Source organism: Ferrovibrio sp., assembly GCF_025869515.1.
Classification (GTDB): domain Bacteria; phylum Pseudomonadota; class Alphaproteobacteria; order Ferrovibrionales; family Ferrovibrionaceae; genus Ferrovibrio.
This window is the reverse complement of record NZ_JAOZVR010000090.1, coordinates 1-50,348: the sequence shown is the minus strand read 5'-3', so window position 1 is coordinate 50,348 and position 50,348 is coordinate 1. Positions and strand designations below refer to the sequence as shown.

Sequence of the window (50,348 nt, the reverse complement as noted above, 5' to 3'; positions counted from 1 at the left end):
GCGATGCCAAGAAGGGCCTCGCCACGTTGTGCATCGGCGGCGGCATGGGCATCGCCATGTGCGTGGCCCGCGACTGATCACACCCCGCAGGGGCCGGGAGGGGGTATCCCGGCCTTTGTTTCATATCAATGCCGGGCGGCGCACATCTGACATCATAAACGCTGGCCGCACCGGCGAACCAGAAAAGTCCAACAGGAGGAGAATCCATGTCCCGCGTAGCGATTGTCACTGGCGGAACCCGAGGGATCGGTGCCGCGATTTCCAGGCTGCTGCATCAGAGCGGTTACAAGGTTGCGGCCAACTACGCCGGCAATACCGAACGCGCCAAGGCCTTCGAGGCCGAGAGCGGCATCAAGACCTATAAATGGGATGTCGCCAATTACGAGGAATGCCTCGCCGGCGTGAAGCAGGTGGAGCGCGACCTCGGACCGGTCGACGTGATCGTCAACAATGCCGGCATCACCCGCGACGGCACCATGCACAAGATGAGTCACGATCAGTGGCAGGCCGTGCTGGATACCAATCTCGGCGGCTGCTTCAACATGTGTCGTGCCACCATCGACGGCATGCGCGAGCGCGGTTTCGGCCGCATCGTCAATATCGGTTCGATCAACGGTCAGGCCGGCCAGTATGGGCAGGTCAACTACGCCGCCGCCAAGTCGGGCATCCACGGTTTCACCAAAGCGCTGGCGCAGGAAGGTGCGGCGCGCGGCATCACCGTCAATGCGATTGCCCCGGGTTACATCGATACCGACATGGTCTCCGCGGTGCCGGCGAATGTGCTGGAAAAGATTGTGGCCAAGATTCCGGTCGGTCGCCTGGGACGTGCCGAGGAAATCGCCCGCGGCGTATTGTTCCTGGTCGCCGATGAAGGCGGCTTCATCACCGGCTCGACGCTCAGCATCAACGGCGGCCAGCATATGTACTGAACCGGCACCGGCCGTATCTGCACAAAGGCCCGCGGCGCAAGCTGCGGGCCTTTTCGTTTTCAGGGTGCCGTGTCGAGCGGCGAGAGTGCTGTCAGCAGGAAGCCGACCGAACCGTTCTCGCGCAGGAAGGGCAGGGTCAGGCGTTCCACCTGCATGAATTCGCGCGACGGGATCATGAAGGACGAGCGGCTGATATGCGGCTGCCCTGTTGCGATGGCCTGATTGAGGCGGCTGATATTCAGGCGTATTTCCGGCGTGTCACCGATTTCGTCAAGAAACCGCCCGGTGGGATCGAAGCCGAACATCTCGACGATGGCCGTGCCAACGAGGCGGTAGTGAAAGCGCCAGGGATCGCCGGGCCTCTCTTCCGAACCGGGTGGCGGGCCGGGATGCAGTTCCATCAGGATCAGTCCCGGCAGCACGGCCGGCGGCAGTGCCAGCGGATCGAGGGCGGAGCGTCGCGGCGGGCTGCCGTCAGCCCCGCGATTCGCAGTCCAGAATTCGAGCAGTCGAACCAGATTGGCGCTGATCAATTCGATCTGCAGCATGTTTCCGGCATCCCATGCCTGCGGCATGCCGCAGCGTTGCATTGCGGCGCAGTCAAGTAAAGGAAATCCCGAATTTCAGGGAAAGCTGAGGCGCAGCCGCGATTTGTCACGACCATAGGCAACATAAATTCGCCATGATCGCTGCGCAGTCTGGCTTCGTAGCAGTCCAAAGGAGGCTGTGCCATGAAACCCCTGTTTGCTGCCGCTGCCCTGTTTGCCGTCGCGGGCGGAATCGCGCTGGCGTCGCCGGCCAAAGCCGACAGTTTCTCCTTCAGTTACTCCAGCGGCGGCTGGTATGGCCAACCGCGGTATCACAACCGGCATGGTTATCGTCATCATCACAGTTACTACAGCAGCCGGCATTACTGGGGGCCGCCAGCCTATTATGCCCCGCCGCCCCGGGTGGTGGTGGTCCAGCCGCCGCCGGCCTATTACCCGCCGCCGCCAGTGATCTACGCCCCGGCACCTTATGGGCAGGTCTCGGCGGTGCCGGCATCGCCGGTCTACCAGGCGCCCAACGGCCAGTATTGTCGTGAATACCAGGCCGGCGTCACGGTCAACGGGCGGGTGCAGCCAAGCTACGGCACGGCCTGCCTGATGCCCGATGGCGCCTGGCGCGTGGTCAACTGAGCTGTCATCCGACTGTCACGACCCCTGACCACACCATAGTCACGCCCAAACCGTCGCATCGTCACTAACTCTGCTCGCACAGCAGAGACGGAGGCGGTGTGACCATATCCCGGCAAACCTATCTGAAACGCGGTTATCGCCGCATCGGCGGCTGGCTGTTTCCCTACAGCGCGCGCTTCATCGATTCGCTGCTCGATCTGCAGCTTGAATCCGGTGTGCAGGGCGCTGTTGGCGAGATTGGCGTACATCACGGCAAGCTGTTCCTTCTGCTCGCGCTCGGCCGCCGGCCGGGCGAATCCGCTTTCGCCATCGATGTCTTCGATGACCAGCATCTCAATCTGGACCGGTCCGGTGCCGGTGATCGCGACATCTTTCTGGCCAATGCACGGCGCTGGCTGGAGCCGGCGAACCGGCTGGACATCCTGCAGCGCTCCTCGCTCGATGTGCGCCCCGACGATCTTCTGCGGCTTTGCGGGCCGGTGCGTCTGGCCTCTATCGATGGCGGGCATACCGAGGACTGCGTGCTGAACGATCTGGCGCTGATCGGGGCCGTGCTGGCCCCGAGAGGAGTGGTTGTCCTCGATGACAATTTCAACGAATTCTGGCCCGACGTTTCCTCCGGTGTGGCGCGCTATCTGTTCGATCCGGCAGCCCGGCTGCGTCCATTCGCGATCACGCCGAACAAAACCTATTTCGCGGCTGCCGAGGATGCCGGTTTTTACCGCCGCGCTCTGCGCAACCGGAATGGCTACTATTTCGAAAAGACGGCGCGGCTGTTCGGTAACGATGTCGATATCTTCGGTACCCAGGCCTACAGTTTTTCGCTTAAGAAGCGCGTGATTGAATGGGTGCGTCACACGCCTGTCGCGCCCTATGCCCGCGCGCTGCGCGCAACGGTCCGGCGTCTGGCGCGCTGACCCGGCCTGCGGCCAGTTGCCGCAGCATGCCGCCTTTTCTGTAAGCGGGCTGCAAGCCCGCTGCCGTTTTCTGCGGGGACTCTGAGAAAGGCCCCCCGCATGACGATAACCATACCGGCCCTTACGCTGGCCGCACCGGCCGATGACACGCTCGGGCAGGTGCAGCGTCGGCGCAAACGCGTCATTCTTGCCATTGCTGTCCTGGCATTTACGGTTCTGCTGTTTACCCGGTCGATGTGGCCGGCGTCTTTGCACGAAGCCTGCGAATATGCCGGCTATGGCCTGATCTTCATCTGTATTGCCGGCCGGACCTGGTGCGCGCTCTATATCGGCGGTCGCAAGAAAACGCTGCTGGTCGATGAGGGGCCGTATTCGATCAGCCGCAATCCGCTGTATCTGTTTTCCATACTCGGCGGTGTCGGCGTGGGCCTGCAGGCGGGTAATCTCGCCACCGGACTTGCCCTTGGTCTGTTCGTTTTTGCGGTTTTCAGCGTGGTGATCGCGCAGGAGGAGGCGTTTCTCAAATCCCGTTTCCCGTCGGAGTTCGCCGCTTATGCCGCGCGGGTGCCCCGCTGGGGGCCCCGGCTGTCGGGATGGCGGTCCGCCGCGGAGGTGCTGGTGCAGCCGCGATTCGTATTCACCACCTTCCGCGACGCGCTGTGGTTCGTGGCGGCCATCCCGGTGATGGAGAGTATCGAACTGGCGCAGAAAACCGGTTGGCTGCCGGAACTGCTGCGGCTGCCCTGACGGCTGGTGCGTTGTGCATCGCAGCAATCGATTGCCGGCGCGAAATAGCGATTGACGATCGTTGGTAAGGCAAACAATACTTCCTCATAACAAAAATATGGAGGAAACCCGCCATGCGCATCGTCATCTGTGCCGCCCTGCTCGCTTTGGCCGGCAGCGCCGCTTTGAATCCTGCTCTGGCCGCCGATCCGAAACCGGTCAAGGTCGCTGTGCTCAACGACATGTCCAGCGTCTATGCCGATTTCCAGGGGCCCGGCTCGGTGCTGGCCGCCCAGATGGCGGCGGAAGACTACATGAAGACCAGCAAGCGCAAGGTCGAGGTGATCTTCGCCGATCACCAGAACAAGCCCGATGTGGGCGCCAACGTGGCACGCCAGTGGTATGATATCGACAAAGTCGATGTCATCGTGGATATTCCGCACTCCGCAGTGGCACTGGCGGTCAACGAGATCGCGCGCGACAAGAACAAGGCCGTGATCGGCTCGGGTGCTGGCAGCGTGGTGCTGACCGGCGAGCGCTGCTCGCCGAATTTCGTGCACTGGACTTATGACACCTGGTCTTACGGCCATTCGGCGGCACGCGCCGCTTTCGCCCAGGGCGGCAAGAAGTGGTTTTTCCTCACCGCCGACTATGCCTTCGGCCATGACCTGGAAAAGCAGGCCTCCGATGAGATCAAGTCGCTTGGCGGCACTATCCTTGGCGCCGTGCGTCATCCGGTGGGTGTCGCCGATTTCAGTTCCTTCCTGTTGCAGGCCCAGTCATCGGGCGCCGATGTCGTGGCCTTTGCCAATGCCGGCGGCGACCTGACCAATTCGCTGAAGCAGGCGGCGGAGTTCGGCATGGCCGACAAGCAGCGTATCGTCGGCCTGATCTTCGGCGTCACCAATGTGCCGGCGCTTGGTCTGAAGGCGACACAGGGCCTGCAGTCGGTGGCGCCCTTCTACTGGGATTTGAACGACGGCACTCGTGAATGGTCGAAGCGCTTCCAGGCCCGCCATGCCAAGAAGATGATGCCGAATGACATGCATGCCGGCGTCTATGCCGGCGTGCTGCATTACCTGAAGGCGGTTGACAAGGTAGGCGAGGCGACCGATGGCCGTGCCGTGGTGGCGGCGATGAAGGCGATCCCGACCGACGACCCGCTGTTCGGCAAGGGCAGCATCCGCATCGATGGCCGCAAGCTGCATCCGATGTATGTGCTGGAAGCCAAGAAGCCGGCCGAATCGAAGGGCGACTGGGATTTCCTGAAGGTTGCCGCCACCGTGCCGGCCGACAAGGCCTTCCGTCCGCTCGCCGAGGGCAACTGCCCGCTGGCCAAGTAAACCGGGCGGCAGCGTAAGTCGCCTGTAAGCTTGGTGCTGGATACTCGGCGGCAATCGTCCGTATTGCCGTCGAGGATCCATGCTCCGCAAAACCGTTTCCACCGCCCGGGCCGCCGTTGTTCTGGCGGTTGCTGCCCTTTCGCTCTCCGCGCTTCCGGCCGTCGCCGCGCCCCCGCCCGGCGGCAGCCTCGATTTCACTGTGCTGCGCAACGGCAGCCAGGTCGGCCGGCATGAAATGCTGTTCCGCAACGAAGCGGATGGCCTGAAGATCGATATCCGCACCAATGTCGCGGTCAAGGTCGCTTTCATCACGGCTTACCGTTTCGAGCATGAAGGCCATGAGATCTGGCAAAATGGCCGGCTGATCCGCCTGTGGTCGAAAACCAACGACGACGGCACGCCGCATGTGCTGGACGTCAGTGCCGGCGGCAACGAGCTTTCGGTCATGGCTGATGGCAGGGAGGCCGAGCGGGCCACCGTCAGCATCCCGGCCAGCCTGTGGAACGAACGGATCGTGCAGCAGAGAAGCATTCTCAATACGCTGGACGGCAGCCGCATGACGATCGCGGTGGCCGATCTGGGGCCTGAAACCGTACCGGTGAAAGGCCGGCCGGTCCCGGCCCGCCATTATTCCATCACCGGCGATTTGCAGCGCGAACTCTGGTATGATGCGCAAAACGTACTGGTCAAGGTGCGTTTTAAGGCCAAGGATGGCTCGGATATTGAATATCTGCGTCAATAGCGTCGTGTGATGCAGTAAGGGACGGGGCGCCGATGCGCCTGCTGCTGGTGGAAGATGAGGTGCAGCTGCGCGATCTGGTGCAGCGCAGCCTGGCGCGGTCTGGCTTCACCGTTGATGCTGTGGGCGAGGTCGGCGATGCGCAGGCGGCGCTGGCGGCCTCGCGCTATGACGTCATTGTCCTCGATCTCGGTCTGCCCGATGGCGACGGCCTGACCCTGCTGCGCGAGCTGCGCAGCCGGCGCGATGCCACGCCGGTGCTGGTGCTGACGGCGCGTGACGGCGTTGATGATCGGGTGGAGGGGCTGAACAGCGGCGCCGATGACTACCTGCTCAAGCCCTTTGCCATGCCCGAGTTGATCGCCCGTCTTAAGGCATTGCTGCGCCGGCCCAGCGGTGCGCTCGGACTGGTGCTTGAAGCCGGCAATATCAGCTTCGATACCGTTGGGCGCGCCCTCACCATCGGCGGCAAGCCGGTCAGCCTGACGCCGCGCGAGATGGCCCTGCTGGAAAACCTGCTGCGCCGCGCCGGCCGCGTGGTGCCCAAGACCTATCTGGAAGAACGTATCTACGGCTTCGACGACGAGGTGACGCCGAATTCGCTGGAGGTGTTGCTGCACCGTCTGCGCAAGAAGCTCGAAGGCAGTCAGTTCTCCGGCGAGATCCATACCGTCCGCGGGGTCGGTTATCTGCTGGCGGAGACAGGGCGCTGACCGATTTGCAGAAACGGCGCTGGTCGTTGCAGGCGCGCCTGGCGTGGCGTCTCGGCCTGGTGCTGCTCGGCTCGATCCTGCTGGTGACCGCCGTAATCGTGCATTACACATGGCAGGCGATCGACAATCTCGACGATGCCAGCCTGCAGGTTCAGGCCGAACAGGTCGCCAGTTATGTACGGCTGGAGCGCGACAAACCGGTCCTGCGGCTGCCGCCGGCGCTCGCGCGTGCCTACCAGGATGCCGGCGACGGCTATCTCTATGCCATCATCGACAGGCAAGGCGAAATCCTGATCGCATCGAGCCAGAAGGCCGGCGACACCTTCAGCGCGTTGCCGCGCGAACGGCTGAAAGCCGGCGAGCCGATTTTCCGCCTGTATGATCCCGATGGCCGCGGCACGCCGCATTATGCGCTGATCGCCGCCGTGCCGGTGGCCAGCGACCTGCTGGTCGTGGTGGCACAGGGCTATATCCATGAGGACGTCTATGTCGATTCGCTGGTGAAGGAATTCATCGAGCATATCGGCTGGACCCTGCCGGTGATTTTGCTTGTGGCGCTGCTGATCTCGATCTGGACCATTCGCAGCAGCCTGCGGCCGATCAAGGACCTGTCGGATCGTGCGCTGCTGATCGGGCCGGCCACGCGCGACCTGCGTCTGCCGACCGGCGAGGTGGCGGTGGAAATCCTGCCGCTGATCGCGGCGATCAACAGCGCGCTCGACCGGCTGGAACACGGTTTCGACATGCAGCGGCGCTTCACTGCCAATGCCGCCCATGAGTTGCGCACGCCGCTGGCGGTGCTGACCGCGCGATTGGCCGAGCTTGACGACAATGTCGTCGCGCGCCAGCTCGGCGAGGATATAGCGCGGATGAATCGTCTGGTGGCGCAGCTGCTGCAGGTTTCACGCCTGGAAGCCGCGCCGCTGAAGATCGAGGACGCGGTCGACCTCAACCATCTGGCCGAGACGGTGGTGAGCTATCTTGCGCCGCTGGCGATCCAGCAGCATCGCACCATCGCCCTGCAGCCGGCCGCCGCCCCGGTGGTGGTGCAGACCGCGCGGGTTGCGCTGGAGGGTGCCCTGCGCAACCTGGTCGAAAACGCCCTGAATCACACCCCGGCCGGCAGCGAGGTGATGGTCGCCGTCGGCACGGATGGCAGCCTGAGCGTGCGTGATCACGGTCCCGGCGTGCCGCCCGAGTTGCGTGGCCAGATTTTCGAACGCTTCTGGCGCGGCCGCGCGCAGAATGGCCATGGCGCCGGTCTCGGCCTGGCCATCGTGGCGGAAACCATGCGGGCACTCGGCGGCAGCGTCAGTGTGACGGATGCCCCGGGCGGTGGCGCCATTTTCGTGCTGCACTGTGCCGGCGAAACCGCCGGTTTCGGCTCGCTGAAAAAGAGATAAGGCGCCGTAAGGCGTCTGTAAGCCCAGGCGTTTACGCAGGACGCATCACAGCCCCAGCCGAGGTGCGTATGCGTTTTGAAATTGTCCTGCCCGACAGTGCCCTGCGGCCTGCCGTCGAGGCCATGGTGCGTACCGTCTTCTACACGGAATATGGCGCGCGCATCGCAAGCTTCCCAGATCGTATGATCGTGGTGCTCGACGATGCCGGTGCGCCGCGCTGCGCCGCCGGTCTGCGCGACGCGAAAACCGGCTTCTTCTCCGAACAGTATCTCACCCAGCCGCTGGAGCAGGCGATTGCCGGTGCCGCCGGCCGTGCTGTGCCGCGCGAAGCCGTGCTGGAACTCGGCTCGGTCGCCGCCAGCCGGCCGGGCGCATTGCTCATGCTGCTGCGCGGCTTCGCCCATATCGGCCTTGATTCCGGCTATCGCTGGGGCGTCTTCACCGCCACCAACCGGCTGCGCCGGCTGGCCCGGCGTTTCGCCATCGACATCGCCGATCTCGGCCCGGCCAGTGCCAGTCATGTCCCCAACCCGCAGGACTGGGGTCGCTACTACGAAAACGACCCGCGCGTCTGCGCCGTGGAAGGCCTGCCGGCCGAAGAGCGGCTGGAAGTCTCGCGCATGCCGTGCGGCGCCGAAACGGTGCTGGCGAGGGCAGGCACATGAGCGACGTGCTGGCGGCACTCGGCAACCTTGCCGCGACCGAGCGCGAGGCCTTCAGCGACCAGAGCGGCAGCATCACCTATGCGGCACTGGCGCGTCGCGTTGCCGGCACTGCCGCCGCGCTGCAGAACCTGCCGCCGGTGCTCGGCCTGCTGGGGCCCAGCAGCATCGACTGGCTGGTGACCGATCTCGCCGCCTGGATGGCGGGCAAGACGCTGGTGCCGCTGCCGCATTTCTTCGCCGATGCGCAGCTGAAGCATATCCTGTCCGATGCCGGCATCACGACGGTATTGGCCGCTGATGACCAGATGGCAAGGGCGCAGGCCTTCAACATCGCCGTCATGCCGCTGCCGCGCGATGAGGCGGCGTGGCAGCCGGCCGTGATGCGTGGCACTCGCATCGTCTACACCTCGGGTTCGACCGGCGCGCCCAAGGGTGTGCTGCTTGGCGCCAATCAGATGCGGCAGAGTTGCGCCGCGCTGCTGCAGGCCAGTGGCGCCGGCGCTGCCGACCGGCACCTGTCTGTGCTGCCCTATGCCCTGCTGCTGGAAGCCATCTGCGGCATCTATCTGCCGATCCTCGTGGGTGGCAGCTGCGCCATCGATGCCACCGTGGTTGCCGCCCAGGGTCCGGAGATCGCGGTGCGCCTCGGCGAGGCGGCGGCGCGCGAGAGGCCCAGCACCACGGTTCTGGTGCCCCAGTTGCTGCAAGCCTGGGTAATGATGGCCTCGATCGGCCGGGTCGCCGTGCCCGACAGCCTGCGCTTCGTCGCGGTCGGCGGCGCCGCGGTGCCCGACAGCATCGCGGCCCGTGCCTGGGAACTCGGCATTCCGGTGCATGAAGGCTATGGTCTGACCGAATGCTGTTCCGTTGTGGCGGTGAACCGCCCAGGCGACCGGCGCGGCGGTACGGTGGGGCGCCCGCTGCCCGGCTGCGCCGTCAGTATCGCGCCCGATGGCGAGATCGTGGTGCGCGGCCCGGCCGTGGCGCAGGGCTATCTCGGCCGCAGCGACGGACCCGCCGATGACCTGTGGCATACCGGCGATCTTGGCAGCCTGGATGCCGACGGCTACCTGCGCGTCACCGGTCGCAAAGACAACCTGATCGTCACCGCCAACGGCCGCAACATCGCGCCGGAATGGGTGGAAACCATGCTGCTGGCGGATCCGCGCATCGGGCGTTGCGTGGTGCTGGTGGCACCCGACGGCCAGCTCGCCGTGCTGCTCGAAGCTTCGCCGCTCGGTGCTGCCTGGCTCGGCAAGGCCGATCCGGCGCGGCTTGCAGGCCTGGTCGCAACCCTCGCCGCCGCGGCACCCGACTATGCCATCCCGCACCGTATCGCTGTGATCGCCCCTGACGGCCTGGCGGCGGCCGGACTGCTCACTGCCAACGGCCGGCCGCGGCGGCGCGAGATCGCCGCGCGGTATCCCGATTTCTTTCCCGCCCATGACGGGCAAACCATGGAGATGCAGCATGCAGTTTTTTGAGCGCCTGTTCGCCGAGACGCGGACGGAACGCGATGCCTTCATTGCCACGCCGGTGATCCAGCGCGCCCTGCGCCAGGGCGTGCCGGCCGGCATGTATATCGCTTTTCTTGGTCAGGCCTATCACCATGTGCGCCATACCTGCCGCCTGCTCGGCACCGCAGTGGCGCGCTGCACCGATCGCGACCAGCGCTACATCAACGCGCTGCTGGAATATATCGAGGAAGAGCGCGGTCACGAGGAATGGATTCTCGACGATATCCGCGCGCTGGGCGGCGATGCCGAAGCCGTGCGGGCCGGGCAGGGCGATCTGCCCTGCCGGCTGATGGTGGCCTATGTCTACTATGCCATCGAGCATGTCAGTCCCTATGCCATGCTCGGCATGGTGCATGTGCTGGAGGGCATGTCGGCGGCACTGGCGACGGCTGCGGCCGGCACGCTGAAAACCGCACTCGGCATCCAGGATGGCCGCGGCTTCAGCTATCTCGGCTCGCATGGATCGCTCGATCAGGAGCATGTCGCCTTCTTTCGCGACCTTGTGAACGGCATCGACGATTCCATCGCGCAGGAGGCCATCATCGAAACCGCGCGCGTCGTCTATAAACTCTATGCCGATATGTTCAGCACCATCGAGGCGCGGCATGCCGCGGTCAGTCATGCTGCTTGAGGGCCGCAGTATCGTCATCACCGGTGCCGGCAGCGGCATCGGCCGGGCCCTGGCGGTCGCCCTGGCCACGCGTGGCGCCCGCGTCATCCTGGTCGGCCGCCGCGCTGCCGCACTGGCTGAAACGGCGATGCAACTGCCGGTCGGCGTGCGCAGCCTGACCGTGGTTGCCGATATCACCACGGCGGCCGGCCGAGCCATGATCGTCGAGTCCTGCCGCAATGATGGCCTTGATATCCTGATCAACAATGCCGGCATCGTCGCCAGCGGCCTGCTGAGCGATCTGGGCGATGCCGAACTGCAGCGTCTGGTTGCCACCAATGTAGCTGCGCCGATTGCGCTGATCCGCGACCTGCTGCCGCTGCTGCGCCTGTCCGACCGGCCGCGCGTGGTCAATATCGGTTCGGTCTTCGGCGATATCGGCCATCCGTATTTCGCCGCCTACTGCGCCAGCAAATTCGCCCTGCGCGGCCTGTCGGACGCGTTGCGCCGCGAGCTGGCGACCGATGGCATCGGCGTGACTTATGCGGCACCGCGTGCCACCCGCACGGCGGCGGCCGACGGGTTCAGCGACCTGGTCGCGCCCTTTGCCATGGTGCTGGACGAGCCGGCCGCCGTGGCGGCGCGGATCGTGACCGGGATCGAAAACGAGGCCGATACCATTTATCCGCGCGGGCCGGAACGGCTGTTCGTCTGGCTGCAGCGCCTGCTGCCCGGCGTGGTCGACCGCGCCCTGGCGGCGAAAGGCCGCAAGGTGCGGCGCCTGCTGGAGGCGCGCCCGACGGCTTGACCGCGCCAGTGGCGCAACCAAACTGCGGTTTGCACGTTTGGCTGCGCAATGGAGGCGGACATGAAAGTCGTGGCGATCACCGGCGGGGCCCAGGGCATCGGGCGTGGCATCGCGCTACGCTTCGCCAAAGCCGGCTATGCGGTCTCGATCGCGGATCGGGCCGCGGATGCCGGCGCCGAACTGCTCGACCTGCTGGCCGGGCAGGGCGCCAGGGCCAGTTTCGCCGTCACCGATGTGGCCGACCCGAAATCGGTTGAGGCCTGGCTGGCCCAGACCATCCGCGACCTCGAGTGTCCTACCGTGCTGGTCAACAATGCCGGCTTCATGATCCGCAAGCCATTCCTCGAGCTGCCGCTGGAGGATTTCGACGCCGTGATCGCCACTAACCTGCGCGGCACCTTCCTCTGTTCGCAGCTGGTCGCCCGCGAGATGGCGAAACGCGACATCCATGGCGCCATCGTCAATATCGCCTCGACGCGCGCTTTCATGTCGGAGCCGGATACCGAGGGATACACCGCCTCCAAGGGCGGCATCGTCGCGCTTACCCATGGCATGGCGATGAGCCTGGCACTGCAGCGCATCCGGGTGAACAGCATCAGTCCGGGCTGGATCGAAACGCGCGACTGGCAGTATGCCGCGCGCTCCGGGACGCCGCAGCATTCGCGGGCAGACCGCGAGCAGCATGCGGTCGGCCGCGTCGGCACGCCCGAGGATATCGCCGAAGCCTGCCTCTATCTGGCCGAAGCGGGCTTCGTCACCGGCCAGAACCTGATCGTCGATGGCGGCATGAGCGTGAAGATGGTCTACGCTGAATAGGTCTCAGCCGATATCCAGCACGATGCGGCCATCCACCTTGCCGGCCTTGAGGTCGGCGAAGATCGCATTGATGTCTTCCAGCCTGCGGTGATGGATATGCGCCTTCACCTTGCCTTCGGCGGCGAATTCCAGCGCCTCGGCCAGGTCGTTGCGACCGCCGACGATGGAGCCGCGCAACGTGATCCGCTTCAACACCACATCGAAGATCGGGGTGGCAAAGGTGCCGGGCGGCAGACCCACCAGGCTGATCGTGCCGCGCCGGCGCACCAGGCTGAGCGATTGCGCGAAAGCCACCGGTGATACCGCCGTGACCAGCACCCCATGGGCGCCGCCGCCCGTCGCCTTGATCACCTGCGCCGCCGCATCGGGGGCGCGGGCATCGATGGCGATATCGGCGCCGAGCGTACGTGCCAGGGCCAGCTTTTCCTCGGCCACGTCGAGTGCGACGACATGCAGGCCCATCGCCTTGGCATATTGCACGGCGATATGGCCGAGGCCGCCGAGGCCGGAAATGGCGATCCACTCGCCGGGCTTTGCTTCGGTTTCCTTGATGCCTTTATAGGTGGTGACGCCGGCGCACAGGATCGGTGCCAGCGCGGCGAAGTCCGGGTTTGCGGGCAGGCGGCCGACATAGGCGGCGGCGCCGATGGCATAGTCGGCGAAGGTGCCATCCACGCCATAGCCGCTGTTATGCTGCTGCTCGCAGAGCGTTTCCCAACCGCCGGCGCAGTGTTCGCAACCGCCGCAGGCATCGTGCAGCCACGCGATGCCGACCGGATCGCCTTCTTTCAGTCCTGTCACGCCGGGGCCGAGGGCCGCCACGATGCCGGCGCCTTCATGGCCGGGAATGAAGGGCAGTTTCGGTTTCACCGGCCAGTCGCCGTCGGCGGCGTGCAGGTCGGTATGGCAGACGCCGCTGGCCCTGATCCGCACCAGCACCTCGCCGGGGCCGGGCGTCGGCACCGGAACCCGCTCGATAATCAGCGGCCTGCCGAATTCCCGCACCACTGCGGCCTTCATCATCTGCGTCATGACCTGTATCTCCTGACCGGATGGGCGCAGAATAGGCAGCTATGCCGTAACGGCCTTGAGGCAGATCAACCCGGCTGGCATCGCAAAAAATGGCATGGATTGGCCATACATGGCGCCGGGGCCGGGTGTGCGCACGGTTACAGACAGGTTCACGCGGCCTTTATTGCAGCGCCGGTTCCGTATAAGCTTGGCGGAAATCCGCAAAGGGCCGCCCCAAGATGCGCCTATGACCGACCAGGCTTCAGGTATCCGTCGCAAACTGATCACGATCTTCTGCGCCGATGTGCAGGGCTACAGCGCGCTGGTCGAGCGCGATGAGGTCGGCACGGTCACGCGGCTGAAGCAGTATCGCGAGATCATGGTGGATCTGATCGGGCGCCATCATGGCCGCCTGATCAACACCTGGGGCGACGGGCTGGTGGCCGAATTCGGTTCGCCGGTGGAGGCCGTCTTCTGTGCCGTGGAAACCCAGCGCCGCCTCGCCACGCGCAATGCCGAAGATCCCGCTATGCCGCCCATGTGGTTCCGCATCGGCATCAATCTCGGTGACGTGATGATCGAGGGTAGCGATATCTATGGCGAGGGCGTGAATATCGCCGCACGCTTGGAGTCGCTGGCGGAGCCGGGTGGCATCTGCATCTCCGGCACGGTCTTCGAGCAGGTGCGCAAGAAACTGGATATCGGCTTCGATTTCCTCGGTGACCGCGAAATCAAGAATATCGCCGAGCCGGTTGCGGCCTATCGCGTGCAGATTTCGCCTGGCATAGCGCGACCCGCGCCTGTGCAGATGCCGGGTAGTGGCCTAGAATCCGATGCTGATGCAGCGATTGCAAAATGGCGCGGGCAAGCCTGGAAGCTTGGTGTGTTGGCCGCATTCCTGCTGATCGTTAACCTGCTGACCAGTCCCGGCCGGATGTGGTTTTACTGGCCGCTGCTCGGGTTCGCATTTTTCCTGCTGATGCGCTGGCCGAGCGGTGTTGATCCACGCCGGCTGTGGCAGTCAAGGCAATAATAACATGTTACTGATCTTGCTGGTTCGGACTCAGCCGGTATGACCATTGCCACATCATCGACGCAGCAACGTTCCGCGTGGGAGGGCAAGCCGGTACTGCGAGCTGTTTACACAGCCTATCACCATCGCATCCGCCAGGCCTGCAGGCCAGGACGAACGCTCGAGATTGGGGCTGGGTCGGGGCACCTGCGTGCCGGCCTATCTGATTGCATCGGCATGGACATCGTGACGACGCCCTGGATCGATGTGGTCGGCGACGCCCATTCCCTACCTTTTCGTGACGGCGCCATTGCCAATCTGGTAATGATCGATGTTTTCCATCACTTGGCGTATCCGACCGCATTTCTGCGCGAGGTCTTCAGGGTGCTGCAGCCGGGTGGAAGGTTGATCATGATTGAACCGGCGGTGACGCCGGTAAGCGTGCCGATCCTCAAGCTGTTTCACCACGAGGATATGATCATGCGCGTCGATCCCTTTGCCGACGGACCGCAGACCGGTCCGGATCCGGCTGACGCGAATATGGCTTTGCCCCATCTGGTGTTCGTCACCCATCAACGCCGCCTGGCTGAAATGTTCCCCGGAATGGTGATGGCCAAGCGAAGCTGGTTCGATTTATGGGCCTATCCGTTGTCTGGTGGTTTTCAGCGTTGGAGTCTGTTGCCGGCAGCCTTTGCCCGGCCTCTTCTCGCACTTGAGGCGAAGCTGGAACCGCTTCTGGGGCGGCTCTTGGGGTTTCGCATGATGGTAGTGATGGAAAAACAGCCCTGAGCCGATGAACGCCGTCCCTGCCGCCGATGTGTTGCCGCTGCTCGGACCAGAGGCGATGCTTTGGAATATAAGTGAAGATGATAAGTTGGCTGGGGCGGGAGGGATCGAACCTCCGAATGGCGGTACCAAAAACCGCTGCCTTACCGCTTGGCTACGCCCCAGCAGACGCCCTTTGATGCGCAGGGCGCGGCGCGGGCGGGACAATAGGCGGCGCGGCCGAAAATATCCAGCCTTTGGTGCCGCCGTTCCGGCGCGGATTTCGGGGCTTCCGGCCAGGGATTTTCAGTGGCCGTCAGGCGGTTGCGGCTTATCCCGCCGCGGTCGCCGCCACCCACCATTTCGGGTAGGCGCGGGCCAGGTTGCGGGCGGCGAAATCGGCATCGCGTTTTTCCGCGAACAGTCCGAAGCAGGTCGCCCCCGAGCCTGACAGCCGCGCCAGCAGGCAGCCGGCCTGGGCCTTCACGGCGGCCAGCACCGGATCGATCTCCGGAGCCAGGAAACGCGCCGGCGCCTCCAGGTCGTTGCGGCGCGCGCGCAACAGGATGGCGAGGTCGGCGGCGCTGTCGGGCCGGCGCTCCAATGGCATCGGCATGCCGAACCGGCCGGTCCCTAGTCCGGCATTCAGGGCGGAAAAGACGTCTTTCGTCGCCAGCGCGACGCCGGGATTGGCCAGCACCAGCCAGAAGGGCGGCAGCGGCGGCAGTGCACAGAGCTCCTCGCCGATGCCGGTCATCAGCGCGGCGCGGCCGAGCAGGCAGGCCGGGATATCGGCGCCGAGCGGCAATGCCGCGCGGGCCAGAGCCTCGTCATCGACCTCGATCTGCCACAGTGCGCGCAGGGCATGCAGGGTGGCGGCGGCATCGGCCGAGCCGCCACCGATGCCGGAGGCGACCGGCAGGGTCTTGGTCAGGGTAATGGCGGCGCCCGCTTCACGCATTGCCCGGCCATTCATCGTCTGCAGCTGGCGGGCGGCGCGCAGCACCAGATTGCTGTCGCTGTCGGGTGGGAGGGCTGCGGCCTGCGGACCGGCCAGTACCAGTGTCAGGTCATCGGCCGGCGCCACCGCGATGCGGTCGCAGGCAGCCGGGTCCTGCGCGAAGACCACCAGGCTTTCCAGTTCATGATAACCGGCCTGTGCCGCATGCGCCGGCCGCCGGCCAGTGACATGCAGGAACAGGTTGATCTTGGCCGGGGCCAGCCGGCTCAGGCCTGCTGCGGTCATCGTGCGCCGTTCATGGTTTTTACTTGGCGGCCACCGGATCGAGGCCCTGGTCGAGCTTGCGCTGCACCTGCAGGGCGAGCTCCTGCTCGGGCTTGAGGCCGAGTGCGCGGCGCCACTGGAATTTTGCCTCTTCCTGCCGGCCGACACGCCAGTAGGCATCGCCCAGATGATCGGTGATCACCGGGTCGCCGCCCTTCAGCTCAACGGCGCGTTCCAGCTGCACCACGGCTTCGTCATAGCGGGCCAGGCGATACAGCGCCCAGCCGAGCGAGTCGACGATGGCACCGTCATTGGGCCGCAGCTGCACGGCGCGTTCGATCATGCGCGTCGCCCGCTCGATATTGCGATGCATGTCGATCCAGGAATAGCCGAGATAGTTCAGCACCAGCGGCTGGTCGGGCTGCAGCTCCAGCGCCTTCAGCATGTCGGCTTCGCCCTTGTCGAACTGCTTGGAGCGTTCATAGGCCACGCCACGGCCGAACAGGATGGTCCAGTGGCGCTGTTCCAGCCGCGGAATGCGCGCCAGGGCAGCCGTGTATTCGCGCGCCGAGTCCGGCCATTTTTCCATCTGGCGATACATGTCGGCGAGCGTCAGCAGGGCGCGCGGGCTGTTGCTGTCCGCACTCGCCATGCGGCGCAGGATGCGCACGGCCTCGTCGGTGCGGCCGAGTTCGCTGATGCACCAGGCCTGGCGCAGCTGCGCGCTTTCGGCATAGGCCGAATTCAGCGACACGCGGGCATACATCGCCAGCGCCTGGTCGTAGCGCTCGCGGCTTTCGTAGATATCGCCCAGCAGCATGCGGGCATCGTCCAGGTCCGGCCGCATGAACAGCGCCAGCTGCAGATGCAGTTCGGCCAGGTCGCCGCCGTCGCTGCGGCCCAGCGCCGTGGCCGACGCGAACATGGCTTCGGCCATGCCTTCGACGGCATTGCCGACCAGCGGGGCGCTCGGCTGTTTGGAGTCGAGGCGGCGCAGGGCAGTCAGCAGCACCGGATTGTCCGGGTTGAACACCATCTGCTCTTCCAGCAGCCGGCGTGCATCGGCTGCGCGGCCCTGGCGTTCCAGGAAACGGGCGAAGCCGTCGATCTGGCGCGTGCCGGCGCGCTCGCGGCCTTCGATGGCCTCGCGATAGGCGGCCTCGGTCGGCTCCGGCTGATTCAGGATATCGAGCAGGATCGGCTTGAGATGCATGTAGACGCCGCTGAACAGCGGATGGCGCTCCAGCTTCTGCAGGCTGGCGATCGCCTGGTCTGCCTCGCCCTTGCCGGCATAGGCAAAGGTCTGCAGCAACGGATTGAAGGCGGCGTGAATCCCGCCGCTGGGGCCCTCGGCCACCAGGCGCAGCACGGCATCGTAATCGCGCGCCAGCATCAGGGCCGAGGCCTGCGTCATGCGCGGCAGGTATTCGGACGGATTCATCTGGCGCAGCGAGGGCGTCAGCACGACGGCCTCATTGACCCGGCCATCGGCGATCAGCGCGATGAAGGCGCCCTGGGTCAGCAATGCGCTTTCAGGGTCCTCGCGCAGGGCGCGCATGTAGTAATTGGCCGCCGCCGTATTGTCGTTCATCTGGCGGGCATGGCGGGCGGCCAGGAAATTGCCGTACGGGCTGTCGAGCCGGTAGCCGCTGCGCGACGGCGCCCCGGACATCATGCTGCTGTTGCTGCTGCAGGCTGCCAGCGGCAGCAGGCTTGCTGCCAGCAGCAAGGCAGCGCGGACGGGACGGAAGATGAAACGCTTGCGGGAGGCTCTGTCTGTCATCTGTCTCACATGTTGGGATAATTCGGACCGCCGCCCCCCTCCGGGACGGTCCAGTTGATATTCTGCGCCGGATCCTTGATGTCACAGGTTTTGCAATGGACGCAGTTCTGGGCATTGATCTGGAAACGCGGATTGTTGCCCTGGTCGTCGCGCAGCACTTCATAGACACCGGCCGGGCAGTAGCGCTGCGCCGGTTCGTCGTAGATCGGCAGGTTGCGCGCGATCGGGATCGATGGGTCCTTCAGCTGCAGATGGATCGGCTGATCCTCCTCGTGGTTGGTGTTCGACAGGAACACCGAGGACAGCTTGTCGAAGCTGATCTTGCCATCGGGTTTGGGATAGGCAATCGGTTTACAGTCCTTTGCCGGCTTCAAAGTCTCGTGATCAGCCTTGGCGTGATGCGTGGTCCAGGGCGCCAGGAAGCCCAGTCCGAGATCGTTCAGCCACATATGGATGCCGCCGACCAGCGTGCCGAGCCACATGCCGTAGCCGAGCGCCGGTTTGACATTGCGCACCTTCCACAGGTCCTTGAACGACCAGGATGCCCTGAAGGCTTCCGGATAGGCAGCCAGTTCGTCGCCGCCGGACGTGCCGGCCTTCAGCGCCTCGAAAGCGGCTTCGGCGGCCAGCATGCCGGTCTTCATCGCGTTGTGGCTGCCCTTGATGCGTGGCAGGTTGACGAAACCGGCCGAGCAGCCGATCAGCGCTCCGCCCGGGAAAGTGAGCTTCGGCACCGACTGCAGTCCGCCTTCGTTGATCGCGCGCGCGCCGTAGGAAATGCGCTTGCCGCCCTCGAAGAAATCGCGCACCGACGGATGCGTCTTGAAGCGCTGGAATTCATCGAAGGGCGAGAGATAGGGGTTCTGGTAATTCAGGTGGATGACGAAGCCGACCGCCACCTGGTTGTCTTCCAGATGATACATGAAGCTGCCGCCGCCGGTCTTGCTGTCCAGCGGCCAGCCCTGGGTGTGGATCACCAGGCCGGGCTTATGCCGGGCCGGATCGATCTGCCACAGCTCCTTGATGCCGATCCCGAACTTCTGCGGATCGACGCCGTCGCGCAGCTTGAATTTTGTCTGCAGCTCTTTCGCCAGCGAACCGCGCACGCCCTCGGCGATCAGCGTGTATTTGCCGCGCAACTCCACGCCGGGCGTGTAGCTCGACTTATGCTCGCCGTCGCGGCCGATGCCCATGTCGCCGGTGGCGACGCCGACCACTTCGCCCTTGTCGCCATACAGCACCTCGGCGGCGGCAAAACCCGGGAAGATTTCCACGCCCAGCTCTTCGGCCTGGCTGGCCAGCCAGCGGCAGACATTGCCGAGCGATACGATGTAGTTGCCGTGATTGTTCATCAGCGGCGGCAGCAGGAGGTTCGGAACCGGGATGTGATTCGCTTCGGTCAGGATCATGAAGCGGTCGTCGGTGACCGGGGTATTGAGCGGCGCGCCCTTGGCCTTCCAGTCCGGAATAAGCTCGTTCAGCGCGATCGGGTCGATCACCGCACCCGACAGGATATGGGCGCCGACCTCGGAGCCCTTTTCGATCACGCAGACTGAAATTTCGTGGTTTTGCTCAGTTGCCAGCTGCTTCAGGCGGATCGCGGCGGACAGGCCGGCCGGGCCTGCACCGACGATCACCACGTCGTATTCCATCGTTTCGCGTTCCGACACGGGGCACCTCGGATATTGGTAGCGATTTTTTATTTGGGAACGTCGGGGCCGGTCAGCTTGACGCTCCATGCCTGCTTACCAGACTATGGGGGGCAAGCCAACGGCGCCACCCCCGTCCAGCATCGATGAACGCCACGGAAACCCCTGATTTTCCTCCCTCTCTGCTCGACATCGCGCTCTTCTACGCCGAGGCCGGGGTGGACGAGGCGATCGGCGAGCAGCCGGTCGACCGGACGGTCGCGCCGCCTCCCAAACCGCAGCCGGCGGTCGCAGTTCCGGCTGCCGTTGCGGCAGGCGCGCCCCCTCCTGCGAGTCCGGGCAGCGGCGTGCAGGCGGCGCTGGCCTCGCGGGCGGCCCAGCCGGCCAGCGTGTCGGCCCAGCAGGCAGAGACGGCCGCCACGCAGGCAGCCCGGGCCTGCAATACGATTGCCGAACTGGAAGCCGCTATCAGAGCTTTCGACGGCTGCGCGCTCAAAGCCACCGCCACCAACACGGTGATTGCGCGCGGCAACCCGCAGGCCAAACTGATGATCGTGGGCGAGGCGCCGGGCCGCGACGAGGATGCGCAGGGTCTGCCTTTCGTGGGCGAGAGCGGCCAGCTGCTTGACAAGATGCTCAAGGCGATCGGCCGCGACGAGAGCAATGTCTATATTTCCAACCTGCTGTTCTGGCGCCCGCCGGGCAACCGCGATCCCTCCGCCGAGGAGATCGTCGCCTGCCGGCCCTTCATCGAGCGGCTGATCGAGCTGGTGAATCCGAAAGTGCTGGTCTGCACCGGCAAATTCTCCACCGGTACCCTGCTCGGCACCACCCAGGGCATCACGCGGGTGCGTGGCCGCTGGCACGACTACAAGCGCGGCGACATCGCGGTGCCGGCCATGCCGATGCTGCATCCGGCCTATCTGCTGCGCCAGCCCGGCGTGAAGCGTGAAGCCTGGCGCGACATGCTGGAACTCGCCGCCAGGCTGGACGAGCTCGGCGTCTGATGCCGGGCATCTTTTATGGCTGGGTGGTGGTGGCCGCCGCTTTCCTGGTCATGTTCACCGGTTTCGGCGCGGCCTACAGCTTTCCCGCCTTCTTCGACCCGTTAAGCCGCGAATTCGGCGCCTCGCGCGCCACGGTGTCGCTGGTGTTTTCCGCCGCCGGCTTCCTCTATTTCGCGCTCGGCGCCATCAGCGGCCGGCTGGCCGACCGCATCGGCCCGCGCCCGGTGGTCGGTTTCGGCATGGCCTGCACCGGCGCCGGGATGATCGCGGCCAGCTTCGCCGACAGCCTCGCCGCCATCGTGATCTTCTACGGCATCGGCATCGGCGTCGGCGTCGGCTTTTCCTATGTGCCGGCCATCGGCACGGTGCAGCGCTGGTTTCTCGCCAAACGCGGCCAGGCGTCGGGCTGGGCGGTGGCCGGCATCGGGATCGGCACCATGGCGGCGCCACCCGTCGCGGCCTATGCCATCGAAGTCTTCGGCTGGCGCGGTGCCTATGTCGGCTTCGGCATCGCCACCTTGCTGCTCGGTGCGCTTGCCACCCTGCTGCTGCGCGCCTCGCCGGCCAGCATGGGGCTGCAGCCCGATGGTGCCGCCCTTCCAGCTGCGACCGCCGCGCCCTCGGGGCCACCGCCGGGATTGGAACTCGGCACCGTGCTGCGCCATCCGGTGTTCTGGCTGCTCTATCTCGCCTGCGGACTCAACTGCATCGGCACCTTCGTGCCCTTCGTGCATCTGGCTCCCGCTGCGATGGATCAGGGGCTGAGCCGGGGCGAGGGCGTCTGGCTGGTCGGCCTGATCGGCGTCGGCAGCACGCTCGGCCGTTTCGTGCTCGGCGGCCTGGCCGATCGCCTGGGGCGTGGCCGCAGCCTCGGCCTGCTGATGCTGTGCAGCGGCATTGCGCTGCTTTACTGGAATTTCGCGCAGGGCTTCGCCGCGCTCGCCGTCTTCGCGCTGGCCTTCGGGCTGTTCTACGGTGGTTTCGTCGCTCTGGTGCCGGCTTTCACCGCCGACCTGTTCGGCCTGCGCGCCATGTCGGCGGTGCTTGGCGTGCTCTACACCTCGGTCGCCTTCGGTACCCTGCTGGGGCCGACGCTGGCCGGCTGGGTGTTCGATACAACCGGCAGCTACACCTGGCCGATCCTGATCTGCGCCGCCGGCTGCGTGGTTGCGGCCGGCATGGTGCTGAAACTGCCGCACAGCTTAAATCGTTGACTAAGCCATTGGAAAAGCAGGCTGCCACCATTGGTTGCGGCAAGTTTAGTTGTACCTTAACCGCTTCTGCGCTATCCCGGGCGACCAAAATCGTCTGGGGGAAGGCATGCGCCTTGGGGGGCTGATACTCGCCTGCGGTCTGCTGCTGACGGCCGTGATGCCAGTCAGGGCGCAGGAGACGACCGTCGAGCTGCCCGGCGTGCTTGGTGCCGCCGACATCGACCGCTATCAGCGCATCTTCGATTTCCAGGCCGAGGCCGACTGGGCCAGGGCCGACCGCGAGATCGCCCGGCTGGGCGACAAGCTGCTGCTCGGCCATGTGCTGCAGCAGCGCTACCTGCATCCCACCGCCTATAACGCCGGCTATCCCGAACTGCTGGCCTGGCTGAAGCAGTATCGCGACCATGCCGGCGCCGAAGAGGTCTATGGCCTGGCGATGCGCAAGAAGCCGCGCAAGGACAAGGCGCCGCCGGCGCCGCTTGGCGTCGAACTCGGCGATTACGACGGCGATCCAGGACTGGTCGCCACCACGCGCCGCCGGCCGCAGCCGCGCGACCGCGATCCCGCCCATGCCCGCGCCATCAGCCAGGCCGCCGGGCAGTTCGCATCGCTGCTCAAGCGCGACCGCCTCGACGAGGCAGCGGCCTTTCTCGCAAAACCCGAGATACGCAGCAAGGTGAGCGCCTCGGAATACGATGAATGGCGCAAGCGGCTGGCCTGGCTGTATGTGCTGGAGGGCAACGATGCGCGGGCGCTTGAGCTGGCCGCCCCGGCGGCGCAGCGCTCGCGTGCCCGCGTGCCCGATGCCGACTGGATCGCCGGCCTTTCCGCCTGGCGGCTCGGCCGTTACGACAATGCCGCGCATCATTTCGAGAATCTGGCTTTCTCCAAAACCGCCACCGCCTGGGACCGTTCGGCCGGAGCCTGGTGGGGCGCCCGCGTCATGCTGCGTCTGCGCCAGCCGTCGGAAGCGATCCGCCTGCTCGAAGTCGGCGCCAACGAGGAACGCACCTTCTACGGCCAGCTCAGCCTGGCCCAGCTCGGCACCGACCAGCCCTTCAGCTGGGCGCCGCCGCCGCTCTCGCCGGACGAACTGCGCCGCCTGAAGGATATTCCGGCCATCCGCCGCGCCATCGCACTCAGCGAAGTGGGCGAGGCGGTGCGCGCCGACCGCGAAGTGACGCGGCTGTTCAGCCAGGCCAGCGACGACCTCGCCTCGGCTCTGCTCGGGCTGGTCAGTCGCATGCAGGCGCCAGCCTCCACCATGCGCATCGCCATCGCCTGGTACAATGTGAAGGGCGAGAGCCACGACCACGCGCTCTATCCGCTGCCCCCCTGGGAACCCGATGGCGGTTTCAGTGTCGACCGCGCGCTGGTCTTCGCTTTCATGCGCCAGGAAAGCGCCTTCAACGCCCGCGCCATGAGTTCGGCCGGCGCCACCGGCCTGATGCAGCTGATGCCGCGCACCGCCGGCGCCGTGGCCGGCGACAAGAGCCTGCGCAGCAAGAACGGCCGCCATAAGCTGTTCGCGCCGGAATACAATATCGAGCTGGGCCAGCGCTACCTGCAGCATCTGCTCGACATGCCGATGATCAAGGGCAACCTGTTCCATCTCGCCGCCGCCTATAACGGCGGGCCGGGCAACCTGCAGAAATGGATCCGCGCCAATCCCGATATGGCCGCCAACGATCCCTTCCTGTTCATCGAGACCATTCCGCTCTCCGAGACGCGGATTTTCGTGCAGCGCGTGCTGACCAATTACTGGATCTACCGGTCGCGCATCGGCCAGCCCGATACCTCGCTGAGCGCCGCCATGACCGGCGAATGGCCGCAGTATCGCGGCTTCGACCGCGGCGACCAGCGCGCGGAAAAAAAGAACTGACGCCTAGCCGCAGCCTGTTACAGATCATAGGTTAAGCGCGTCTCTGTTTTCAGGAGCGGCGCCATGACCGAACTTCAGCCCCAATCCTACATCGATGCCGAGGGCAAGCGCCTGTTCGTGCCGGTGCGCATCGCCGTGCTCACCGTGTCGGATACCCGCAGCTTCGAGGATGACAAGTCCGGCAACACGCTGGCCGAACGGCTGACCGGGGCGGGGCACCGGCTGGCGGCGCGCGCCATCGTCAAGGATGACGTGGCCGAGATCCAGGGCCAGCTCACCGACTGGATCGACGACGATACCGTGGATGTGATTCTCGCCACCGGTGGCACCGGCGTGACGGGACGCGATGTGACGCCCGAGGCTTTCGATGGCATCTACGAGAAATCCATTCCGGGCTTCGGCGAGCTGTTCCGCATGCTCAGCTACCAGAAGATCGGCACCTCTACGATCCAGTCGCGCGCCACTGCCGGCGTCTGTCGCGGCACATATCTGTTCGCGCTGCCCGGCTCGCCCGGCGCCTGCCGCGATGCCTGGGACATGATCCTCAAGGACCAGCTCGACTACCGCCACAAGCCGTGCAATTTCGTCGAGCTGTTTCCGCGCCTGCGCGAGCATGAACGGCGCGGCGCCGGCAAATAGCCGCGCGGCGGCAAACTGGCCCCATGATTTTCGCAGGAACTGGCGCTTATCCTGGAACCGCTTCCGGGGTAATCGGGTCAGGTAAAAACTGCAGAAAGTGTCACCATGTCCGATATCGTCATCCGCTCCATTGTCGCCAGCGAACGCAAACAGTGGGAGCCGCTCTGGCTCGGCTATCTCGCCTTCTATGAAAAGAGCGTGCCGCAGGCCGTCACCGATTCCACCTGGGCCCGCCTGCTCGATCCGCAGAATGCCATCGAAGGGCTGATCGCCTGGGAAGGCGAGCGCGCGCTCGGCCTGGTGCAATACCTGCTGCATCCGTCCACCTGGAACATGGGCGGCAACGTCTATCTGCAGGACCTGTTCGTGGTGCCCGAAGCGCGCGGCAAACGCATCGGCCGCCGCCTGATCGCCGCGGTGACCGGGATTTCGAAGCAGAAGGGCGCCGGCGTGCTCTACTGGCAGACCGAGGAATTCAACGGCACCGCCCGGCGGCTGTATGAACGCGTCGCCAAGCGCGCGCCCTTCGTGCGCTACAATATCGAGCTGTAAGCAGCATTGTCGCTCCCGCGAAAGCGGGAGCCTAGTTCTGGATTCCCGCTTTCGCGGGAATGACAAAAAGAACCGTCATGCCGGGCCCAGGAAGAGTCTCCGGGCCGGCATCCCGTTTCTACTGTCACGCCTTGTCGGATTTCAGCGTGAGGATGCGGCCGTCGACGGCGAAGCGACCCCAGCCCTGGTGATGGATCGTCTTCGGATTTTTCTGCGCCGGATCGATCCAGGCCTTCACCGCTTCCAGCACGAACATGTTGTATTTTGCCACCATGCGCGTATCGACCACGCGGCATTCCAGGTTGGCGAAGCACTCGGCCACCAGCGGCGCCGTCACCTTGGCGGCCGGTTTCATCGTCAGGCCGCAAGCGGCGAATTTGTCGATGTCGCGGCCCGAGCAGTTGCCGACCCTGACGACCTTCGCGGCCAGCCGGCGCGCCGGGATGGCGATCACGCAGTCCTTTGTCGCGCGCAACGCGGCGAAGCTGTAATTGCCGTTGCTGACCACGCAGCCGATCAGCGGCGGGGTGAATTCCATCATCATGTGCCAGGACATGGTCATCACATTGGCGCGGCCATCCTTCGCCCGTGTGGTCAGCAGCACCACCGGACCCGGCTCCAGCAGGGCATAGACCTCGGACAACGGCAGGGATTTCATCGCCATGCCGGCAGTCTAGACCCGGGGTGGAGCGGGCAGAAGCCATGACGATCCTGGCCGGTTACCGGCGAATCCCGCTGAACCGCCGATTCTGTGTTCTTGAAAAGTTCTCATTTCCGGGTATGATGCGCGTATGGCGAAACTCACCCCCGGCAAGCTTGTGGCGCGCGCGATCTCCACCGCCGCCGACCATGCCCATCCCGATGCCCGGCGCGGACGCGGCGCGGTCTCGGCAGTGCGCAGCCGCTACGATTCCGAGACGCGCCAGCGCGAGGATGACGGCTGGGACAATCTGGAAGAGGCCGAACCGCTGAAGACCGTGCTGCACGAAGACAGCGCGCGGCACATCATCGCCTGGAACAAGTCGCCCGATATTCCCTTCGACCGCTCGATCAATCCCTATCGCGGCTGCGAGCATGGCTGCATCTACTGTTTCGCGCGGCCGAGCCATGCCTATCTCGGCTTTTCGCCCGGTCTGGATTTCGAAACCCAGATCGTCATCAAGCCCAATGCCGCAGCCCTGCTGCGCAGGGAACTGGCCAGCCGCAACTATCGCGTGGCCACGCTGTCGATGGGCACCAACACCGATCCCTACCAGCCCGTCGAACGCGAGCAGAAGATCACCCGTTCGATCCTCGAAGTGCTGCTGGAAACCCGGCATCCGCTCGGCATCGTCACCAAGAACCATCTGGTCACCCGCGATATCGATCTGCTGTCCGAGATGGCCAAGCTCAGCCTGGTGAAAGTCTATCTCTCGCTCACCACGCTGGACCGGCAGCTGGCGCGAAAAATGGAACCGCGGGCCTCGACGCCGCCGAAACGGCTGGAGGCGATCCGTCTGCTCAACGCGGCCGGCATTCCCTGCGGCGTGATGACGGCGCCGATGATCCCGGCGGTCAACGACATGGAGCTGGAACGCCTGCTGGAAGCCGCCTGGGCGGCCGGCGCGCGCGAGGCCGGCTGGGTGCTGCTGCGGCTGCCCCACGAACTGAAGGAACTGTGGCGCGAATGGCTGCAGGAACATTATCCGGATCGCGCCTCGAAGGTGATGAAGCTGGTGCAGGAGTCGCGCGGCGGCAAAGACTATGTGGCCGATTTCGGCGACCGCATGCGCGGCGAGGGCGCCTATGCCGACCTGATCGCGCAGCGCTTCCGCATGGCGATCAAGCGCATCGGCTTCAACGAGCGGCGGCTCAGCCTGCGCAAGGACCTGTTCCGGCATCCGCCGCTCGATACGCGACAGGGGAGTCTGTTTTAGGGCAGGCTGGTCCGATGGCGAAATACCAGGTGCCGAAGAAAAACGACGTGCGCAGGATGGCGCCGAAAGCGCCAACGGATCGCCTGCGCGCGCTCTGCCTGGCGCTGCCCGAGGCGGAAGAGCGCGAGACCTGGGAAATCCCGACCTACCGTATCCGGGGCAAGATCTTCGCGCTGGAAAGTGCCATCGAGGGCCGCCGCGCGGTCTGGTGCAAGCCGCAGCCGGGCAGCCAGGAGGTGCTGGTGGGCGCCGATCCCGGGCGCTTCTTCGTGCCGCCCTATCTGGGCCACAAGGGCTGGGTTGGCATGTGGCTCGACAAGACTGAGGCCGGGCGCGTCAACTGGAGCGAGGTCGAGCGGCTGGTGCGCCGCAGCTACCGCCTGATCGCGCCGAAAAAGCTGGCCGCCCTGCTGGCCGAGGATTAACCCGCCTGCGACGACATGTCTGCTGCAGCCGGCCGGCTGCGGCGCGATACTGCGGGAATGGTTTTCACCTCGCGACATACCGCGCCGCCGCCCTGGCGCGGGCAGGTACTGTTCCTGCTGCGCCATGCGCTGATCGGTTTCGCGCTGGCCGGTCTGTTCGTTGCCGCGGTGCTGTGGAGCAACGCTTTCGGGCTGGGCGATCTGCTGCTCGCTGCCGCTGGTCATCCGCTGCCGCTGCTGCTGCTCTGGTTCTTCACCGGGCTGACGCTGGGCAGCGTGCAGATGGGCGTCGCCGTGATGGGACTGGGCGAGGACAGCGACGCGCTGTGATGCTGCCGCCCGGGAACAGATTCTGGGGCCGCATGAATTCCCGACGGCCGTTTACGGCCGCATGAATTCGTAGTCTCGCTCCTGCAGGTTCTCGATGGCGAATTGCAGTTCGGCGCGGATGTCGTCCGGCTGGCGCCGGGTTTTCAGGATGCGCACCGCCTCGGCGATCAGGTTGCTGGCCACCGTCTCGGCCGGGATGCCGGCGGCGCCGGCTTCGGCCAGGGCTGCCTCGACATGGCGGTTCACAACCTCCCAGGGACTGGTTCCGGCACTCATGGCGGTCTCCTCTGCTCGATACGCGCCGGCAGGGTGCCGCAGACTGCGGACCGCAGCATTGATGCTGCGCAACCCGGAATGCGGCCTAATGAGTGTGTAAATATAAAATCAATTCTATCAGAAACAGAAACGAAGCGCTGCGAAGCGTTGCGAAGGGCTCTGAGCGGGCCGGATCAGCGCGCGTCCCCGGATTGCTCCCCGGCTGGTTCCCCGCCTTGCCCCCCCGGGGCGGGGGCGCGCAGGTCGGCGGTGGGGGGCAGCGGGGCGGTCAGCACGTCCTGCACCATGTCGGGCAGCAGGGCGACATGCTTCAGCGCCGCCTTCAGCCGGTCGCGCTGCGGCCGCGTCAGGGAAGCGGCATCGACGCGGCTGCCCGGCGCGCGGCCGGCGGCGAGATCGGCGAGCTGCTGGCGCAGGATGGTTTCCAGCAGCAGGGCATGGGCCGCGATCAGCCCGGCGATGTCGGCGTCGCCGATCAGGCCGGCATGGCCGACGGCGCGCAGGCGGTCCGCCGTGCCGGTGGCGGCAACCCCGAGCCGCAGGGCCATCAGGCGGGCGGCGCTGACCAGCGGCAGCAGGCCGCCGAGCTTGAGGTCGACGCGGCCGTCGCTGTCGGCCTTCAGGCGGCCGAAGAAATTCAGCGCGGGATGCAGCTGCGCGGTCTGTTCGGCCATCAGGCGCAGGAACAGCGGCGAGCTGCGGGCCGCCGCCAGCGCCTCGAAGCGCAGGGCCTCGCCGAGCCGCAGCGCGCCGTAGACCGGCTGCAGGTCGTAGAAGATATCGACATTCAGCAGCGCCTCGGGCGTATGGCGGCCGATCCATTCGGTGACGCGGGCGCGCCACTGGCCCTGGCTGCCGCGCCAGGCGGTGTTCTTCGCCATCACGCCGCCCTTGCAGAACGGCACGCCGGCGGCATCCAGCAGGGCGGCGATGCGTTCGCCGGCGCGGGCATACCAGCCGTCGTCCTCGCTGCTGCCGGCATGGATGATGGCGTTGTCCTGGTCGGGTTTCAGCAGGCTTTCGCCGCGGCCGCCGGAGCCGAGGATCAGCATGCACCAGGGCGCCGGGGCGGGGTCGCCGGCGCGGGTGAATTCGGCCTCGATCACGGCGGCGGCGCGCGCCGTGATATCGGCATAGATGCCGGAGATCACCGCCGCCACGGGCGGCGCCTCGGATCCCTCGGCCAGCAATGTGGCGGCCAGCTGCGGCAGGGCGGCGCGGGCATGGCCCAGCTCCTCGGCGCTCTGCGCGATATCCAGCTCGTCGGCGATCATCTGCGAATCCTGCGCGCGCAGGCGCAGCAGGCCGCGCGCGGTCAGCATGCCGGTGAAGCGGCCGGCATTGTCGGTCACCGGCAGGTAGCGCAGGTTGAGCCGGCGCATGCGGCCGATGGCGCGGAACAGGAAGGCGGCCTCGTTGATGGCGACGATCTCGCGGCTCATGATATCGGCCGCGGTAAGCTGCAGCGCCGCTGCGCCGTCGCGTCCGAGCGCGCGTGTGACATCGCGCTCGGTGAGGATGCCGACATGCTGGTCGAAGCGGTCGCGCACCAGCAGTGCGCCATACGCATTGTCGCTCATGTGGCGCGCGATCTCGGCCAGCGTGGCGCCGGCCCCGATATCGGCCACCGGACTCCGCATCACCGCGCTGACGCGGCGGCGATAGGGTTCGAGGTCGGGCAGGACGGGGGCTGAGGTGATCATGACGGTATCATCGCGGCGGCAGCAGCAGGTCGAGTGCCCAGCCGATCCGCTCCTGGCGATGCAGCAGGTCGCGCTGGCGCTGCATCAGGCGGCGCGCATCGCCCAGCGTGGCGACGCCGACGCGGCCGAGCGCCGGCAGCATCCGCTGCCAGATGCCGGCGGTGGCCTCGGCATCGCCCAGCGCCGTGTGGCGGCCCTCCAGGGCGATGCCGAAATCCCCGGCGATACGTTCCAGCGTGATCTGCGGGGCGCGCGGTTTCAGGCCGGCATAGAGCAGACCGAGATCCAGCGCGCCGGCCGGCGCATGGAAGGGCAGGCGATGGCGCACCGACTCATGCCGCAGCATGGCGATGTCGTAGCCGATATTGTGGCCGACCAGCACGCGGCCCTGCCAGAAGAGCTGGATGCTGCCCCAGAGCAGGGCCAGCGTCGGTGCCGTCGCCACCATTCTGTCGTCGATGCCGTGAATCGCCGTCGACGATTTCGGGATACGGATGCCGGGATGCAGCAGCAGGTCGAGCGGCGGCATGGCATCTGCCGTGGCGCCGTGATGCGGCAGGCCGGCAATGGAAATGATGCGGTCATGCATCACGTCCAGCCCGGTGGTTTCGGTATCGAGCACCAGTGCGGGCAGCGTGGCGAGCGGCTCGTCATCCGCCAGTGTGACGGCCGGCGGTGGCGCTGCGGCGCTGCGCAGCCGGGCCAGCATGTGGCCGAAACCGCCGATCAGCGAGCGCCGCATGCCGCAGGCCTCAGGTTGTCAGCGCTGCCACCAGCGCATCGCGACGGAACCGCTTCATCATCGAACTATGCGCGGCCAGCATGTGCAGACGCAGATCGCCGTTGATCACCTCGCGGTCGTTGCGCTTCAACCGGTCGGCGATCGGTACCAGCTCGTGGATCAGCTTCGCCGTCTCCGTCACCACCTGTTCCGGGGCGGCCGGCTCGGAGGCGCGGGCAAGGGCGAAACGCCGCTCGAAGGCGGCAATGCTGTCGGCCCAGTCCTGGCGGTGCGACGGCACATGTTCGCCCAGGATCGCCGGATAGAACGCGACCAGCGAATCGGCCAGTCTCTGCCGGGCCGGTTCGGCGCCGGGGCGCAGCCAGCCCTCGATCATGATCAGCATATCCCCAAGGGTGCCGGCATAGGCTTCCCAGCGGCAACTCTCCTGGGCGTCCCGGAAAGCCGGCTCGGTCAGCAACTTCTCGTAGTCCAGCATGGTCTTGACCCGGCAATAACCGATGACCGTCTTCTGCGCCAGATAGGAGGCTTCACCGGCGGCGAAGGCTTTCAGCTCTTCGGGTGTCGAAACCGACGGTGGAAAAAAGAACTCGAGTGTGCGGCGCAGCAAAATGCATTTCCCCCTGTGATACGCTGGCATAACTGCCTGACCGGTCTCGCTTACACTTTGGTCTAATGGGCTGTAGCAAGAACCGACTCCTATACTGCACGAAGCTGACGTCCGGGTCGAATCCGGCGTCAGGGGCTCAACGAAATCATAAACAAGGGGCAGGAGCGCTTCATGTCAGAATTAACTCCCGAAAAGGCTAAGGCCTATTGGGCCAGAACGTCCGGCCTCATGTGGACCATGCTGGCCATCTGGTTCTTCTTCAGCTTCGTCGTGCATTTCTTCGCACCGCAGCTGAACAACATCCGCATCCTCGGTTTCCCGCTCGGCTTCTACATGGCCGCGCAGGGTTCGCTGATCGCCTTCGTCGTGTCGCTGTTCTGGTTCGCCTCGAAGCAGAATGCGATCGACGAGGAGTTCGGCGTCGCCGAAGACGAATAATCCAGGGGGGAAAGCCATCATGGCAAACAATACGCAAACCGGGGGTAAGAGTTTTATCGACAACCTCGGTAAAATTTACGGGATTTACACGGGCGGCTTCGCCGCCTTCGTGATCGTGCTCGCCATCCTTGAACAGATGGGCGTGCCGAACCGGATCATCGGCTATCTGTTCGTGTTCATGACGGTCGGCGTCTACGCGCTGATCGGCGTTCTGTCGCGCACCGCGGAAATGGGCGAATACTATGTCGCCGGCCGCAAGGTTCCGGCCTTCTACAACGGCATGGCCACCGGTTCCGACTGGATGTCCGCCGCCTCGTTCATCGCCATGGCCGGTACGCTGTACCTGTCGGGTTATGACGGCCTCGCCTTCGTGCTCGGCTGGACCGGCGGCTACCTGCTGGTGTCGATCCTGCTGGCACCGTATCTGCGCAAGTTCGGCCAGTATACCGTGCCTGACTTCCTCGGCGCCCGGTATGGCGGCAACGTCGCGCGCTTCGTCGGCGTGATCGTGCTGATCTCTGCCTCCTTCGCGTATGTGACGGCGCAGATTTTCGGTGTCGGCATCATCGCCTCGCGCTTCCTCGGCATCTCGTTCGAGGTTGCGGTGTTCGTCGGTCTGGCCGGTATTCTGGTCTGCTCGATGCTCGGCGGCATGCGCGCGGTGACCTGGACCCAGGTGGCCCAGTACATCATCCTGATCATCGCCTACCTGATCCCGGTCGTCATCATGTCGGCCAAGGTCACCGGCGTGCCGATCCCGCAGCTGATGTACGGCCAGGCCCTGGAAAAGATCCAGGCGCTGGAGCCGGCTCTCGGCGTGGTCAAGGGCCACACCGCGGCCTTCGCCGATGCCAAGGGCAACATGAACTTCACCGACGGCATGAACTTCTTCGCGCTGATCCTCTGCCTCATGGTTGGTACGGCTGCCCTGCCGCACATCCTGATGCGCTACTTCACCACGCCCAGCGTGCGTGATGCGCGCAAGTCGGTGGCGTGGAGCCTGCTCTTCATCTTCCTGCTCTATTTCACCGCGCCGTCCTATGCGGTGTTCGCCAAGCTGGAAGTGTACCAGAACGTGATCGGCCAGCAGATTACGGCCCTGCCGAACTGGGTGCAGTCGTGGGGTGCGATCGGTCTGGTCGGCGCCTGCGATGCGGCCGATGCCGCATCGAAGTTCGCCCTCTGCGCCGGTGTGAAGGGCAATGCCGACGGCATCCTGCAGCTGAGTGAGTTCCGTATCGCGGCCGATGCCATCGTGCTCGCCACGCCGGAAATCGCCGGTCTGCCGTATGTCATCGCGGGCCTGGTCGCGGCCGGCGGTCTGGCGGCAGCGCTCAGCACGGCCGACGGCCTGCTGCTCGCCATCGCCAACGCGCTCAGCCATGACGTCTACTACCGCATGATCGATCCGCATGCTGCGACGAAGAAGCGCCTGATCATCAGCCGCGTGCTGCTGATTGTGGTGGCGATTATCGCGGCCTATGTGGCATCGACCAAGCCGTCGCACATCCTCGCGATGGTGGCCTGGGCCTTCTCGATCGCCGCTTCGGGTCTGTTCCCGGCGCTGGTGATGGGCATCTGGTGGAAGCGTACCAGCAATATGGGCGCCATCCTCGGCATGATCGCCGGTTATGGTGTGTGCGTGTACTACCTGGTGATGACCCAGTTCTATGGCATGCCGCTGTGGTTCGGGGTGAAGAACATCTCCTGTGGCCTGTTCGGTATCCCGGCGGCCTTCATCGTGACCTATGTCGTCAGCCTGATGACACCGGCCCCGGCGAAGGAGATGCAGGACTTCATCGACAGCATCCGCGTGCCGAGAGGCGACGTGAAACTGGCGAATGCCGAGGACGCCATCTCGCACTAAGTGCGGTGACGTGTTAGTGACGGCGGGGGCCATTGGCCCCCGCCGTTTTCTTTTGTAGGTTACGTGTGTTGCGTTCTCATCCGGATTATCCATGACTCCACAGCCTGACTTTTTCTGGAGCTACCTGCCTTACTGGGCGGTCAGCTACAGCCTCGCCCTGATCGGCTGGACCTGCGTCGGGCGGTTCATGATGACCGCCTTCCTGCCGCCGGATCACCCGAACTACATCTTCCGCTTCTTCAGGCTGCTGACCAACTGGGCGGTGTGGCTCACCGATTTCATCACGCCGCGTTTCATCAACCTGCGATTCCTGCCGCTGGTGACCGCCTTCTGGGCCTTTGCGCTGCGCTATGTGGCGCATTTCATTTTCGCGGCCAATGGACTGGCCCCCAGCCTGATGCCGGCCGCGTCATGAGCCCGCAAACCATCTTCATCGCCATTCTCGGCGTCACTCTGATCAACGGCTTCGTTTCTCCGGCCGTCCCGCTGGTTTTCGTCATGGCGCCGGTCTGGCTGCCGGAATTCGTTCCGCCCACCCGTGTCACCCTGATGTACGGGACGTCCCTGATCGTGTCGATTTCCACCCTGATGATCTCAGCGGTGCCGGCCGGCATTTTCGAACGCCTGACCGGGCGTCAGGAAACCGACCAGACATCGATGTTCATCTGGCTCGGCGCCGCCATCTTGCTCGCTTTGCCCGGTCTGGCCTGAGCCCGGCACCGCATGGCCGAACCCGTCGAGCAGAGGGTGCGGGCATTGGCGGTTCTTTCGATCGGGCGCGGCTGTTTCTTTGCCGCGCTGGCGATTTTCTGCGTCATGGTCGGCCTGGTCGCCGAGCCGCTGCAGGCGCTCAAATCCGGCGCCATCCTCGCCATGATCACGGCCTGCGTACTGATGATCAAAGCCGAGTGGGTGATACGTCACTCCTACAAGCGGACAGAAGTGTGGATCCTGCTCGACCGTCGCATCGAACTCAGCCCGGACGTGGCGCAACGTGTCATCACCGTCACGCTGCGCGAAATCTACCTGCGCTATGCCCTTTATTCCGCTCTTATTGCCGGCGGTTTCTGGCTCTGCACGCTGATCCTCTGGCTCGGTGGAGTGAAGGCCGGTTTCAAATGACAACCATACCCAAAGCTTGACCATTTCCGCCGATGCGGTAGTTGGATGGCCTGAATGCCATCCTGAGGGGGAAACATGCGTCTGTTGGTTGTCGGAGCCGGCTCGACCGGCGGGTATTTCGGCGGTCGCCTGGCCCAGGCCGGCCGCGATGTCACGTTCCTGGTGCGGCCCGGCCGCGCGGCGCAATTGCAGAAGGGCGGGTTGCAGATTGTCAGCCCGCATGGCGACGTCATCCTGACGCCCAGGCTGGTCACCGCCGACCGCATCGACGGTCCTTACGATGCCGTGATCCTGACGGTGAAGGCCTATTCGCTTGAGGCCGCGCTGGACGACCTCGCGCCGGCCGTGGGACCGGACACGATGATCCTGCCGGTGCTGAATGGCATGCGGCATGTCGACGCGATCAGGGCCCGTTTCGGCGCGCGGGCGCTGATCGGCGGCCTGTGCCGCATTCCGGCCCAGCTCGACGAGCAGGGCAGGGTGATCCAGATGGGCAAATTCCAGGATCTGGCCTATGGCGAGATGGATGGCAGCGCGTCGGCACGGATTGCGGCCCTGGACGCCGTGCTGACGAATGCCGGCTTCGATGCCAAGCTGACACCACATATCGAGCGCGAGATGTGGGAAAAATGGACCCTGCTCGCGGCCCTGGGCGGTATCTGCTGCCTGATGCACGGCACCGTCGGCGAGGTGGCGGCCGCACCCGGCGGCCGGGATTTTGCGCTCGACCTGATCGACGAGGTCGTTGCTGCTGTCACGGCGGTGGGCAAGGCGCCGACCGAAGCCTTTGTGGCGAACACGAAAGACACGCTGACCAGGGCGGGGTCGTCGCATACCTCATCGATGTATCGCGATCTGCAGAAAGGCGCGCCGGTCGAAGCGGACCAGATCGTCGGCGACCTGCTGGTCCGGGCAAAGCAGGCCGGCATCGCCATGCCGTTGCTGTCGCTGGCCTATACCAGTCTGTCGATCTATCAGGGCCAGCTGGCCGCGGCCGGCTGAACGCCGGCGTCTTCGCCCATGCCTGGCTGATCCACATCAATTCAAGGCGGCCGGAACTGTGGAACAGTGCTCAGCTGTGCAGCGCATGCATCTGCATCGCTGTCGCGGACCCGGAGTATCTGGAGCATGTCGGCATCGCAACCGGTGACGATTGACGAGATCGCCGCCATTCCGCCGTTCGGCCTCGACGCGCATCTCGTGGTGCCGGGGCAGGCCACCGGCATCGTGCTGTTCGCCCATGGCAGCGGCAGCAGCCGACACAGCCCGCGCAACACCTTCGTCGCGCATGCCCTGACGCAGGCCGGCATCGGCACACTGCTGTTCGATCTGCTGACGCCGGCGGAAGCCGAAGACCGTGCCATGGTCTTCGATGTCGCATTGCTGGCCGAGCGGCTGGTGCTGGCAACCCGCTGGTTGCTGCAGCGCATGGACAGAGTGCCGCTGGAGATCGGTTATTTCGGCGCCAGCACCGGCGCCGCCGCGGCACTGATCGCGGCGGCCTCGGAAAGCAGTCTGGTGAAGGCGGTGGTCAGCCGCGGCGGCAGGCCGGATCTGGCCAACCGCTTCCTGCCGCATGTGAGGGCGCCGACGCTGCTGATCGTGGGTGGCGACGATCGCGACGTACTGGCGCTGAACCGGCGCGCCCTGGCGCGCATGACTTGCAGGACCGCGCTGCAGATCGTGCCCAATGCCGGGCATCTGTTTGAGGAGCCGGGTGCGCTCGACCAGGTGATCGATGGAGCCAGATCATGGTTCCGGCAGAATTTCCGCAAGCCAGGCACGGGAGGGAGCCATGTTTCATGATCGTCGTGCGGCAGGCGAGTTGCTTGCCCGGCGTTTGCTGCCGATGGCGAAATCTCAGCCCGTCGTGCTCGCCCTGCCACGCGGCGGCGTGCCTGTCGCCGCCGCGGTGGCTGAGACGCTGAAGGCTCCGCTCGGTCTGCTGCATGTGCGCAAGATCGGCGCGCCGACGCAACCGGAACTTGCCGTCGCCGCCATTGCTGATGGCGAAACGCCGCGTCTGGCGATCAATCATCGGGTGGCCGAAGAGCTGGGGATCAGCGAGGCCTATCTGAAGGAAGCCGGCGCGCGCGAACTGAAAGAGATCGAACGGCGCAAGCTGCGCTACGAAGGCGGGCATCCCGGACCGGGTGTGAAGGGCCGCTCCGTCATCCTTGTCGATGACGGCATCGCCACCGGTGCAACCGTCCGCGCTGCCCTCCTTGCACTGCGCGCTTCGGCACCGGCCGGGATCGTGCTGGCCATACCGGTGGCGCCGCAAAGCGCCATCGATCAGGTTGCCGATCTGGTCGACGAGGTGGTGTGCCTGGAGATTCCGGCGCGCTTCATGGCGGTGGGCGAATTCTATGTCAATTTCCAACAGGTCTCGGACGGCGAGGTCGAGGCGCTGATGCGCGATGCGCGGCAGCGCATGCAGTCTTCGACTCCCGCGAGGCGATAGCGCCGGCGGAATGGCTCGGGTTTGTTGATGTTGTCGGTGACCTCATAAAGTGACACCGACGCCTAAGAAAATTCAAAAAGTTATGCCATATTCCCGGTGGCATAACCTGACATCGACCTGAGCATAAAATGACATTCCATGCCGGTAAGAGGCCATATCTTGCATCTTGGCCCTGAGCCGGCCGAGCGGTCAGACGCCTTTTGAAGGGCCTGATTCAAATGACTGGTGAGGCCGAAAAGCCGCGCAGACGGCGGGATCGGTTTCCAGATACGGGCCGCCGATCAGATCGATGCAATAGGGGATGGCGGGGAAGACGGCCGCCAGGCACTCGGCGACGGCGCTCGGCTTGCCCGGCAGGTTCACGATCAGGCTCTGGCCGCGTATTCCGGCTGTCTGGCGCGACAGGATTGCGGTCGGTACCGACTTCAGACTGATGCTTCGCATCAGCTCGCCGAAACCCGGCATCATTTTCTCGCAAACACTTTCGGTCGCTTCCGGTGTGACATCGCGCAGGGCCGGGCCGGTACCGCCGGTGGTCACGATTAGCGGACACCGCTGACGATCTGCCAGTTCGGTCAGCGTCGCGGCAATCAACGGACGTTCATCCGCAACGACGCGCGTCTCGGCACGCCAGGGGCTTGTCAGAATGCGCCGCAGTTCGGCGATGATGGCGGGCCCGCCGCGATCCTCGTAGATGCCGGCGCTGGCCCGATCTGATATCGTCACGACACCAATCGGTATGTCCTGATTCATTGTCATCACCCTGCTGTGTAGTTGTGCATCGCACTGGTGCGGTTGCTGCGCCAGTTTGACAAGACCGCCGAGGCGGAAAATTGACCGTGATCAACAGGTCGACGCCATCAATTGCCCGGCGCGGCAACGGGCCGCAGCGCAATTAACGCGCTATTCAGCATCACTGCTCAGGTAATCGTAATCGCAAATTTCCAGAAAGGATGCGAGATGACGATCACCGAACGAATCGATGCCATCACCCGCCTGGATGAGGTGAGCGCCAATGCCATAGCGCCAATCCCGCGATCTGTAAAAATCGAACTGACCGGGCGCTGCAACTTTGCCTGCGCTTTCTGCGCGCGCGAGATGATGTTGCGCGATCAGAAAGACATGGACAAGGATCTGTTCAAACGCCTGGCACTGGAGATGCGGCAGGCGGGCGTTGATGAGCTGGGCCTGTTTTATCTGGGAGAATCCTTCATGGTGCCCTGGCTGCCGGAAGCGATTGCCCATGCCAAAAGCGTGTGCGGATACCCTTATGTGTTCCTGACCACGAACGGATCCCTGGCTACTCGCGAGCGCGTGCGCGCCTGCATGGATGCAGGCTTGGATTCATTGAAATTTTCTTACAATTTTGCCGATGCGGAGCAGTTCGGCGATGTCGCCGGCGTGAAGCCGCGTTATTTCGAGGCGATCAAGACCAATATCCGCGCAGCGCATGAGGTTCGCGATGCCGCAGGTTACACCTGCGGGCTTTACGCCTCGTATATCGAGTATGACGGCATTCAAGGTGAGCGCATGCAGGAGGCGCTGGAGGAAATCCGCCCTTATGTCGATGAAATTTATGCCTTGCCGCTTTACAATCAGGCCGACTTCGTCAGCGGCGAGGAGGATGTACGCGGCTGGTCGGCCGTAGCAGGCAATCGCGGCCGTGCCGCAGCGCTACGCGACCCGCTACCCTGCTGGGCGGTTTTCACGGAGGGGCATGTCACATGGGATGGCAAGCTGTCGGCCTGCTGCTTCGACCACGACGGCCGCTTCCATATGGGGGACCTGACCACCGAGCCGTTTGTGCAGGCGTGGAATTCGGAGACATTCCAGACTCTGCGTGCCGCCCATCTGCGCCGCGACGTGCGCGGTACGGTCTGCGAAGGCTGCACCGCCTACGGTTAATGCGTCTGCTGGTGCACCGATTCCGGCGACCGCTCGAAGGTCTCGTCAGCCGGATTTGCCATGTGACGCGGTGCCGGAACGACAGGGCGATACAGCTTCTTCAACTGGGCCACATCAAGGATATGCACGCGGCTGCCACTGACGCGCACACCGCAGGCACGCAGTTGCTGGAACGAACGCGACAGGCATTCGGCACTCATGCCCAGTTCGGCGGCGATGGTCCTGCGATCTTCGGTAAGGCGGAAATGCGCCGCGCCGCGGGCCGCCGGACTGCGAGTGACCAGATAGCTGGCCAGCCGCTCCAGTGCGGTATGCAGCTTGAGCTCGCGCAGGTGGCCGACCAGCAGGCGCCAGTGATGCGCCAGGCGATCGACCATCAGCAATGCCAGTGCCGCTTCCGTCTGCAGGGCCTGGCGAAAGCGGGTGACCGGAATCAGCAGGATGCGGCAGGGCGAAATGGTCTTGGCGGCCACCAGATACGGCTGCTGCAGGATCGCCGCCGCGGTAACGAAAATCTCTCCATCGCCAAAAGAAGTTACAATGGTACTCGATCCGTCGAGGCATTCCGCCGTCAGTGCAACGCGGCCGTTCAGAATCAGGTGTACATACTCGGCCGTCTCACCCTGCTCGGTCAGCATCGTGTTTTTCGGATAGTCCTTCACCTGGCAATTGCGTGCCAGGCGCTCCGCTGTCGCCTCGCCAAGGCGGGCGAAAATCTCGGTCTTTTGAAAGAGCTGCAGGTCGGACGGGCGCATGCGGATCATCTCCTTTGGCGTGAAAATTAAACACCTCGTCGTCAGAAGGCATTGACCGATATCAACCGAATTATGCGACCCGGATTTTGACATTTGTCAGAATATTGCGCTGCGAAATTCTGAATTCGGAAAACCGCTTGATTTAGGACAATTGGTTTTTCCCGTTTCCCACCATTGTGAGCCACGACAACCAAGGTCCAAGGCAACGGATTTGGAGACGTGAGCATCATGGTACAACACTCGATCGACGCTGCTCCCAAAGGCCAGACATCGGCTCTGGTCATGAGCACCGTGGCATTCACCGTCTGCTTTGCGGTGTGGACGATCTTTTCGATCATCGGTATCCAGATCAAAGCGGATCTCGGTCTCAATGAAACCCAGTTCGGTCTGCTGATCGGCACGCCGATCCTGACCGGATCTCTCAGCCGCCTCATGCTTGGCATCTGGACCGACCAGTATGGCGGCCGCCTGGTTTACACGGTGGTCATGGTCGCAGCGGCGATCGCGACCTGGCTGCTCACCTCAGCCTATTCCTATGAAACATTCCTGCTGGCGGCGCTGGGCGTCGGCATCGCCGGCGGCTCTTTCGCGGTTGGCGTTGCCTATGTGTCGAAATGGTATCCGAAGCACAAGCAGGGCACTGCCCTGGGTATATTCGGCATGGGCAATGTCGGTGCCGCAGTCACCAAGTTCATTGCTCCCTTCGTCATGGTCGCCTTCGGTTGGGAGATGGTTGCCAAGGTCTGGGCCATCGGTCTGCTGGTGATGGCCGTCCTGTTCCTGCTGCTGACCAAGGACGATCCGGCCCAGGCCGAGCGCAAGCGCACCGGCGCCAAGCCGGAGCCGCTGCTGCGGCAGCTGGCACCGCTGAAGAACCTGCAGGTCTGGCGTTTCTCACTCTATTACTTCTTCGTTTTCGGCGCCTTCGTGGCGCTCGCCCTGTGGCTGCCGCGCTATTACATGGGCGTCTACGGCCTCGACATTAAGACTGCCGGCATGCTGGGTGCTGCCTATTCGATCCCGGCCAGCCTGTTCCGCGCTTATGGCGGTGTCCTGTCGGATAAATACGGCGCCCGCCGGGTCATGTACTGGACCTTCATCGTCTCGGTGATCTGCACGTTCGTCCTGTCGTACCCGGCCACCGATTATGTCGTGCATGGCATCAAGGGCCCGATCAGCTTCACGCTGGCCATCGGCTTCCTGCCGTTCACCGTCATCACCTTCGTGCTCGGCTTCTTCATGTCGCTCGGCAAAGCCGCCGTCTACAAGCATATCCCGGTCTATTACCCCGGCCATGTCGGAGCAGTGGGCGGCGTGGTGGGCCTGATCGGCGGCCTTGGCGGCTTCGTACTGCCGATCACGTTCGGGGCGCTGAACGACATCATCGGCGTGTGGACCAGCTGCTTCATGCTGCTGTTCGCCCTGGTCGCCACGGCGCTGACCTGGATGCATTTCACCATTCAACGCATGGAACGTCGCAAGCATCCGGGCCTGCGCGGACCGCAGGATCTGCCGGAACTGGCCGAAGGCGGCATTCCGGCACGGATTTCGGGCAGCGCCCGGTAGAAGGAAACCATCATCATGACTGTCACCAACGAAACCGCGGTGCCGCGCAAGGGTCATTGGCTAAGCCGCTGGGAGCCGGAAAATCCCCAGTTCTGGGATGCCACCGGCAAGGCGATCGCCTGGCGCACACTGATCATCACCACGGCCAACCTGACCATGGCCTTCATCGTCTGGTTCATGGTCAGCGCCCTGGTGGTGCGCCTGCCCGGCGCCGGGTTCAAGCTCAATGCCGGCGAACTGTTCTGGCTGGCGGCCATGCCCGGGCTGGCCGGCGGCTCGCTGCGCATCATCCACACTTTCCTGGTGCCGCTTTACGGCACCCGCAACGTGGTGGCGATCTCGACGCTCAGCCTGCTGATTCCGGCCGTGGGCTGGTTCTATGCGGTACAGGATCCCACTACGCCTTACTGGGTGCTGATGGTACTGGCTTTCCTCGCCGGCCTCGGCGGCGCCAACTTCTCCTCCTTCATGCCGAGCACAAGCCTGTTCTTTCCCAAACGCCAACTGGGCACGGCATTGGCGATCCAGGCCGGTATCGGAAATTTCGGTGTCAGCATCGTGCAGTTCGTCACGCCCTGGATCATTGGCCTGGCGCTGTTCGGTAGCCTGGCCGGCGAACCACTGCCCTTCACCCGCGCTGGCGTGCAGAGCCAGATCTGGCTGCAGAACGCGGCGCTGGTCTATGTGCCTTTCATCGCGCTGTTCGGCATCCTGGCCTGGTTCATGCTGCGCAGCGTGCCGGTGCGGGCGAACTTCCGTGATCAGCTCGACATCTTCAAGCTGAAGCACGGTTTCTTCATGACGCTGCTGTATATCATGACCTTTGGTTCATTCTCCGGCTTCTCGGCGACTTTTCCGCTGCTGATCCGCCAGACCTTCGGCGGCTTTCCCAATGCGCCCGATCCGCTGGCCTATGCCTTCATGGGACCGCTGATCGGTTCGATCATGCGCGTGATCGCCGGCCCGCTATCGGATCGCTTCGGTGGTGCCGTGGTCACGCAATGGTCGGGCATCGGCCTGATCGCCTGCGCCATCGGCGTGTCTTTCTATACCGCGCCGACCTCGATGGCCGATTTCCCATATTTCCTCGCCTTCATGCTCGGCTTGTTCTTCTTCTCCGGCATCGGCAATGCCTCAACCTTCAAGCAGATGCCCATGCTGTTCGAGCCGCGCCAGGCCGCCGGCGTGATCGGCTGGACCAGTGCGATGGCTGCCTATGGTCCGTTCGCCGCCGGCCTGATGCTCGGCTATTCGATCACCCTGTTCGGTTCGCCGAACGCCTTCTTCTACTGGGCCGCGTTCTATTACGCGGTCAATGTCGCCATCAACTGGTGGTACTACGCCCGCAAGGGCGCCCCGAATCCGTGCTGAATTCGAAACGGAGTGATCAGCCATGAGTCGTTTTCTCGATCGCCTCACCTACTTCCGCAAACAGGTCGGCAGTTTTTCCGACGGTCACGGTATCGTCACCACCGAGGACCGCGCCTGGGAGAATGCCTATCGCGACCGCTGGGCGCATGACCGTATCGTGCGCTCCACGCATGGCGTGAACTGCACGGGCTCGTGCTCGTGGAAGATTTATGTCAAGGGCGGCATCGTCACCTGGGAAACCCAGCAGACCGATTATCCTCGCACCCGGCCCGATCTTCCAAATCATGAACCACGCGGCTGTTCGCGCGGCGCCAGCTACTCCTGGTATCTCTACAGCGCCAACCGGGTGAAGTATCCGATGATCCGCGGCCGGCTGATCCGGCTGTGGCGCGCGGCCCGCCAAACCCATCGCGATCCGGTCGCTGCCTGGCAATCCATCGTCGAGGACAAGGCGAAAGCCAAGGAATACAAGACCGTGCGTGGCCTGGGCGGCTTCGTGCGCGCGAGCTGGGACGAGGCAAACGAGATCATCGCCGCCGCCAATGCCTATACGATCAAGGCTTTCGGGCCGGATCGCGTGATCGGTTTCTCGCCGATCCCGGCAATGTCGATGGTGTCCTATGCCGCCGGCAGCCGCTACCTGTCGCTGATCGGCGGCGTCTGCATGAGCTTCTATGATTGGTATTGCGACCTGCCGCCGAGCTCGCCGCAGACCTGGGGTGAGCAGACTGACGTGCCGGAATCGGCAGACTGGTACAACTCGACCTTCCTGATGCTCTGGGGCTCAAATGTGCCGCAGACGCGCACGCCCGATGCCCATTTCATGACTGAGGTACGCTACAAGGGCGCCAAGGTCGCCGTAGTGACACCGGACTATTCGGAAGCGTCCAAATTCGCCGATCTGTGGCTGCATCCCAAGCAGGGCACCGATGCCGCGCTGGCCATGGCCATGGGCCATGTGATCCTGAGCGAATATCACGTCAAAACCCGCAGCACCTATTTCGAAGATTACTGCCGGCGCTACACCGACATGCCCAATCTGGTCATGCTGGTGGAACGCGACGGGCGTCTGGTGCCGGACCGCTTCCTGCGCGCCTCCGATTTCGCCGACAATCTGGGCGAAGCCAACAACCCCGACTGGAAGACGCTGGCGATCGATGAAGCCAGCGGCAAGATCGTCACGCCGCTGGGTTCGATCGGTTTCCGCTGGGGCGAGCAGGGCAAGTGGAACCTGGAGGAGAAAGACACTGCGGGCAGCGAGACCAAACTGCGCCTGGGGCTCAAGGGCATCGAGGACGAGCTGAAGCCGGTCGCCTTCCCGTATTTCGGTGGCATCGTGAACGAGCATTTTCCGAACAACGCCCAGACGGATGTGATCGAACGGAAAGTCCCGGTCAAGCGCATCGAGACCAAGAATGGCCCGGTGCTGGTGACGGCGGTCTATGACCTGTTCCTGGCCAATTATGGCGTCGATCGCGGCTTCAATGACCCGAAGACGGCGAAGAGCTTCGACGATAACCAGCCCTATACGCCGGCCTGGCAGGAGAGCATCACCGGCGTGCCGCGCGAGCAGGTGATCGCGGTCGCCCGCGCCTTTGCCGACAATGCCGACAAGACCAAGGGCAAATCCATGGTCATCCTCGGTGCGGCGATCAATCACTGGTATCACGCCGACATGAACTACCGTGGCATCATCAACCTGCTGGCGATGTGCGGATGCATCGGTCAGTCGGGTGGTGGCTGGTCGCATTATGTCGGCCAGGAGAAACTGCGGCCGCAATGTGGCTGGCTGCCGCTGGCCTTTGCGCTGGACTGGCATCGCCCGCCGCGCCAGCAGAACTCGACATCCTTCTTCTATGCCCATACCGGGCAGTGGCGCTATGAGAAGCTGGCGGTGGAGGAAATCCTCTCACCGGTGGCACCGCGCAAGCTGACGGGTTCACTGATCGACTTCAACGTGCGCGCGGAACGGATGGGCTGGCTCCCGTCGGCACCGCAAGTGGACCGCAATCCGCTGCAGATCGCCAAGGATGCCGCGGTCGCCGGACAGGAGCCGGCGCCCTATCTGGTCGAAAAGCTGAAAGGCGGTGCCATCCGCATGTCCTGCGAGGACCCGGACAATCCGGTGAATTTCCCGCGCAACATGTTCGTCTGGCGCTCTAACATTCTCGGCTCCAGCGGCAAGGGTCATGAATACTTCCTCAAATACCTGCTCGGCACCCAGCATGGCGTGCAGGGCAAGGATCTGGGCCAGGAAGGCGGCCGCAAGCCCGAAGAGGTGGTGTGGCGCGATGGCGCTGAAGGCAAGCTTGACCTGCTGGTGACGCTCGATTTCCGCATGTCCACCACCTGCATATATTCCGACATCGTGCTGCCGACGGCCACCTGGTATGAGAAGCACGACATGAATACCTCCGACATGCATCCTTTCATCCATCCGCTGTCGGCAGCGGTGGATCCGGCCTGGGAAGCGCGCAGCGACTGGGAAATCTTCAAGGGCATCGCCAAGACATTCTCATCGGTATGCGAAGGTCATCTCGGCGTCGAGAAGGACGTGGTGATGACGCCGCTGATGCATGACACTCCGGCGGAACTGGGTCAGGCGTTCGAGCCCAAAGACTGGCGCAAGGGCGAGATCGAGCCGATCCCCGGCAAGACCATGCCGCAGATCACTGTGGTCGAGCGCGACTATCCGAACACCTACAAGAAGTTCACCGCACTCGGTCCGCTGCTGAGCAAGATCGGCAACGGTGGCAAGGGCATCAGCTGGAATACCCAGCATGAGGTGGAATTCCTCGGCAAGCTGAACGGCAAGGTCACCGAGCCGGGCGTCAGCCAGGGCATGCCGCGGATCGAAACCGACATCGAGGCGGCGGAAGTGATCCTGTCGCTGGCACCGGAAACCAACGGCGAGGTGGCGGTGAAATCCTGGGCGGCGCTGTCGAAGGCGACCGGCCGCGACCATACGCATCTGGCACGTCCGCGCGAGGACGACAAGCTGCGTTTCCGCGACCTGCAGGCGCAGCCGCGCAAGATCATCTCGTCACCAACCTGGAGCGGACTGGAATCCGAACATGTCAGCTACAACGCCTGCTATACGAACGTGCATGAGCTGATCCCCTGGCGCACCCTGACCGGCCGGCAGCAGCTCTACCAGGATCATCCCTGGATGCTCGCCTTCGGCGAGGGCCTGTGCACCTACCGGCCGCCGATCGACACCCGCAGCGTCGCCGCCGTGCATGGCAAGCGCGGCAACGGCAATCCGGAAATCCTGCTCAACTTCATCACGCCGCACCAGAAATGGGGCATCCACAGCACCTATACCGACAATCTGCTGATGCTCACGCTGTCGCGCGGCGGGCCGATCGTCTGGCTGAGCGAAGTGGATGCCGCCAAGGTTGGCGTCGAGGATAACGACTGGGTCGAGGTGTTCAACGCCAATGGCGCGCTCGTCGCCCGTGCCGTGGTCAGCCAGCGCGTCAACGAAGGCATGCTGCTGATGTATCACGCGCAGGAAAAGATCGTGAATGTGCCGGGCAGTGAGATCACCGGCGCACGCGGTGGCATCCACAACTCGGTCACGCGCACCACGGTGAAACCGACGCACATGATCGGTGGCTATGCGCAGCTGAGTTACGGCTTCAACTACTACGGCACGATCGGCACCAATCGCGATGAATTCGTGGTGGTGCGCAAGATGACCAATGTCGATTGGCTGGATGGTCCGCGGCCCAGCACCGCGGCCGCCGAATAAGCCAGCACAGACCCAAGGAGATCGCCCCATGAAAGTCCGTGCTCAAATCGCCATGGTCCTCAACCTGGATAAATGCATCGGTTGTCATACCTGTTCGGTGACCTGCAAGAATGTCTGGACCTCGCGCCAGGGCGTCGAATACGCCTGGTTCAACAATGTCGAGACCAAGCCGGGGATCGGCTATCCGAAGGAATGGGAAAACCAGGACAAGTGGCAGGGCGGCTGGCGTCGCACCCGCAGCGGCAAGATCGAGCCGCGCATCGGTGGCAGATGGCGTATCCTGTCGAAGATTTTCGCCAATCCGCATCTGCCGCAGATCGACGACTACTACGAGCCCTTCACCTTCGATTACGAGCACCTGCAGACGGCGCCGGAATCGCAGGCCACCCCGGTGGCGCGGCCGGTGTCTCTGATCACCGGCAAGCGCATGGAAAAGATCGAGTGGGGTCCGAACTGGGAAGAAATTCTCGGCACCGAATTCGCCAAGCGGTCGAAGGACAAGAATTTCGACGGACTGCAGAAGGAAATCTACGGTCAATTCGAAAAGACCTTCATGTTCTATCTGCCGCGCCTTTGCGAGCATTGCCTCAATCCGGCCTGTGTCGCCGCCTGCCCATCGGGTTCGATCTACAAGCGTGAGGAAGACGGCATCGTCCTGATCGACCAGGACAAGTGCCGCGGCTGGCGCATGTGCGTCAGCGCCTGCCCCTACAAGAAAATCTATTACAACTGGCAATCCGGCAAAGCCGAGAAGTGCACCTTCTGCTTCCCGCGTATCGAGGCGGGCGAGCCGACGGTCTGCTCCGAGACCTGTGTCGGTCGCATCCGCTATCTCGGCGTGTTGCTCTATGACGCCGACCGCATTGAGGAAGCCGCCAGCGCGGCGAACGAGCAGGACCTCTACCAGGCGCAGCTCGACATATTTCTCGATCCGAATGATCCGGCGGTGATCGAGCAGGCTCGGCGCGACGGCGTGCCGGAGAACTGGCTGGAATCGGCGCGTCATTCGCCGACCTACAAGATGGCAATCGACTGGAAAATTGCCTTCCCGTTGCATCCGGAATACCGCACCCTGCCGATGGTCTGGTATGTCCCGCCACTGTCGCCGATCCAGGCTGCCGCCGATGCCGGCAAGATTGCGATGTCTGACGAGATCGCTGATGTGCGCAGCCTGCGCATTCCGGTGAAGTATCTCGCCAACCTGCTTACCGCCGGCAAGGAAGAGCCGGTGGTGGCAGCGCTGGAACGCATGATGGCGATGCGGGTGTTCATGCGCAGCCGCCATGTCGATGCCAGGGAGAATCTCGCGGTTCTCGAACAGGTCGGCCTCACGCTCGCCCAGGTCGAGGATATGTACAAGACCATGGCGATCGCCAATTACGAGGATCGCTACGTGATCCCGTCAACGCATCGTGAATATGCCGAAAACGCTTTCGATCTGCGCGGCAGCTGCGGCTTCTCCTTCGGCGCCGGCTGCTCGGGCGGCAAGGAACCGGCCAATCTGTTTGCGGCAGGTCAGCGCGCGGCCGGGGAGTGATAACCATGAGAATCCTGAAAGCCATTTCCGCCCTGCTCGATTATCCGACCGCCGATTTGCAGGTTGCGCTGCCGGAAATCCGCGCGATGATCGCCGCCGACCTCAAGCCGAGCCAGAAAACCGCGTCTGCACTTGACCGGCTGGCGATCGAGCTCGGCAACAGCGATCTGATCGAACTGCAGGAACGCTATACCAGCCTGTTCGATCGCGGCCGCTCCGTGGCGCTGCATCTCTATGAGCATGTCCATGGCGATTCACGCGATCGCGGTTCGGCCATGGTGGCACTGATGGAGCTTTACCACAGGCACGGTTTTGCCCTGGATTCGACTGAGCTGCCGGATTACCTGCCGCTGCTGCTGGAATTCCTCAGCCAGATCGATCCGCAGGAGGCGCGCGGCATCCTGCGCGATGCCGCACCGATCTTCGCCCTGCTGCGCGACCGGCTGGACAAGCGGCAGTCCGCCTATGCCGCAGTGCCTGCGGCTCTGCTGGTTCTGGCCGATGCGGCAGCGGTGGCCGCACCGGTTCGCCCGCCCGAGGAGGACGACGACAGTTTCGAGGCCCTGGACCGGGCCTGGGACGAAGCCGCCGTCACTTTCGGGCCGGAAAACGACCCGCACCGCGCATCCGGCGGCAGCTGCGGCAAGGCTTCGGCCTGGGTGCAGGCCATCAACACTCCATCCCCGCGCTGACCGGAGGACCGTGATCATGATACAGTATATCGAACACTTCTTTTTTGGCATCTATCCTTATATCGGGCTGAGCGTATTCTTGGTCGGCAGTCTGGTCCGCTTCGAACGCGGCCAGTACACATGGCGCAGCGGGTCGAGCCAGATGCTGCGGACAAGCCAGCTCCGTTGGGGCTCTAACCTGTTCCATATCGGTATCCTGTTCCTGCTGTTCGGCCATTTCGTCGGCCTGCTGACGCCGCACTGGCTGTACGAGCATTTCATTACTGCTGGAGCCAAGCAGATGGTGGCGGTGGTATCCGGCGGCACTGCCGGCACGATCTGCTTCATCGGGCTGACCCTGCTGCTGCACCGCCGGCTGACCGATGCGCGTATCCGCGCCACCAGTTCGCCGATGGATATCGCCATCCTGCTGGTGCTGTGGCTGCAACTGGTGCTCGGTCTGGTGACGTTGCCGTTCTCGGTCCAGCATAGCGATGGCGGCACGATGCTGGCCCTGTCGGAATGGGCGCAGCGGATCGTCACCTTCCGCGGCGGCGCCGCAGAGCTGGTATCGGCCGTCGACTGGCCATTCAAGCTGCACCTCGTGCTGGGCATCACCATCTTCGTGCTCTTCCCGTTCAGCCGCCTGGTGCATATCTGGAGCGCGCCGCTCGGCTATGTCTTCCGCAGCTACCAGGTCGTGCGCCGGCGCTCGCCGGCCCGCCCAACCCTGTAAGGAGGCTGCCATGGAAGTCATCCGTGTGAATGGTGCGGCCATCGACGAGGCCGCGGTGTTGGCGGAAATGCAGTATCATCCGGCTGCATCCGCCGAAGAGGCCGGGCGAAAGGCCGCCGAAGCCCTGGCAGTGCGCGAACTGCTGCTGCAGCGGGCCGAGGCTCTCGGTCACGATCGGGAGGACGAGGATGCCATCGACCGCGTGATCGCGGCAGAAGTATCGCTACCGGCACCGGATGAGAAGTCTTGCCGGCGCTACTACGAGGCCAACCGTAGCCAATTCCGCAGTCCGACGCTCTATGAGGCACGACATATCCTGATCCCGGCCATGCCGGAAGAAGAGGAAGAACGCGAAGCCGCCCGCCTGCAGGCTGAGAAGCTGATCGCCTTGCTGAAAAGCGATCCCGAACTGTTCGGGCAACTTGCCAAGGAATATTCGGCCTGCTCATCGAAGGATAACGGCGGTCATCTCGGCCAGTTCGCCAGCGATACCACGGTTCCGGAATTCGAGACTTTCCTCGACGAACTCCAGGTCGGGCAGTTGTCGCCGGCGCCGGTGCCGACCCGCTACGGCTTCCATGTGCTGCAACTGATCCAGCGCGAGCCGGGGCGCGATCTGCCGTATGACAGCGTCCAGCAGCGCGTGGTCGATTATCTCTGTGAGTCTGTATTCCGTACGGCCGTGCGTCAGTATATCGCCATGCTGGCGGCCGAGGCCGAAATCAGCGGCGTGGCCCTGGCCGGAGCCGAATCGCCACTGGTGCAGTGAGGTTGCCATGCCGGATCGCGAACACAGTTCCGGCACACTGGCCCTGCGCCGCCTGCTGCGCGGGTTCGAGCATTTTCACGACTGTTTCTTCGCGGGCGACAGCCAGCTCTACGAGCGCCTGGTCAGCGAAGGGCAGTCACCGCGCATCCTGGTGATCGCCTGCTCGGATTCGCGCTCCGATCCTGCATTGCTGACCGAGGCGCAACCGGGAGATTTGTTCGTGATCCGCAATGTTGCCGCCCTGGTTCCGGCCTAAGAGCAGCCGCAGGGTATCCCGAAGGGCACGAG

52 protein-coding genes and 1 tRNA gene are annotated in these 50,348 nt (G+C 64.3%); 40 read left to right on the top strand and 13 right to left on the bottom strand.

All coding sequences use genetic code 11. The features are described 5' to 3' along the window. Positions 1 to 206: 206 nt before the first annotated feature. Positions 207 to 929 carry an acetoacetyl-CoA reductase gene (phbB, locus tag OJJ21_RS14665; RefSeq protein ID WP_297687328.1) on the top strand — a complete coding sequence of 241 codons (723 nt, stop codon included), beginning with the start codon at positions 207 to 209 and terminating at the stop codon, positions 927 to 929. A gap of 59 nt (positions 930 to 988) precedes the next feature. Here the strand turns inward: phbB and OJJ21_RS14660 are convergent, their stop codons facing one another. Beyond that, complete coding sequence (locus OJJ21_RS14660) at positions 989 to 1,477, bottom strand: hypothetical protein (protein ID WP_297687327.1); 489 nt, start codon at positions 1,475 to 1,477, stop codon at positions 989 to 991. 183 nt (positions 1,478 to 1,660) lie between these two features. On the opposite strand from OJJ21_RS14660, the gene OJJ21_RS14655 reads away from it, so the two are divergent. From OJJ21_RS14655 to OJJ21_RS14600, 12 genes are all read left to right on the top strand, one after another. After that, positions 1,661 to 2,107: a hypothetical protein gene (locus tag OJJ21_RS14655; protein ID WP_297687326.1), complete on the top strand. Its 447-nt coding sequence runs from the start codon at positions 1,661 to 1,663 to the stop codon at positions 2,105 to 2,107. Between the two features lie 98 nt (positions 2,108 to 2,205). After that, complete coding sequence (locus OJJ21_RS14650; RefSeq protein WP_297687325.1) at positions 2,206 to 3,024, top strand: class I SAM-dependent methyltransferase; 819 nt, start codon at positions 2,206 to 2,208, stop codon at positions 3,022 to 3,024. Between the two features lie 99 nt (positions 3,025 to 3,123). After that, entirely contained in the window at positions 3,124 to 3,771 is a 648-nt protein-coding gene (locus OJJ21_RS14645) for an isoprenylcysteine carboxylmethyltransferase family protein (protein ID WP_297687324.1), read from the top strand. 113 nt (positions 3,772 to 3,884) lie between these two features. Continuing rightward, positions 3,885 to 5,093, top strand: coding sequence for an ABC transporter substrate-binding protein (locus OJJ21_RS14640; RefSeq protein WP_297687323.1), 1,209 nt, complete (start codon positions 3,885 to 3,887; stop codon positions 5,091 to 5,093). Between the two features lie 79 nt (positions 5,094 to 5,172). Next, positions 5,173 to 5,835, top strand: coding sequence for a DUF6134 family protein (locus OJJ21_RS14635; protein WP_297687322.1), 663 nt, complete (start codon positions 5,173 to 5,175; stop codon positions 5,833 to 5,835). 32 nt (positions 5,836 to 5,867) lie between these two features. Further along, positions 5,868 to 6,545: a response regulator transcription factor gene (locus OJJ21_RS14630; protein ID WP_297687321.1), complete on the top strand. Its 678-nt coding sequence runs from the start codon at positions 5,868 to 5,870 to the stop codon at positions 6,543 to 6,545. A gap of 5 nt (positions 6,546 to 6,550) precedes the next feature. Next, a complete protein-coding gene (locus OJJ21_RS14625) occupies positions 6,551 to 7,948 on the top strand; it encodes an ATP-binding protein (protein ID WP_297687320.1) in 1,398 nt (465 codons plus the stop codon). A gap of 68 nt (positions 7,949 to 8,016) precedes the next feature. Then, positions 8,017 to 8,613: a thermostable hemolysin gene (locus tag OJJ21_RS14620; protein WP_297687319.1), complete on the top strand. Its 597-nt coding sequence runs from the start codon at positions 8,017 to 8,019 to the stop codon at positions 8,611 to 8,613. Beyond that, the gene (locus OJJ21_RS14615) at positions 8,610 to 10,097 is read left to right on the top strand and encodes an AMP-binding protein (RefSeq protein WP_297687318.1); all 1,488 of its coding nucleotides are present in this window, start codon (positions 8,610 to 8,612) and stop codon (positions 10,095 to 10,097) included. The genes OJJ21_RS14620 and OJJ21_RS14615 overlap by 4 nt, the downstream gene beginning before the upstream one ends. After that, on the top strand, positions 10,084 to 10,761 hold the full coding sequence (locus OJJ21_RS14610; protein ID WP_297687317.1) for an iron-containing redox enzyme family protein: 678 nt from the start codon (positions 10,084 to 10,086) through the stop codon (positions 10,759 to 10,761). The genes OJJ21_RS14615 and OJJ21_RS14610 overlap by 14 nt, the downstream gene beginning before the upstream one ends. After that, complete coding sequence (locus OJJ21_RS14605) at positions 10,736 to 11,548, top strand: SDR family oxidoreductase (protein ID WP_297687316.1); 813 nt, start codon at positions 10,736 to 10,738, stop codon at positions 11,546 to 11,548. Before OJJ21_RS14610 ends, OJJ21_RS14605 begins: the two co-directional genes overlap by 26 nt. 60 nt (positions 11,549 to 11,608) lie before the next feature. Continuing rightward, positions 11,609 to 12,364 (top strand): SDR family oxidoreductase, encoded by a 756-nt coding sequence (locus tag OJJ21_RS14600; protein WP_297687315.1) that lies wholly within the window; start codon positions 11,609 to 11,611, stop codon positions 12,362 to 12,364. Positions 12,365 to 12,367: 3 nt separating this feature from the next. Here the strand turns inward: OJJ21_RS14600 and adhP are convergent, their stop codons facing one another. Beyond that, positions 12,368 to 13,396 carry an alcohol dehydrogenase AdhP gene (gene adhP / locus OJJ21_RS14595; protein WP_297687314.1) on the bottom strand — a complete coding sequence of 343 codons (1,029 nt, stop codon included), beginning with the start codon at positions 13,394 to 13,396 and terminating at the stop codon, positions 12,368 to 12,370. A gap of 226 nt (positions 13,397 to 13,622) precedes the next feature. Between adhP and OJJ21_RS14590 the strand changes: the two genes are divergently transcribed. Next, complete coding sequence (locus tag OJJ21_RS14590; RefSeq protein WP_297687313.1) at positions 13,623 to 14,408, top strand: adenylate/guanylate cyclase domain-containing protein; 786 nt, start codon at positions 13,623 to 13,625, stop codon at positions 14,406 to 14,408. 39 nt (positions 14,409 to 14,447) lie between these two features. After that, positions 14,448 to 15,176 carry a class I SAM-dependent methyltransferase gene (locus OJJ21_RS14585; protein ID WP_297687312.1) on the top strand — a complete coding sequence of 243 codons (729 nt, stop codon included), beginning with the start codon at positions 14,448 to 14,450 and terminating at the stop codon, positions 15,174 to 15,176. Positions 15,177 to 15,262: 86 nt separating this feature from the next. Here the strand turns inward: OJJ21_RS14585 and OJJ21_RS14580 are convergent. The 4 genes from OJJ21_RS14580 to OJJ21_RS14565 all read right to left on the bottom strand — a co-directional run bounded on the left by OJJ21_RS14580 (position 15,263) and on the right by OJJ21_RS14565 (position 19,812). After that, positions 15,263 to 15,337: transfer RNA gene (locus tag OJJ21_RS14580), tRNA-Gln, on the bottom strand. 146 nt (positions 15,338 to 15,483) lie between these two features. Continuing rightward, a complete protein-coding gene (locus tag OJJ21_RS14575; RefSeq protein ID WP_297687311.1) occupies positions 15,484 to 16,398 on the bottom strand; it encodes a 4-(cytidine 5'-diphospho)-2-C-methyl-D-erythritol kinase in 915 nt (304 codons plus the stop codon). A gap of 19 nt (positions 16,399 to 16,417) precedes the next feature. Continuing rightward, entirely contained in the window at positions 16,418 to 18,160 is a 1,743-nt protein-coding gene (locus OJJ21_RS14570; protein ID WP_297687310.1) for a tetratricopeptide repeat protein, read from the bottom strand. A 5-nt stretch (positions 18,161 to 18,165) separates the two neighbouring features. Then, on the bottom strand, positions 18,166 to 19,812 hold the full coding sequence (locus tag OJJ21_RS14565; protein WP_297687329.1) for an electron transfer flavoprotein-ubiquinone oxidoreductase: 1,647 nt from the start codon (positions 19,810 to 19,812) through the stop codon (positions 18,166 to 18,168). A gap of 143 nt (positions 19,813 to 19,955) precedes the next feature. On the opposite strand from OJJ21_RS14565, the gene OJJ21_RS14560 reads away from it, so the two are divergent. From OJJ21_RS14560 to OJJ21_RS14540, 5 genes are all read left to right on the top strand, one after another. Further along, positions 19,956 to 20,816: a uracil-DNA glycosylase gene (locus OJJ21_RS14560; RefSeq protein ID WP_297687309.1), complete on the top strand. Its 861-nt coding sequence runs from the start codon at positions 19,956 to 19,958 to the stop codon at positions 20,814 to 20,816. After that, on the top strand, positions 20,816 to 22,030 hold the full coding sequence (locus OJJ21_RS14555; protein WP_297687308.1) for an MFS transporter: 1,215 nt from the start codon (positions 20,816 to 20,818) through the stop codon (positions 22,028 to 22,030). Before OJJ21_RS14560 ends, OJJ21_RS14555 begins: the two co-directional genes overlap by 1 nt. A gap of 106 nt (positions 22,031 to 22,136) precedes the next feature. Next, positions 22,137 to 23,912: a lytic transglycosylase domain-containing protein gene (locus OJJ21_RS14550; RefSeq protein ID WP_297687307.1), complete on the top strand. Its 1,776-nt coding sequence runs from the start codon at positions 22,137 to 22,139 to the stop codon at positions 23,910 to 23,912. Between the two features lie 63 nt (positions 23,913 to 23,975). Continuing rightward, a complete protein-coding gene (moaB, locus tag OJJ21_RS14545; protein WP_297687306.1) occupies positions 23,976 to 24,551 on the top strand; it encodes a molybdenum cofactor biosynthesis protein B in 576 nt (191 codons plus the stop codon). A gap of 105 nt (positions 24,552 to 24,656) precedes the next feature. Continuing rightward, positions 24,657 to 25,103, top strand: coding sequence for a GNAT family N-acetyltransferase (locus OJJ21_RS14540; RefSeq protein ID WP_297687305.1), 447 nt, complete (start codon positions 24,657 to 24,659; stop codon positions 25,101 to 25,103). A 124-nt stretch (positions 25,104 to 25,227) separates the two neighbouring features. Here OJJ21_RS14540 and OJJ21_RS14535 read toward each other — a convergent pair whose 3' ends face one another. Continuing rightward, the gene (locus tag OJJ21_RS14535; protein WP_297687304.1) at positions 25,228 to 25,767 is read right to left on the bottom strand and encodes a flavin reductase family protein; all 540 of its coding nucleotides are present in this window, start codon (positions 25,765 to 25,767) and stop codon (positions 25,228 to 25,230) included. Between the two features lie 127 nt (positions 25,768 to 25,894). Between OJJ21_RS14535 and OJJ21_RS14530 the strand changes: the two genes are divergently transcribed. From OJJ21_RS14530 to OJJ21_RS14520, 3 genes are read left to right on the top strand one after another with little or no spacing between them, the layout of a single operon-like run. Next, a complete protein-coding gene (locus tag OJJ21_RS14530) occupies positions 25,895 to 27,019 on the top strand; it encodes a PA0069 family radical SAM protein (protein ID WP_297687303.1) in 1,125 nt (374 codons plus the stop codon). A gap of 14 nt (positions 27,020 to 27,033) precedes the next feature. Then, positions 27,034 to 27,444 carry an MmcQ/YjbR family DNA-binding protein gene (locus OJJ21_RS14525; protein WP_297687302.1) on the top strand — a complete coding sequence of 137 codons (411 nt, stop codon included), beginning with the start codon at positions 27,034 to 27,036 and terminating at the stop codon, positions 27,442 to 27,444. Between the two features lie 15 nt (positions 27,445 to 27,459). After that, on the top strand, positions 27,460 to 27,774 hold the full coding sequence (locus OJJ21_RS14520; protein WP_297687301.1) for a hypothetical protein: 315 nt from the start codon (positions 27,460 to 27,462) through the stop codon (positions 27,772 to 27,774). Between the two features lie 51 nt (positions 27,775 to 27,825). On the opposite strand, the gene OJJ21_RS14515 is transcribed toward OJJ21_RS14520, so the two are convergent. From OJJ21_RS14515 to OJJ21_RS14500, 4 genes are all read right to left on the bottom strand, one after another. Continuing rightward, positions 27,826 to 28,050 carry a hypothetical protein gene (locus OJJ21_RS14515; protein ID WP_297687300.1) on the bottom strand — a complete coding sequence of 75 codons (225 nt, stop codon included), beginning with the start codon at positions 28,048 to 28,050 and terminating at the stop codon, positions 27,826 to 27,828. 173 nt (positions 28,051 to 28,223) lie between these two features. Further along, positions 28,224 to 29,753 (bottom strand): DUF294 nucleotidyltransferase-like domain-containing protein, encoded by a 1,530-nt coding sequence (locus tag OJJ21_RS14510; protein ID WP_297687299.1) that lies wholly within the window; start codon positions 29,751 to 29,753, stop codon positions 28,224 to 28,226. Positions 29,754 to 29,760: 7 nt separating this feature from the next. Next, positions 29,761 to 30,495, bottom strand: a complete 735-nt coding sequence (locus OJJ21_RS14505) for a 3'-5' exonuclease (protein ID WP_297687298.1) — start codon at positions 30,493 to 30,495, stop codon at positions 29,761 to 29,763. A gap of 10 nt (positions 30,496 to 30,505) precedes the next feature. Next, positions 30,506 to 31,105, bottom strand: coding sequence for a hypothetical protein (locus OJJ21_RS14500; RefSeq protein WP_297687297.1), 600 nt, complete (start codon positions 31,103 to 31,105; stop codon positions 30,506 to 30,508). A gap of 171 nt (positions 31,106 to 31,276) precedes the next feature. Here OJJ21_RS14500 and OJJ21_RS14495 point away from each other — a divergent pair, with 171 nt between their 5' ends. From OJJ21_RS14495 to OJJ21_RS14460, 8 genes are all read left to right on the top strand, one after another. Beyond that, a complete protein-coding gene (locus tag OJJ21_RS14495) occupies positions 31,277 to 31,543 on the top strand; it encodes a DUF4212 domain-containing protein (protein ID WP_297687296.1) in 267 nt (88 codons plus the stop codon). 19 nt (positions 31,544 to 31,562) lie between these two features. Further along, positions 31,563 to 33,410, top strand: a complete 1,848-nt coding sequence (locus tag OJJ21_RS14490; protein ID WP_297687295.1) for a sodium:solute symporter family protein — start codon at positions 31,563 to 31,565, stop codon at positions 33,408 to 33,410. Positions 33,411 to 33,501: 91 nt separating this feature from the next. Then, a complete protein-coding gene (locus OJJ21_RS14485) occupies positions 33,502 to 33,825 on the top strand; it encodes a YggT family protein (protein WP_297687294.1) in 324 nt (107 codons plus the stop codon). Beyond that, the gene (locus OJJ21_RS14480) at positions 33,822 to 34,121 is read left to right on the top strand and encodes a hypothetical protein (protein ID WP_297687293.1); all 300 of its coding nucleotides are present in this window, start codon (positions 33,822 to 33,824) and stop codon (positions 34,119 to 34,121) included. The genes OJJ21_RS14485 and OJJ21_RS14480 overlap by 4 nt, the downstream gene beginning before the upstream one ends. Positions 34,122 to 34,133: 12 nt before the next feature. Then, positions 34,134 to 34,532 (top strand): hypothetical protein, encoded by a 399-nt coding sequence (locus OJJ21_RS14475; RefSeq protein WP_297687292.1) that lies wholly within the window; start codon positions 34,134 to 34,136, stop codon positions 34,530 to 34,532. A gap of 75 nt (positions 34,533 to 34,607) precedes the next feature. Then, positions 34,608 to 35,534, top strand: coding sequence for a 2-dehydropantoate 2-reductase (panE, locus tag OJJ21_RS14470; protein WP_297687291.1), 927 nt, complete (start codon positions 34,608 to 34,610; stop codon positions 35,532 to 35,534). Positions 35,535 to 35,660: 126 nt separating this feature from the next. Further along, the gene (locus OJJ21_RS14465) at positions 35,661 to 36,338 is read left to right on the top strand and encodes an alpha/beta hydrolase (protein WP_297687290.1); all 678 of its coding nucleotides are present in this window, start codon (positions 35,661 to 35,663) and stop codon (positions 36,336 to 36,338) included. After that, positions 36,328 to 36,996: a phosphoribosyltransferase family protein gene (locus OJJ21_RS14460; RefSeq protein ID WP_297687289.1), complete on the top strand. Its 669-nt coding sequence runs from the start codon at positions 36,328 to 36,330 to the stop codon at positions 36,994 to 36,996. The genes OJJ21_RS14465 and OJJ21_RS14460 overlap by 11 nt, the downstream gene beginning before the upstream one ends. A 189-nt stretch (positions 36,997 to 37,185) precedes the next feature. Here OJJ21_RS14460 and mog read toward each other — a convergent pair whose 3' ends face one another. After that, entirely contained in the window at positions 37,186 to 37,749 is a 564-nt protein-coding gene (mog, locus tag OJJ21_RS14455) for a molybdopterin adenylyltransferase (RefSeq protein ID WP_366093027.1), read from the bottom strand. Positions 37,750 to 37,956: 207 nt separating this feature from the next. Between mog and OJJ21_RS14450 the strand changes: the two genes are divergently transcribed. After that, complete coding sequence (locus tag OJJ21_RS14450; RefSeq protein ID WP_297687287.1) at positions 37,957 to 38,901, top strand: radical SAM protein; 945 nt, start codon at positions 37,957 to 37,959, stop codon at positions 38,899 to 38,901. On the opposite strand, the gene OJJ21_RS14445 is transcribed toward OJJ21_RS14450, so the two are convergent. Further along, the gene (locus OJJ21_RS14445) at positions 38,898 to 39,656 is read right to left on the bottom strand and encodes a cyclic nucleotide-binding domain-containing protein (protein ID WP_297687286.1); all 759 of its coding nucleotides are present in this window, start codon (positions 39,654 to 39,656) and stop codon (positions 38,898 to 38,900) included. The genes OJJ21_RS14450 and OJJ21_RS14445 overlap by 4 nt on opposite strands. Positions 39,657 to 39,938: 282 nt before the next feature. Here OJJ21_RS14445 and OJJ21_RS14440 point away from each other — a divergent pair, with 282 nt between their 5' ends. Genes OJJ21_RS14440 through OJJ21_RS14405 form a run of 8 tightly spaced genes read left to right on the top strand, consistent with a single transcriptional unit; the run spans position 39,939 to position 50,316 of the window. Continuing rightward, entirely contained in the window at positions 39,939 to 41,222 is a 1,284-nt protein-coding gene (locus OJJ21_RS14440; protein ID WP_297687285.1) for a nitrate/nitrite transporter, read from the top strand. A gap of 15 nt (positions 41,223 to 41,237) precedes the next feature. Continuing rightward, on the top strand, positions 41,238 to 42,593 hold the full coding sequence (locus tag OJJ21_RS14435; protein WP_297687284.1) for a nitrate/nitrite transporter: 1,356 nt from the start codon (positions 41,238 to 41,240) through the stop codon (positions 42,591 to 42,593). Between the two features lie 22 nt (positions 42,594 to 42,615). Continuing rightward, complete coding sequence (locus OJJ21_RS14430) at positions 42,616 to 46,347, top strand: nitrate reductase subunit alpha (RefSeq protein ID WP_297687283.1); 3,732 nt, start codon at positions 42,616 to 42,618, stop codon at positions 46,345 to 46,347. A gap of 28 nt (positions 46,348 to 46,375) precedes the next feature. Then, positions 46,376 to 47,884 (top strand): nitrate reductase subunit beta, encoded by a 1,509-nt coding sequence (narH, locus tag OJJ21_RS14425; protein WP_297687282.1) that lies wholly within the window; start codon positions 46,376 to 46,378, stop codon positions 47,882 to 47,884. Between the two features lie 5 nt (positions 47,885 to 47,889). Continuing rightward, entirely contained in the window at positions 47,890 to 48,576 is a 687-nt protein-coding gene (narJ, locus tag OJJ21_RS14420; protein ID WP_297687281.1) for a nitrate reductase molybdenum cofactor assembly chaperone, read from the top strand. A 16-nt stretch (positions 48,577 to 48,592) separates the two neighbouring features. Beyond that, positions 48,593 to 49,291 (top strand): respiratory nitrate reductase subunit gamma, encoded by a 699-nt coding sequence (narI, locus tag OJJ21_RS14415; RefSeq protein WP_297687280.1) that lies wholly within the window; start codon positions 48,593 to 48,595, stop codon positions 49,289 to 49,291. 10 nt (positions 49,292 to 49,301) lie between these two features. Then, a complete protein-coding gene (locus OJJ21_RS14410; RefSeq protein ID WP_297687279.1) occupies positions 49,302 to 50,060 on the top strand; it encodes a peptidylprolyl isomerase in 759 nt (252 codons plus the stop codon). A gap of 7 nt (positions 50,061 to 50,067) precedes the next feature. Further along, complete coding sequence (locus OJJ21_RS14405) at positions 50,068 to 50,316, top strand: carbonic anhydrase (RefSeq protein ID WP_297687278.1); 249 nt, start codon at positions 50,068 to 50,070, stop codon at positions 50,314 to 50,316. Positions 50,317 to 50,348 lie beyond the last annotated feature (32 nt).

Coding starts and splice junctions, on each gene's coding strand:
- phbB (WP_297687328.1), top strand. CDS start 207: ATGTCCCGCGTAGCGATTGTCACTGGCGGAACCCGAGGGATCGGTGCC.
- OJJ21_RS14660 (WP_297687327.1), bottom strand. CDS start 1,477: ATGCTGCAGATCGAATTGATCAGCGCCAATCTGGTTCGACTGCTCGAA.
- OJJ21_RS14655 (WP_297687326.1), top strand. CDS start 1,661: ATGAAACCCCTGTTTGCTGCCGCTGCCCTGTTTGCCGTCGCGGGCGGA.
- OJJ21_RS14645 (WP_297687324.1), top strand. CDS start 3,124: ATGACGATAACCATACCGGCCCTTACGCTGGCCGCACCGGCCGATGAC.
- OJJ21_RS14640 (WP_297687323.1), top strand. CDS start 3,885: ATGCGCATCGTCATCTGTGCCGCCCTGCTCGCTTTGGCCGGCAGCGCC.
- OJJ21_RS14635 (WP_297687322.1), top strand. CDS start 5,173: ATGCTCCGCAAAACCGTTTCCACCGCCCGGGCCGCCGTTGTTCTGGCG.
- OJJ21_RS14630 (WP_297687321.1), top strand. CDS start 5,868: ATGCGCCTGCTGCTGGTGGAAGATGAGGTGCAGCTGCGCGATCTGGTG.
- OJJ21_RS14620 (WP_297687319.1), top strand. CDS start 8,017: ATGCGTTTTGAAATTGTCCTGCCCGACAGTGCCCTGCGGCCTGCCGTC.
- OJJ21_RS14615 (WP_297687318.1), top strand. CDS start 8,610: ATGAGCGACGTGCTGGCGGCACTCGGCAACCTTGCCGCGACCGAGCGC.
- OJJ21_RS14610 (WP_297687317.1), top strand. CDS start 10,084: ATGCAGTTTTTTGAGCGCCTGTTCGCCGAGACGCGGACGGAACGCGAT.
- OJJ21_RS14605 (WP_297687316.1), top strand. CDS start 10,736: ATGCCGCGGTCAGTCATGCTGCTTGAGGGCCGCAGTATCGTCATCACC.
- OJJ21_RS14600 (WP_297687315.1), top strand. CDS start 11,609: ATGAAAGTCGTGGCGATCACCGGCGGGGCCCAGGGCATCGGGCGTGGC.
- adhP (WP_297687314.1), bottom strand. CDS start 13,396: ATGACGCAGATGATGAAGGCCGCAGTGGTGCGGGAATTCGGCAGGCCG.
- OJJ21_RS14590 (WP_297687313.1), top strand. CDS start 13,623: ATGACCGACCAGGCTTCAGGTATCCGTCGCAAACTGATCACGATCTTC.
- OJJ21_RS14585 (WP_297687312.1), top strand. CDS start 14,448: ATGACCATTGCCACATCATCGACGCAGCAACGTTCCGCGTGGGAGGGC.
- OJJ21_RS14575 (WP_297687311.1), bottom strand. CDS start 16,398: ATGACCGCAGCAGGCCTGAGCCGGCTGGCCCCGGCCAAGATCAACCTG.
- OJJ21_RS14570 (WP_297687310.1), bottom strand. CDS start 18,160: ATGACAGACAGAGCCTCCCGCAAGCGTTTCATCTTCCGTCCCGTCCGC.
- OJJ21_RS14565 (WP_297687329.1), bottom strand. CDS start 19,812: ATGGAATACGACGTGGTGATCGTCGGTGCAGGCCCGGCCGGCCTGTCC.
- OJJ21_RS14560 (WP_297687309.1), top strand. CDS start 19,956: ATGAACGCCACGGAAACCCCTGATTTTCCTCCCTCTCTGCTCGACATC.
- OJJ21_RS14555 (WP_297687308.1), top strand. CDS start 20,816: ATGCCGGGCATCTTTTATGGCTGGGTGGTGGTGGCCGCCGCTTTCCTG.
- OJJ21_RS14550 (WP_297687307.1), top strand. CDS start 22,137: ATGCGCCTTGGGGGGCTGATACTCGCCTGCGGTCTGCTGCTGACGGCC.
- moaB (WP_297687306.1), top strand. CDS start 23,976: ATGACCGAACTTCAGCCCCAATCCTACATCGATGCCGAGGGCAAGCGC.
- OJJ21_RS14540 (WP_297687305.1), top strand. CDS start 24,657: ATGTCCGATATCGTCATCCGCTCCATTGTCGCCAGCGAACGCAAACAG.
- OJJ21_RS14535 (WP_297687304.1), bottom strand. CDS start 25,767: ATGGCGATGAAATCCCTGCCGTTGTCCGAGGTCTATGCCCTGCTGGAG.
- OJJ21_RS14530 (WP_297687303.1), top strand. CDS start 25,895: ATGGCGAAACTCACCCCCGGCAAGCTTGTGGCGCGCGCGATCTCCACC.
- OJJ21_RS14525 (WP_297687302.1), top strand. CDS start 27,034: ATGGCGAAATACCAGGTGCCGAAGAAAAACGACGTGCGCAGGATGGCG.
- OJJ21_RS14520 (WP_297687301.1), top strand. CDS start 27,460: ATGTCTGCTGCAGCCGGCCGGCTGCGGCGCGATACTGCGGGAATGGTT.
- OJJ21_RS14515 (WP_297687300.1), bottom strand. CDS start 28,050: ATGAGTGCCGGAACCAGTCCCTGGGAGGTTGTGAACCGCCATGTCGAG.
- OJJ21_RS14510 (WP_297687299.1), bottom strand. CDS start 29,753: ATGATCACCTCAGCCCCCGTCCTGCCCGACCTCGAACCCTATCGCCGC.
- OJJ21_RS14505 (WP_297687298.1), bottom strand. CDS start 30,495: ATGCGGCGCTCGCTGATCGGCGGTTTCGGCCACATGCTGGCCCGGCTG.
- OJJ21_RS14495 (WP_297687296.1), top strand. CDS start 31,277: ATGTCAGAATTAACTCCCGAAAAGGCTAAGGCCTATTGGGCCAGAACG.
- OJJ21_RS14490 (WP_297687295.1), top strand. CDS start 31,563: ATGGCAAACAATACGCAAACCGGGGGTAAGAGTTTTATCGACAACCTC.
- OJJ21_RS14485 (WP_297687294.1), top strand. CDS start 33,502: ATGACTCCACAGCCTGACTTTTTCTGGAGCTACCTGCCTTACTGGGCG.
- OJJ21_RS14480 (WP_297687293.1), top strand. CDS start 33,822: ATGAGCCCGCAAACCATCTTCATCGCCATTCTCGGCGTCACTCTGATC.
- OJJ21_RS14475 (WP_297687292.1), top strand. CDS start 34,134: ATGGCCGAACCCGTCGAGCAGAGGGTGCGGGCATTGGCGGTTCTTTCG.
- panE (WP_297687291.1), top strand. CDS start 34,608: ATGCGTCTGTTGGTTGTCGGAGCCGGCTCGACCGGCGGGTATTTCGGC.
- OJJ21_RS14465 (WP_297687290.1), top strand. CDS start 35,661: ATGTCGGCATCGCAACCGGTGACGATTGACGAGATCGCCGCCATTCCG.
- OJJ21_RS14460 (WP_297687289.1), top strand. CDS start 36,328: ATGTTTCATGATCGTCGTGCGGCAGGCGAGTTGCTTGCCCGGCGTTTG.
- mog (WP_366093027.1), bottom strand. CDS start 37,749: ATGAATCAGGACATACCGATTGGTGTCGTGACGATATCAGATCGGGCC.
- OJJ21_RS14450 (WP_297687287.1), top strand. CDS start 37,957: ATGACGATCACCGAACGAATCGATGCCATCACCCGCCTGGATGAGGTG.
- OJJ21_RS14445 (WP_297687286.1), bottom strand. CDS start 39,656: ATGCGCCCGTCCGACCTGCAGCTCTTTCAAAAGACCGAGATTTTCGCC.
- OJJ21_RS14440 (WP_297687285.1), top strand. CDS start 39,939: ATGAGCACCGTGGCATTCACCGTCTGCTTTGCGGTGTGGACGATCTTT.
- OJJ21_RS14435 (WP_297687284.1), top strand. CDS start 41,238: ATGACTGTCACCAACGAAACCGCGGTGCCGCGCAAGGGTCATTGGCTA.
- OJJ21_RS14430 (WP_297687283.1), top strand. CDS start 42,616: ATGAGTCGTTTTCTCGATCGCCTCACCTACTTCCGCAAACAGGTCGGC.
- narH (WP_297687282.1), top strand. CDS start 46,376: ATGAAAGTCCGTGCTCAAATCGCCATGGTCCTCAACCTGGATAAATGC.
- narJ (WP_297687281.1), top strand. CDS start 47,890: ATGAGAATCCTGAAAGCCATTTCCGCCCTGCTCGATTATCCGACCGCC.
- narI (WP_297687280.1), top strand. CDS start 48,593: ATGATACAGTATATCGAACACTTCTTTTTTGGCATCTATCCTTATATC.
- OJJ21_RS14410 (WP_297687279.1), top strand. CDS start 49,302: ATGGAAGTCATCCGTGTGAATGGTGCGGCCATCGACGAGGCCGCGGTG.
- OJJ21_RS14405 (WP_297687278.1), top strand. CDS start 50,068: ATGCCGGATCGCGAACACAGTTCCGGCACACTGGCCCTGCGCCGCCTG.